This is a genomic window from Paracoccus chinensis (assembly GCF_900102885.1).
Classification (GTDB): domain Bacteria; phylum Pseudomonadota; class Alphaproteobacteria; order Rhodobacterales; family Rhodobacteraceae; genus Paracoccus; species Paracoccus chinensis.
Genome location: NZ_FNGE01000018.1, coordinates 1 through 40,603, shown reverse-complemented (window position 1 = coordinate 40,603; position 40,603 = coordinate 1). Strand labels below are relative to the sequence as shown.

The following is a 40,603-nucleotide window of genomic DNA, read 5'->3' as shown; positions in this document are numbered from 1 at the left end:
CCCGGTTCCGCCTCCCGGCTTCCCCGTCCCGCCCAGCGTCCCCGCCGTTCGGTGAAGCGGTATCTAGGGGGAGATGCAGACAGGGGCAAGCACAATTTTCGAAAAAGTTTCATGCGGGCGCCAAGAAACTTTCATCTGCTTGATTTTCAGGCACTTCTTGCCCGCCATCCCAAGTGCCTCTGCAGCAACGGCAGCCTGAAAGCCAGCAGAACGGCCATAGCCGCCAGAATCGCCAGGGGCTTTCCGGGCCAGATCTTGTAGGCCAGCAGCCAATGAAAGACGGCCAGGGGCGCCGCCAGATAGACCCAGCGATGAATCGCTCTCCATCGCACGGGGCCCAGCTTCCGGATCACGGCGTTCGAGCTGGTCGCGGCCAGCACCAGCAGAATCACCAGCACGCCCATCCCAATCGTCAGATACGGGCGCTTGGCGATATCCTTCAGCATCTGAGACCACAGCAGCCCCATGTCCAGGACAGCCCAGGACAGCAGGTGCAGCCCTGCATAGCTGGCGGCCAGCAGGCCCAGAGGGCGGCGGAACTTGACCAGGTTCACCCGCGCCATCCGCAGGATCGGCGTGATGCAAAGCGAGGCCAGCAGGAAATAGACCGCCGTGCGGCCCAGCCGGTGCTCGATATCGCGAACCGGATCGACGCCGAGGTTCCCCACCAGCGTATCCCAGACCAGCAGGACCAGCGGCAGAGTGCCCAGCGCCCAGACGACGCCAGTCGGCAGGCGGCGAATGCGGTGCATCAGTAATCCCGCGCCAGATCCATTCCGGCATACAACTGCGCGACCTGGTCGCCGTAGCCGTTGAACATCAGCGTCTCCTGCCGCCCGCCCAACAGACCCGCGCCGATGCGCCGCTCGGTCGCCTGGCTCCAGCGGGGGTGGTCCACGGTCGGGTTCACATTGGCGTAGAAGCCGTATTCGCGCGGCTGCATCGCCTGCCAGGTGGTGACGGGCTGGCGGTCGGTCAGGGTGATCTTCACGATGCTCTTGATCGACTTGAAGCCGTATTTCCACGGCACCACCAGCCGGATCGGGGCGCCGTTCTGGTTCGGCATCGGCTTGCCGTAAAGCCCGGTCGCCAGGATCGTCAGCGGGTGCATCGCCTCGTCCAGCCGCAGCCCCTCGCGATAGGGCCAGTCCATGCTGTTGCGGCGCTGCTCGGGCATCTCATCGGGGCGATAAAGTGTCTCGAAGGCGACAAACTTCGCCCCCGATTGCACGCCTACCTTGTTCAGAACCGACGCCAGCGGCACACCCAGCCAGGGGATCACCATGCTCCAGGCCTCGACGCAGCGCAGGCGGTAGATGCGCTCCTCGACGGCGTTGCCGGGGGCAAGGTCGGCGACGGAATAGCTGCCGGGCCGGTCCACCAGTCCGCCGATCTCGACCGCCCAGGGGTCGGTGGTCAGGGCGCCCGCGTTATCCGCCGGATCGGTCTTTCCGAAGCCGAATTCGTAGAAGTTGTTGTAGTTGGTGATCTGCTCGAAGCTGTTGGGCTCCTCGGCCGCCGCCAGAGCCGGGGCGGCCGCCGCGACACCCAGACCGGCGATGAAGGCGCGGCGATTCAGGAACAGCGCTTCGGGCGTGACGTCGGACCAGGACAGCTTCATGGCATTTCCCCTTGGGTGGCGTCGCGAAAACGCGGGTGACAGCTTCAACGATCCTGCCCGCGCCATCACGTTCCCGGCAAGGGAAAGGCCCCGGCCCGTGAAGGCCGGGGCCGATCCCCTTATTGCAGCACCACGTCGGCCGGGCGGTCGCTGGACCCGCGCGCACCCGCGCTGACGCGGTTGCCCACAACCAGCCCCTCGGGCCCGGCGGTGACCGTAACGGTCTGGCCGTCCATCACCTCGCCCGACAGCAGCATCTCGGCCAGCGGGTTCTGCAGGCTGCGCTGGATCACCCGCTTGAGCGGACGCGCGCCGAAGACCGGGTCATAGCCCTCGTCGGCCAGCCACATCCGCGCGGCGTCGTCCAGTTCCAGCGCGATCTTGCGATCCGCCAGCCGCTTCTCCAGCGCGCCGAGCTGGATGTCCACGATCCCGTCCATGTTGGCGCGGCTGAGCCGGTGGAAGATGATGATCTCGTCCAGCCGGTTCAGGAACTCGGGCCGGAAATGCGCCCGGACCGCAGCCATCACCTCGGCCCGCGCGGCCGAGGAATCGGAGCCCTCGGGCAGCTGGCTCAGCGCCTGCGCGCCGAGGTTCGAGGTCAGGATGATCAGCGTGTTCTTGAAGTCCACGGTTCGCCCCTGCCCGTCGGTCAGCTGGCCGTCGTCCAGCACCTGCAGCAGTACGTTGAAGACATCCGGATGCGCCTTTTCCACCTCGTCGAACAGGATCACCTGGTAGGGACGCCGCCGCACGGCCTCGGTCAGGACGCCGCCCTCGTCATAGCCGACATAGCCTGGAGGGGCGCCGATCAGCCGGCTGACCGAGTGCTTCTCCATGAATTCGGACATGTCGATGCGGACCATCGCGCTGTCGTCGTCGAACAGGTACTGCGCGATGGCCTTGGTCAGCTCGGTCTTGCCGACGCCGGTCGGGCCGAGGAACAGGAAGCTGCCCAGCGGCCGCTTGGGGTCGTTCAGCCCGGCGCGCGCCCGGCGGACGGCGTTCGACACGGCGGTCACGGCCTCGGACTGGCCGATGACGCGCTTGCCCAGCACCTCCTCCATCTTCAGCAGCTTGTCGCGCTCGCCCTCCATCAGCTTCGAGGTCGGGATGCCGGTCCAGCGTTCCACCACCTCGGCGATCTGCTCGGGGCGCACGGCCTCCTCGACCAGCGGGCCATCCTCGTGGCCCTCGGTCTCGGCCAGTTGCCGCTCGAGCCCCGGGATGATGCCATAGCTGAGCTCCCCCGCGCGGGCGAGGTTGCCTTCGCGCTTGGCCTGCTCAAGTTCGGCGCGGGCGCGGTCCAGCTGCTCCTTGATGTTGCGCGAGCCTTCCAGCTTGTCGCGCTCGGCCTGCCAGCGGGCGGTCAGCTCGGCCGACTGCTGCTGCAGGTCGGACAGCTGCTTCTCCAGCCGCTCCAGCCGGTCGCGCGAGGCCGCGTCGTCTTCCTTCTTCAGCGCCTCGGCCTCGATCTGCATCTGCAGGATCTGGCGGTCCAGCGCGTCAAGCTCCTCGGGCTTCGAATCAACCTCCATCCGCAGGCGCGAGGCGGCCTCATCGACAAGGTCGATGGCCTTGTCCGGCAGGAAGCGGTCGGTGATGTAGCGGTGGCTCAGGGTGGCAGCAGCGACCAACGCGGCGTCGGAAATGCGGACGCCGTGGTGAAGCTCGTACTTCTCCTTGATGCCGCGCAGGATCGAGATGGTGTCCTCGACCGTCGGCTCCTGCACCAGCACGGGCTGGAAGCGCCGGGCAAGTGCCGCGTCCTTCTCGATATACTTGCGGTATTCGTCCAGCGTCGTCGCGCCCACGCAGTGCAGCTCGCCCCGCGCCAGCGCCGGCTTGATCAGGTTCGCGGCATCCATCGCGCCATCGGTCTTGCCCGCGCCGACCAGCACGTGAAGCTCGTCGATGAAGAGGATGATCTCGCCCGCAGCGGTCTCGATCTCCTTCAGGATGGCCTTCAGCCGCTCCTCGAACTCGCCGCGATATTTCGCGCCGGCGATCAGGGCGCCCATGTCCAGCGCCATCAGCTTCTTGTTGCGAAGCGACTCGGGCACGTCGCCGTTGACGATCCGCAGCGCCAAGCCCTCGGCGATGGCGGTCTTGCCGACGCCGGGCTCGCCGATCAGCACCGGGTTGTTCTTGGTGCGGCGCGACAGCACCTGCATGGCGCGGCGGATTTCCTCGTCCCGGCCGATGATCGGGTCGATCTTGCCCTCGCGCGCCGCTTCCGTCAGGTCGCGCGCATATTTCGACAGCGCCTCGAAGGTGTCCTCGGCACTTGCCGAGTCAGCCGTCCGCCCCTTGCGGATGTCGTTGATCGCGGCGTTCAGCGACTGCGCCGAAACCTTGCCCGCATCCAGCGCGTCCTTGGCCCGCGTGTTCACCATCGCCAGCGCCATCAGCACGCGCTCGACCGGCACGAAGCTGTCCCCGGCCTGCTTGGCGATCTTCTGGGCCTCGTCCATCACCCGGACCAGGGCGCTGTCGACGTAAACCTGCCCGTCGCCGCCCGACACCTTGGGCTGCTTCGCCACCGTCTCGTCCACCGCGCGGCGCACAGCCTGGGCGTCGCCGCCCGCGCGGGTGATCAGGTTGGCGGCCAGCCCCTGGTCGTCATCCATCAGCGCCTTCAGCAGGTGCTCGGGCAGCACGCGCTGGTTGCCCTCGCGGATCGCGATGGTCTGCGCCGCCTGCAGGAAGCCGCGCGACCGCTCGGTGAACTTTTCCATGTCCATCGGCAAATTCTCCCTTTCAGCCCCCGCCTTGCGCCGCCCGTCATGGCACGGCCCCTCGCGGGTCTCGCAATCCAGATGTGCGCGCCCGAACAGGGTTTCAAGTCGCGGCCGTCCATGCGAAAAGCCGCTGATTTCGCTGGCGGAGGCACCCATGGACGACCGATTGATCGTGGCGCTGGACCTGCCCAACGCGCTGGCCGGTCTGGAACTGGCGAAGACGCTGGGCGACGCCGTGTCCTTCTACAAGATCGGGCTGGGGATGCTGACCGGGGGCGGGCTGGCGCTGGCCAATGAGCTCAAGCAGGAACACGGCAAGCGCATCTTCCTGGACATGAAGCTTTTCGACATCGGCGCGACGGTGGAAGCCGCCGTCCGGGGCCTCGCGCAGTTCGACCTCGATTTCCTGACTGTCCACGGCGACCCCCATGTGGTGCGCGCCGCGAAGGAGGGCGCGGCGGGATCGCAACTGAAGATCCTCGCCGTCACGATCCTGACCTCGCTCGACCGCGCCGACCTCGACGCCGGGATGATGCAGGCCGGCGACCTGCACGACCTGACCGTGGAACGCGCCGCCCGCGCCTTCGAGGCCGGGGCCGACGGCGTGATCGCAAGCCCGCGCGAGGCGCAGGCGATCCGCGCCCTGCCCGGCTCGCGCCTGATCGTGACGCCCGGCGTCCGCCCCACTGGCGCGGCGCTCGGCGACCAGAAGCGGGTCGAGACCCCCGCCGCGGCGCTGGCCGCGGGCGCCGATCACATCGTCGTCGGCCGCCCCGTCTGGCAGGCGGCGGACCCCCGCGCCGCCGCGCAGGCGATCCTGTCGGAAATCGCTCGCTGACGCGAGAATCGTGCTAGCCTGCACCCCTTGGGCAAGGAGTGGCGGGAACCATGCTTGACGGCGATCCGGGCGGCCGGGTGGAGCGGGCCGAGAACGACCTTGTCCTGTCCTTCCTGCGGGTGCGGCGCGCGATCGGGCTTCTGGGCTATTTCCTGCCTCCCGCGCTGCTGATCTACAGCCTAATCTGGGGCGAGAGCCTGCTGCCCAGCATCTCGGCCTATTACTATTCCCCCATGCGCGAGGTCTTTGTCGGCACGCTGTCGGCCATCGCTGTCTTCCTGTGGAGCTACGAGGGCTATCGCCCCCGTCCCGGCGAATGGCTGAGCGACCTGATGGCGGGGCGCGCGGCCTCGCTGGGGGCGCTGGCGGTGGCGCTGATCCCGACCGCGCCGGACGTTCCGGTCGCCTGCACCCTCAGCCAGTGCGTGCTGGGCTTTTCGCTGTCCGGCACGCTGCACTGGCTGGGGGCGGCGCTGTTCTTCGGGGCGCTCGCGCTCTTCTGTCTGGTGCTTTTCGTGCGCGGCGCCCATCCCGATGCGGAAAAAGCCGCCAGCAACGGCATCTATCGGGCCTGCGGCTGGATCATCCTTGGTGCGCTGGCGCTGATCGCGCTGATCCTGCTGTCGCCCAGCGCGGTCAAGACGCAGCTTGCGCCGCTCAGGCCCGTCTTCTGGCTGGAAACCATCGCGACCTTCGCCTTCGCGACCTCGTGGATGGTCAAGGGCGACGCGATGAAGCCGGTGGTCCGGGCGCTCGCCCATGCCGAGGCGGGCCCGCGCGCGCCCTGAAACCTCAGCGCGCCAGCCCCAGCATCTCGGCCACGATGGCGGGGAAATGCGGAACCGCCCGGGGATGCGCCACGAACTCGGCCACGGGCATCAGCCGCAGCTCGGCCCCTTCGTCGCCCAGGGTCGCGGCGGCAGCTTCGGCGGGCGTGATCTCGGCGTGGAAGTACCAGCCCGCGCGGCCGGGCTTGTGGGGCAGCTCGCGCGCCTGCGCCACCATCAGCCGGGCGGGGTCCAGGCGCAGGCCGGTTTCCTCGGACAGCTCGCGCAGGGCGCAGGCCTCGGGCGTCTCGTCGCCCTCGCGCGCGCCGCCGGGCAGGTCCCAGCAGCCCGGCCAGTTGATCGGGGGGATGTCGTCGCGGCGCAGGACCAGCAGGCTGCCCTCGCAGGTCAGGACCAGCTTGGCCCCCTTCCACCGCATCCGCTCGGGCGCCATCGCAGGCTCGCTCCCGCTCATTCGGCGGCCAGCGGCAGCCCGGTGCCGTCCAGGGGCAGCCGCGCGATCCGCGCGATCACGCCTTCCAGCCGCGCGGCCAGTTCGTCGAAGCCCGCATGGGGCCGCAGCGCGCCCTCGTCCATGTAAAGCGAGCGGTCGATCTCCACCTGCACCACATGCCGCCCCCGCAAGGGCCGGCCATAGGTCGCCGCCACATGGGCGCCGGCGAAGGGAGAGTTCCGGCGCACCCGGAACCCGGCATCGGCCAGGGCGCGATGCACGGCCTCGCTGACGGCGGGGTCGGCCGAGGCGCCGTTGCGGTCGCCCAGCACGATCTCGGGCGGCGGGGCCTGCAAGTGCAGCAGCGCCTCGCGCGGCATGGAATGAACATCGATCAGGACCGCCCGGCCATGGCGCGCGACGGCCTCGGCCATCAGCGACTCGAGCGCCGCGTGATAAGGCCGCCACAGCGCCGCGATGCGTCGCTGCGCCTCGGCGGCGCTCAGCTTACCGCGTCGAATCGCGCGGCCCTGCGCCACCACGCGGGGGATCACCCCCAGCCCCGACTGGATGCGGGGGTCCGTCCGGCGCGAGGGCGTGCCCTCGATCGCGGCCGGGTCCAGTTCGTCCGCGCCCCGGTTCAGGTCCACCACGCAGCGCGGCACCCGGGCCGTCAGCGTGACGGCGCCCGCTGCCACCGCGGGCGCGATCAGCCGGTCCACGAAGGCATCCTCGGACGAACGCAGCACATGCGGGTCCAGCATCGATTCGGCCAGGAACCAGTCGGGATAGTCGCGGCCGGAATGGGGCGAGGCGAAGATCACGCCCCCTGCCCAGTCTGCCGGCCGCATGACGTCAAAGGTCGGGCCGATCGCGGCGGGCATCGGGATCATCGGCTGCGGCCTCTCATCGTCCTTGCGTTTCGCTGTATAGCCGAGCCGTCCCCGGTGAAAAAGGGCACTTGCGGGGGCGCATCGCTGGCCTTATAGACACGCCGACCAACGCGATTCCGTTCCCGCAAGGAACAGAATCACCTGGCACGGGCGGTTAGCTCAGCGGTAGAGCACTACGTTGACATCGTAGTGGCCACTGGTTCGATCCCAGTACCGCCCACCATTCTTTCGCCGCCCCCGGCATGTCACCGGGGGCATTTCAGTTTCAAGGCGCGATGCGAGCGCCGCGAAGAGGGAGAAAACCGATGAAGGTTCGCAACTCGCTGCGTTCGCTGAAAGAGCGTCACCGGGACTGCCAGATTGTGCGCCGCAAGGGCCGCGTCTACGTGATCAACAAGACCAACCGCCGCTTCAAGGCGCGCCAGGGCTGATCGCCTTTCGGCCTGGTCCGATCGACAGGAACGCCCGCAGCCCCGCGCTGCGGGCGTTTTCCGTTCAGTCCTGCCCCAGCAGCGTATCGGCCAGCAGCCGCACCATCGTCGCCTGGTTCAGATAGCCCGAGGGCCGCAGGTTGCGCGCCGCCTGATAGCGCCGCAGCGCCGCCCGCGTCTCGGGGCCCAGGTCGCCGTCGGCGGGGCCGGCGTAAAGCCCCAGCGCCTGCAGGCGCAACTGGACGGCCTGCCGGATCGGGGCGGCCAGGTCCAGCCGCGTCTCGGCCGCCTGGTCGCGGGCAAGCTGGCCTTCCAGCGCATCCAGCGCGGCCCTTGCCTCGGGCGCGCGCGGGCTTCGGGGATACTTGTCCAGGAACTCGCGCCAGCCCGCGGCGCTGCCCGCGGCGCGGGCGCGGGCCCATGCGTCCTCCTCGACCCGATTCATCCGCGCGGCCTCGGCCAGCACCGCCTGCGCGTGGGCGGCAAACAGCCCCTGCGGATAGCGCGCGAGATAGTCGCGCGCACCCGCCTCGCCCCGGCTCCGGTTCTGCTCCCAAGCCTCGCGGTCGTCTGCCGCCTCCACCTCCTGCCGCGCCAGCGCCTCGGCCTCCAGCCGGCGCGCGCGCTCGCCCGCCTGCCGCGCCAGTAGGTCGACCTGCGCGCCTGTCAGGTAGCCCGTGGGCTCGGCGCCCGCGTTGCGCTGAAAGCGTTCGATGGCCCTCCGCGTCAGCGGCCCGAAGCTGCCGTCGATCCCGTCGGTATCGTAGGTCAGCAGCCTCAACTGCCGCTGGACCTGCGCCCGCTGCGCCCGGTCCAGGTTCAGCGCGGCCTCGGCCGCCGCGGGGCTGCCGGTCGGGGCGGCGGGCGCCTGCAACTCGGCCATCCGCCCGCGCGCGGCACCCGCGAACAGGCTGTGCGGCCATTTGCCCAGGAACTCGGCATAGCCCTCGGCCGAGTTCGTCCGCTTGGCCCGCGTCCAGGCCGCCATCTCTTCGGGCCCCGGCTGGACCACGTCCTCCAGCCGCTGGGGCGCATGCTCGAGACGCCTGCGCGCCTCGGCCGCGTTGGCGCCCTGGGGATACTTGTCCAGATAGGCCCGCCAGCCCGCCGCCGTGTCCGTCACGACGGCGCGCGCCCAGGCCTCGGCCTCTTCCGGCCGGGCGGGTGCGGGGGCGGGCACCACCACGGGACGCGCGCCCGGGGTCTCGCCCTGCGACACAAGCCGCAGCGACTCTCCCTGCGCCAGGGCCTGCGCGACCGACACGCCGGGCCGCGCCAGCACGGCGGCGGCCCGTCCGATCCCGTCGGTGTAGCCCGCGATCACCGTGACCCTGCCCGGACCCGCGACCCGCCCCAGGTTGGGCCACAGCCCCTCGCCCGTGTCGAAGACGCGCGCGTCGGTGCCCAGCAGCAGCACCGCCGGACCACGGCCGCCTTCCATCAGCTCGGTGACGACCGACAGCGGCACCCCCGCCGTCCCGACGCTGGACAGCGATTCGCGCCCTGCCTCGCGCCCCAGGAACCAGCTTTCGCCCTCCGAGCGCGCAAAGCGCCCCATCAGCACCACGATCCGCGCGCCGGGATCGGCATCGCTGGCCAGAAGAAAACGCAGGGCCGCGCGGATCCCGTCCGCCGTCAGGTCCCGTCCTTCGGTCACGCGATAGCCCTGCTGCCGCAAGGCCGTCATGGCGGCCTCGGGACGGACATCGGCCACGTCGGGCAGATGGTCATAGGCGCGGTTGGCGATCACCACCGCGCGATCCTCGGCCCAGGCCGCCCCCGCCAGCGCAAGGACGCAGGCGGCAAGGGCCAGGCGTAGCGGTATCATCATCATGGCGTCTCCCCGGTGCGTTCCAGGGCACAAGGACCGGGACGGGCGCCGGGTTTCCTCCGCCCCCGTCCCGCCCCTGCTCAGTTCCGCCGCTGGGCGCGCAGCCGGGCCAGCTGGTCCGCGTTCAGGTAGCCCGTGGCGGCCAGCCCGTTGTCACCCTGCCAGGCCGAGATCGCCCGCCGCGTCCCGGACCCGAAGCGCCCGTCGATGCCGTTCGGGTCATAGCCCAGCGCGCTCAGCCGCGACTGCACCTCGGTCCGGCCGATGGCGTCCAGGGCCAGACGCGCCTCCTCCTCGGCCGTGGCGCCGGGCCCGGGGGTCACGACCGGCACGGCGGGCGCGGCGGGCGTCGAGGTGCCCCCGCGCAGGGCGCTGTACTGCGCCCCCGTCAGGTAGCCCGTCGCGGCCTCGTTCCGCGCCGTCTGCCAGTCCCGGATGGCCCGGCGGGTGCCCGAACCGAAGGTGCCGTCCACCCCCCGCGTGTCATGGCCCGCCTGCACCAGCGCCTGCTGGACGGCCACCCGGTCCTCGCGCGTCAGGTTCAGCGCCAGTTCGTCCCGTGCGGCCGTTTCCGCGTCGCTGACGGGGCGGCCGGGGGGCGTCGTGCCCGCGTTCATCAGCGTATCCGCGTCGGCGCGGGTCAGGAAACCTGTCGCTGGCAGGTTGTTGGCCTGCTGCCAGGCGGTGATCGCCCGCCGGGTGCCCGAGCCGAAGGCGCCGTCGATCCCCCGCGTGTCGTGCCCCAGCAGGTTCAGGCGCGACTGAATGATGCGCTTCTGCGTGGCCGTCAGTTCCAGCGCGGCCTCGCTCGCCGCCGTCGCCCCGGTCGCCGGGGCCGATGGCGCAGGCGTGGCAGGCGCGGGCGCGGGCGTGCCGGTCCGCAGTTCCGCCGCCTGGGCCGAGGTCAGGTAGCCCGACGGGGCATAGCCCCGGCTCGTCTGCCAGTCCCGGATCGCCCGGCGCGTGCCCGAGCCGAAGACGCCATCCACGCCGCGCGTGTCATGCCCCAGCACCGTCAGCCGAGACTGGATCGCGCGCCGGTCCTCGGGGCTGAGGTTCAGCGTCGCCTCGGTGCCCGCGCCCTCGGCGGCCTGCACCTCGGCGCGGGCGGCTTGGGCGGGCGACTGCGCGGGCGGCACCTCGGTCGCGGGCGTCAGGGGGGTCGAGGTCACGGGGGTCGGCGCCGGCGGGGGCGTCACCGCAGGCGCAGCCGGCGTGGCCGGGGGCGCCGCGGAAGACGCGGCGGGGGGCGTCGCGGCAGGTGCCGCGGGCGGCCCTGTCACGACGGGCTGCGAACCCGCCAGCAGTTGCCCCAGCCGCGCCCGCGCCTCGGGCACATGGGCGCCGGCGGGGAAGCGCGTCAGATAGTTGCGATACGCCTCGGCCGTGCCCTGGGCCTGCGCCACGCTCCACAGCGCTTCGTCCTCGGCCGAAGGGACCGCGCCGCCCGGCACCACCACCGGCGGCTGTTGCGCCGCCGCGCCCAGAGGCGCGCCCAGCGCGATACCCGCCGCCACAAGGGCGGCAAACCGCCCCGTCATCCCGTTTCCGACCATGTCGTTCCCCTTCTTGGGGCCGTCCTCAGCCGTAGCTGCGCCGATCCTCGATCACCTTGCCGTCGTTCGGCAGCGATCCAGGAGCAACCAGCTCGACCCGGCCCTTGAGCTTCAGTGCATCCAGCACCGTCGCTTCGTATAGCGCCGGGTTCTGTTCAAGGGTTTCCAGTTGCACGACCATCACGTCCATTTCATCGCGCCGATCGGCGATGACACGGGCGCGTGACACGTCGGGGTGGCGGGCGACAAGCTGGGCGACCTGCTCGGGGCGGACGAACATGCCCTTGATCTTGGCGGTCTGGTCGGCGCGGCCCATCCACCCCTTGATCCGCATGTTGGTGCGCCCGCAGGGGCTTTCCCCCGGCATGATCGCGGACAGGTCGCCGGTCGCGAACCGGATCAGCGGATAGTCGGCGTTCAGCGTGGTCACCAGGACCTCGCCCACCTCGCCTTCCGGCACCGGGTCGCCGGTGCCCGGACGGACAATCTCGACGATCACGCCCTCGTCCACGATCATCCCCTCCATCGCCTCGGATTCATAGGCGATCAGCCCCACATCGGCGGTCGCATAGCATTGCAGCGTGGCGATGCCCCGGTCGGCATAGCCCTGCCGCAGCGAGGGGAAGAGCGCGCCCCCCGACACCAGCGCACGGGTGAAGCCAAGCACCACCCCCATCTCGTCCGCCTTGTCGAGGATCACCTTCAGGTAATCGGGCGTCCCGGAATAGGCCGTGGTGCCGATGTCGGCGGCGGCGCGCACCTGCAGTTCCGTCTGGCCCGTCCCCGCTGGCAGGACCGCCGCGCCGACCGCGCGGGCGGCGCTTTCGAACATCATCCCGGCCGGGGTCAGGTGATAGCCGAAGCAGTTCTGCAGGATGTCGCTGCTGGACAGCCCCGCCGCGAAGGCGAAGCGCCCCAGCCGCCACCAGTCGGCATCCACCCGGCCGGGCTCGTAGATCGGGCCAGGCGACTGGAAGACATGGTGGAACTCATGCGGGTGGCGCGTCGTGTAGCCGCCGAAGGGAGGCTTCTTCTTCTGCGCCTCGGAGAGTTCCGACTTGCGGATCACCGGCAGGCGGGCGAGGTCCGCGCGGGTCCGCACGGCGCCCGGTTCCACGTCACGCAGCGCGCGCGCAAGCGCCGGCGCCGTCTGCGCGTTCGAGATGGCGCGCGCCAGCGCCTCGGCCAGACCGGCCTCGCGCTCGTCCGCGCTGCGGATTTCCAGGTCGTCGTAATGGCTCACGCGCATGTCCTCGGCAGATTGTCCGTCGGAAAACGAGGGTCGAACAGGACCGCGCCCCTTCCCAGAAGGGCGCGCTGGTCCGGCGTCAGAAGCGCCGGCCCGGCGGGAACGGCGCGATACCAGCACTGGCGCGGGTGGTACCAATCCAGCGGCTCGGCCGACAGGCCCGCCCGGGCGCAACGCGCCAGCACGTCCTCGCGGGCGAATCCCACGCAATCGGGATAGATCCAGCCTTCGGCTTCGTCGCCGCGCGCAAGGATCGGCCAGGCGGGGGTGGTCTCGTCCAGCACGGTGAACAGGAACTGCCCGCCCGGGCTCAGGACCGGCGCTGCATTGGCCAGCGCCCGGTCCAGCATCCCGCCGCCCGTGTGCGAGAACACCGACTGCGCCACGATGAAGTCGAAGCTGCGGCCGAAGACATCCATCCGCATGTCGGGGTTGTCATCCAGCCAAGGATGGCGAAGGTCGAAGGCGTCGGCGCCGATCTCGCGGGCGCGGGCCTCGTCGATCAGCCAACTGTTCGGCTCGATCCCGTGATAGCGGCCGGGCCGCAGGTAGAACATCAAGAGCCGCCCTGCCCGCAGCGAGCCGCAGCCGAGGTCAAGCAGGTGATGGTCCTCGCGCAGCCCCAGCGCGGTCAGCAGCCGGAACTGGGTCGCGCCCATGAAGTCATACTGGTCCGGCGGCCCCACATAGGACCGGTGCCCGCCCGTGCCCGGGCTGTCCAGCCGGGCGGCGTCGATCCAGCCGTCGCCGTTGTCGTCCATGCGGGCCTCCTCAGGCCAGCCAGCGCTTGCGGCGGCGATAGGACCGCACGTCGCGGAAGGACTTGCGGCCCTCCTCGGCCATGCCGAGGTAGAATTCCTTCACGTCGGGGTTCTCGCGCAGGGCGGCCGCCTCGCCGTCCATCACCACGCGGCCGCTTTCCAGGATATAGCCGTAATGGGCATAGCGCAGGGCGACGTTGGTGTTCTGCTCGGCCAGCAGGAAGGTCACGCCCTCGCCCTCGTTCACCTTCTTCACGATCTGGAAGATCTGCTCGACCAGCTGCGGAGCGAGGCCCATCGAGGGCTCGTCCAGCAGGATCGTCTCGGGGCGGGACATGAGCGCGCGGCCCATGGCGCACATCTGCTGCTCGCCGCCCGAGGTGTAGCCCGCCTGCGACTTCCGCCGCTCCTTCAGGCGGGGGAAATATTCATAGACCATCTCGAGGTCGCGCCGGACCGCAGCCGCCCCGTCGGTGCGGGTATAAGCGCCGGTCAGCAGGTTCTCCTCCACCGTCAGGTGCTCGAAGCAGTGGCGGCCCTCCATCACCTGGATGACGCCCTTCTTCACCAGCGCCGCGGGGTCGAGGTCGGTGACGTTCTCGCCGCGATAGGTGATCGCGCCCTTGGTGACCTCGCCGCGTTCAGATTTCAGCAGGTTCGAGACCGCCTTCAGCGTCGTCGTCTTGCCCGCGCCGTTTCCGCCCAGCAGCGCCGTGATCGAGCCCTTGGGGACCGACAGGCTCACGCCCTTCAGGACTAGGATGACGTGGTTGTAGATGACCTCGATGTTGTTGACCTCAAGCAGCGCCTCGCCCGCGCGGGCGGGGGTCACGGGTGCGGCGGCAACGGCGTCCAGCATGGGCTCGGGCTCCTCGGGGTGGGATGCCCCGGCGGCGGACCGCCGGGGCGAAGCGATCAGTTGCAGCGCGGCTGGATGCTGTTCTCGGCCGCGAAGGCCTGGGCATCCGCCTGGATCAGCGGCTGCAGCACGTCCTCGTCGGGCTGGATGAAGTCGGTGATCAGCTTCCACTGCTTGGCCGAGGCGTCCCACTGCTGGATCATGCCCATGCCGCTGCCGCCGTGGTTCTGGCAGGACAGCTGGAAGGGCTGACCGAAGCCGGGCAGGCCCAGTTCCGTCATCCGCGCCTCGGTGATCTCGAGCGCCTCCAGCCCGTCGCGCATCTGCGCGGCCGTGATCTCGGGCGTGCCGGCCAATTCCTGCGCCTTCTTGATCCCCTCGGCGATGATCAGCGCCGCATACATGCCGCGCGAATACATGGCCTTGCCGACATGGGCGCCGCCCCCCGAGGCCTTGCCGGTGTCCAGCACATGGGTCTTCAGGTCACCGTAGAAGGGATAGTCCATCCCCACGCCGTTGAAGGTCGCGGACTTGTAGCCGTTGGCGGCCGCGCCCGCGGGCTCCACGTCCACCTCGCCCCCGGCCCACCAGATGCCAATCAGGTTCTCCATCGGATAGCGGATGTTCGCGGCCTCCTGGATCGCCGCCTGGTTCATCACGCCCCAGCCGTAGAGGATCACGTAGTCCGGCTTTTCGCGGCGGATCTGCAGCCACTGCGACTTCTGTTCCTGCCCGGGGGGATCGACGGGGATCTGGCTCAGGGTGAAGCCGTGCTTCTTGGACAGCTCCTCCAGCGTGCGGATCGGCTCCTTCCCGAAGGCCGAGTTGTGGTAGACCAGCGCGATGGTCTTGCCGTTCAGGTCGCCCCCGTTCACGTCCAGCAGATGCTTGACGATGACCGAGGCGCCGTCCCAGTAGTTCGCCGGCGGGTTGAAGACCCACTGGAAGACGCTGCCGTCCTTGGCCGAGGTCCGCCCGTAGCCCGGCGTCACCATCGGGATGCCGTCGGCCGCGACCTTGGGGATCAGCTGGTAGGTGATGCCGGTCGAGAAGGGGTTGTAGACCAGCGCATTGTTGCCCTTGGTCGATTCGTAGCACTCGACCCCCTTCTCGGTGTTGTAGGCGGTCTCGCATTCGGGCGTCAGGATCTTCTGCCCGCCGATGCCGCCGTCGCGCTCGTTCAGCAGGGTGAAATAGTCGTTGAAGCCGTCGGCATACTGGTTGCCGTTCGCGCCGTAAGGGCCGGTGCGATAGCTGAGGTTCGGCACGGTCAGGTCGGCAAGGGCCGGGGCTGCGGCCATCATGGCGGCCGCGACGGCGGCGGCGAAGCGAAGTTTCATCAGGTTCCTCCCAGAAGATTTATGGTTGTGCCGGGTTCGGCCCGGTTCGGCTTAATGCGGGAACGGCCAGAGCCGCAGCTTTTCCTTGGTCAGCCGCCAGAGCTGGGCAAGGCCATGCGGCTCGACGATCAGGAAGAAGACGATCAGCGCGCCCACGATCATCAGCTCGACATGGGCGGCCAAGTCCGTGGGCCAGCCGAAGGCGCCCACCAGCACGTTCTTGAGAAAGACCGGCAGGACAACCAGGAAGGCCGCGCCCGCGAAGCTGCCGAAGATGGACCCCAGGCCGCCGATGATGACCATGAAGAGCACGAGGAAGGACTTGTTGATCCCGAAGGTCTCGCTGGCCTCGGCCGCACCCAGGTAGATCGAGAAGAGCAGCGCGCCCGCGACGCCGATGAAGAAGGACGAGACGGCGAAGGCGCTCATCTTGGCGGTCAGCGGGTTCACCCCGATGATCTCGGCCGCGATGTCCATGTCGCGGATCGCCATCCACTTGCGCCCTGCCGTGCCGCGCGTGAGGTTCCGCGCCACCCAGGCCAGCGCCACCGCGAAGGCAAGGCAGACGAGGTATTTCGCCGGGGCCGAGGTCGCCGGGCCGCTGATGACATAGCCCAGGAAGGTGCGTTCCGGCGCGGTGATCTGCCCCGAGGCCGAGTAGTTGTAGAACCACGGCACCTTGTTGAAGAGCCAGACAAGGAAGAACTGCGCGGCGAGCGTCGCGACGGCAAGGTAGAAGCCCTTGATGCGCAAGGACGGCAGGCCGAAGAACACCCCCACCGCCGCGGTGATCCCGCCTGCCAGCAGGATATGGATCAGCAGCGAGATCTCGGGGAAGGTGGTCGTCAGCTTGTAGGTCGCATAGGCGCCCACCGCCATGAAGCCCCCGGTCCCGAGGCTCACCTGTCCGCCGAAGCCCACGAGGATGTTCAGCCCCAGCGCCGCGATGGCGTAGATCAGGAAGGGCACGAGCACCGCGTTGGCCCAGTAGTCGGTGATGACGAAAGGTATCACCCCGAAGGCCACCGCCAGCGTGACCCAGTAGCCCATCCGGTCGAGCTTCAGCGGAAAGGTCTGGCTGTCGTCCCGGTAGCTGGTCTTGAAGTCGCCGGCTTCACGATAGAGCATCGGTCGGTCCTTTCGTCACGGTCGCACCGGGGGTTTTCCACCCCCGGACCCCCGGAGGATATTTCTGGACAGAAGATCGGAACGGAGAGGCGTCACACACGCTCGATGATCCGTTCGCCGAACAGGCCCTGCGGGCGGAAGACCAGGAAGATCAGCGCCAGCACATAGGCGAACCAGCTTTCGGTCGCGCCGCCGACCATCGGGCCGATGTAGAACTCGAAGAGCTTCTCGCCCACGCCGATGATGAGGCCGCCGACGATGGCGCCGGGGATCGAGGTGAAGCCGCCCAGCATCAGGACCGGCAGGGCCTTGAGCGCGATGAGGCTCAGCGAGAACTGCACCCCCGACTTGGTGCCCCACATGATGCCCGCGACCAGGGCCACGAAGCCCGCGATCGACCAGACCATGACCCAGATGAAGCGCAGCGAGATGCCGACCGACAGCGCCGCCTGGTGGTCGTCGGCGACCGCCCGCATGGCGCGGCCCTGCTTGGTGTACTGGCTGAAGGCCACCAGCGCCGCGACCAGAAGCGCCGCGATGACCGTGGCCCAGATGTCCAGCCGGTCGATGAAGAAGCCGTAGCCGGTCAGCGCCGCCGTCCAGGCCTCGGCCGTGTCCGAGATCCCCTGCGGCAGGCCCACGTCCAGCGTCTTGACGTCGGCGCCCCACATGATGTCGCCCAAGCCTTCCAGGAAATAGGCAAGCCCGATCGTCGCCATGAACATGATGATCGGCTCCTGCCCCACGAGGTGCTTGAGCACGAGCGCCTCGATCAGGATGGCGAGGCCCACCATCACCAGCGCCGTCAGCAGGATCGCCAGCAGCGAGGGCACGGTCCAGCCGAAGGAGGAGATGTGGCTGCCGGTGATCGCGTTGATCAGATGGGCGAAGGGCACCTGCCCCTGCTGGATGCCGACCAGCGTCAGCGCGGCGAAGAGCGCCAGCACCCCCTGCGCGTAGTTGAAGACGCCCGAGGCCTTGAAGATCAGGACAAAGCCCAGCGCGACCAGCGAGTACATGACCCCGGCCATGAGGCCGTTCACGAGGACCTCGGAGGCGTAGAGAAGCTGTTCCATCAGCAGGCCCTCCGGGCGCGGTTGCGTCTGCACGCGATGTGCATCGACTGTGCATCGGATGTGTATCGACGGTGCGGCGCCCCGCCGTGGGTCGGATCAGTCATGGGCGACCCCCAGGTAGGCGTCGATGACTTCCTGGTTGTTGCGGACCTCGTCGGGCGTCCCGTCCCCGATCTTGCGGCCGTAGTCCATGACGACCACCCGGTCGGAAAGGTCCATGACCACGCCCATGTCGTGCTCGATCAGCGCGATGGTGGTGCCGAACTCGTCGTTCACGTCGAGGATGAAGCGGGACATGTCCTCCTTCTCCTCGACGTTCATGCCCGCCATCGGCTCGTCGAGCATCAGGAGCTTGGGTTCCGCCGCCAGCGCGCGGGCCAGTTCGACCCGCTTCTTCAGGCCATAGGGCAGCCGCCCGACCGGAGTCTTGCGGATGTTCTGAATCTCAAGAAAGTCAATGATCTTCTCGACCTGCTCGCGGTGGCGGGTTTCCTCGGCCTCGGCGCGGCCCCACCAGAGCGCCTGCTCCAGCAGCGACGATTTCATCATCGTCAGCCGCCCGGTCATGATGTTGTCCAGCACGCTCATCCCGTCGAAGAGCGCGATGTTCTGGAAGGTCCGCGCCAAACCTTGGCGCGCCACCTGATAGGGCCGCATGGGCGGGCGCTTGGCGCCGCGGAACCAGACCTCGCCTTCCTGCGGGACGTAGAAGCCCGACATGACGTTCATCATCGAGGACTTGCCGGCGCCGTTCGGGCCGATGATGGCGCGGATCTCGCCCTCGCGGATGTCGAAGGAGATGTCCTTGATCGCGGTCACGCCGCCGAAGCGCAGGGTGATGTGGCGCAGGTCCATCAGCACGCCGCCGATCTTGCGGCCATCGGCGGTGACATAGCCATCGGCGCTGGGCGCAGGCGCAGCAGGCGGCGGCGCGAGTTCGGACAGGATCGTCTGGGAGGTCGGGCTCATTCGGCGGCCATCCTCTGCGCGGGCGTGGGGGTGGTGCGGACGTCCTCGATCCGCAGCGTGGCCTTGAGCCGGCCCTTGCGGCCGTCCTCATAGGTGACCTCGGTCTCGGTATAGACCGAGTTGCGCCCGTCATAGAGCGCGGAGATCAGGTCGGCGTATTTCTCGGCGATCACGCCGCGCTTGACCTTGCGGGTGCGGGTCATCTCGCCATCGTCGGCGTCCAGTTCCTTGTGCAGGATCAGGAAGCGATGGATCTGGCAGCCCGACAGCATTGGGTCCTGCGCCACGCTCGCGTTCACCTCCTCGACGTGCTTCCGAATCGTCTCGTAGACCTGCGGGTGGCCGGCGAGTTCCTGGTAGCTCGCATAAGCGATGTTGTTCCGCTCGGCCCAGTTGCCCACCGCCGTCAGGTCGATGTTGATGAAGGCGGTGCAATAGTCGCGCCCGTTCCCCAGCACCACGGCTTCCAAGATGTTCGGGTAGAACTTGAGCTTGTTTTCCACATATTTCGGCGCGAACAGCGAGCCGTCGGCCATGCGCCCCACGTCCTTGGCGCGGTCGATGATCCGCAGGTGGCCCGAGCCCTGCTCGAAGAAGCCCGCGTCGCCCGTGGCCACCCAGCCCTCGCGGTCCTTGGTCGAGGCGGTGGATTCCGGGTTCTGGTAGTATTCGACAAAGGTGCCGGGCGAGCGGTAGAAGACCTCGCCGTTCTCGGCGATCCGGACCTCGACGCCGGGCGAGGGCACGCCCACCGTGTCGGCGCGCACCTGGCCGTCGGGCTGCTGGGTGATGAAGACCGTGGCCTCGGTCTGGCCGTAGAGCTGCTTCAGGTTGATGCCCAGCGAGCGGTAGAAGTCGAAGATCTCGGGCCCGATGGCCTCGCCCGCGGTATAGCCCACGCGGATGCGCGAATAGCCCAGCGTGTTCTTCAGGGGGCCGAAGACCAGCAGGTTCCCCAAGCCATAGCGCAGCCGGTCGATCGCACCCACGGGGCGGCCGTCCGTCAGGGCCGTGCCCACGCGGCGGGCCAGCCGCATGTAATGGTCGAAGAGCCATTTCTTGATCCGGCCCGCGTCCTCCATCCGGATCATGACGTTGGTCAGCTGGCCCTCGAAGACGCGAGGGGGCGCGAAGAAATAGGTCGGGCCGATCTCGCGCAGGTCGGTCATCATCGTGTGCGGCCCTTCCGGGCAGTTCACGCATTTTTTTTTTCAGTAGGCTTGGCCCACCGAGAAGATGAAGTCCCCGACCCAGGCCATCGGCAGATAGGCCAGCACCTCTTCGGTCGGCTTCAGCTTGTCGAATTCCGAGGAGTTGCGCGCCGTCTCGATCACGTTGCGGTTCGACAGCACCACGCCCTTGGGCTTGCCGGTGGTCCCCGAGGTGTACAGCATCACGCAGGTGCTGTCGTAATCCAGTTCCGCGATGCGGGCGTCCAGTTCCGCGCTGAAGCGCTGGTGGGCGACGCGGCCCTCGGCCTGCACGTCCTTGAGCCAGTTCATGCGGGAATGGTCGTATTTCCGCATGCCCCGCTTGTCGGTGTAGATGATCTGCTCGACCGTGTGGGCCTCGCCCTCGGCCTCGATCACCTTGTCCACCTGCTCCTGGTCGCCGCAGACGACGAAGCGGGCGCCGGAATGGCCCAGCACATAGGCCATCTCGGAGGCGACCGCGTCCTGATACAGCGGCACGGGGATCGCGCCGCACATCTGCGCGGCCACCATCGACCAGTAATGCGCGGGGCGGTTGCGGCCGATGATCGCCACGTGATCGCCGCGGTTCAGGCCCAGCGCGAGGAAGCCCAGCGCAAGGGCGCGGATCTCCTCCTGCGCCTGCGACCAGGTCCAGCATTGCCAGATGCCGAATTCCTTTTCCCGATAGGCGGGCCGGGTCCCCAGCGATGCGGCGTTCCGCGCCAGCAGCGCAGGGATCGACCGCAGGCCCGCGTCGGGCGCAGCGACTGCTTTCATCCTCACTCCCTTTTACGGCACCGGGCCGTTGCAGGCAGAACTCCCCTTCCGCCTGCGCCTTTCTGTGTGGCGGGCGAATCTTGCCCGAGTTTTGCCCGATCCTTACGAATTGTTACCGGCTTCCGCGAAGCGAAAGGCGATGATAGCCATGGACAAATGACTCCTCTGGACAGCCACGAAGAACTGACACGATCCGGGCTGAACCTGATTCAGCAGGCGATTTCCATCTTCGACGCCGACCTGCGGCTGGCGCTGTCGAACCGCCCCTATCAGCAGATGTTCGACCTGCCTGACCGTCTGGTCCAGCCGGGCGCGAGCTTTCAGGACACCATCGCCTTTCTGGTCGCCCGCGGCGAATATGGCCCGCAGGACGACCCCGAGGTCGCCGTGCGCCTTCGCGTCGAGCAGGCCCGCACCTTTCAGCCGCATTACCTGGAACGCACCCGACCCGATGGCCGCACCATCTCGGTCGAGGGGGCGCCTCTGGCGCAGGGCGGCTGGATCGCCGTCTATACCGACATCACCGACATCAAGCGGACCGAGGCGCTGCTGCGCGCCCGGTCCGAGGAACTGTCGGACCAGCTTCTCGCCCATGCCGAGCGGCTGTCGGCCGCGAACCGCCAGCTGGCCGCGACCAATGCCGCGCTGGAGGAAGCCAAGCGCGTCCTGACCGAGGCCGAGGCCCGCACCCGGCAGGTCACGGCCATGGTGCCCGCCCATATCGCCCATGTGGACGCCGAGGGCCGCTATACCTTTTCCAACAACCAGCTCGGCATGGTGTTTCCCGGCGTGGCCCGCGCCATCATCGGCCTGACCGCGGCCGAGGTGCTGGGCGAGACCTTCGAGAGCATCCGCCCGGCCCTCATCCGCGCGCTGGCCGGCGAGCCGCAGGTGATCGAGGTCACCCATGCCGAATCGGGCCGCCGCATCCGCGTGGCCCTGACCCCCGATCCCCAAGGCGAGGGCGCCTATGTCCTGTCCACCGACGTCACCGCCGAGGTGAACTCGCGCGAGGCGCTGACCCATGCCGCCCGGCGCGAACTGGCCGCGCAGATGACCTCTGGCCTCGCGCATGACTTCGGCAACCTGCTGACGATCATCCTGGGGCTGCAGGGGCGGCTGGCGCGGATGGCCCTGCCGCCCGAGGCGGCGGGCGACGTGCAGGGGACGCTGGCCGCCGCCCGGCGCGGCGCGGTGCTGCTGGACCGCATTGCCACGATCACGGGACCTCGCCGGCTTCAACCCGAGCCGGTGGACCTGCCCGCGCTGCTGGAACAGCTCGTGACCATGGCCCGGCCCTCGCTGGGGCGGGGAATCGCGCTGGAACTCGACTGCGACCTGCCGGAAGGCGCGGTCCTGCTGGATCCCGGCTCGCTGCAGGACTCGCTGCTGAATCTGATGCTGAACGCGCGGGACGCGATCTCGGGCACCGGGGTCGGGTCGGGCAGCACCCATGGCGCGATCCGCCTGACGGCGCGCGTCCGCGGCCGCTGGCTGGAGCTGACCGTGACCGACTCGGGTCCCGGCTTCTCGGCCGAGGCGCTGGCCCGCGCGACCGAACCCTTCTTCACCACCAAGGCCGGCCAGGGATCAGGGCTGGGCCTGCCGATGGTCTATGACCAGACGAAGCTCGCCGGGGGGACGCTGCGGCTGGACAACGCGCCGGGTGGCGGCGCGCGGGTGCGGCTGCGCCTGCCCTTCCAGCGCGTCGCACGGCGGCTGGTGCTGCTGGTGGACGACGACGACCTGATCCGTGAAACGCTGCGCGAGATGCTGACCGGCATGGGCCATCAGGTGATCGAGGCGGGCTCGCTCTCCGAGGCGCGCTCGCTGGCTGACCTGCCGGGGCTGTCGGTGATCCTGTCGGACCTGCAACTGGGCGACGGCTCGGGCGCTGATCTGGGCGCGCTTGGCCCGCCTCTGATCCTGATGACCGCGCGGCCCCCCGACGATCCCGAACGGCAGGGCCTGCGCCATCCCGTGCTGACCAAGCCCTTCGACGCCGCCGCCCTCAACGCCCTTTTCGCAGGCCTGCCCGATGACAAGTGACCCGCCGCTGATCGCGATCCTCGACGACGAGCCCGACATCCGCCGCCTGCTGGCCGACGCGCTGGAGGAGGCGGGCTTCCGAACCGCGGGCTTCGGCCGCGCGACCGAGTTCGAGGCCGCCCTGCGCCGGATGACCCCCGACGCCTGCCTGATCGACCTGGGCCTGCCCGACCGCGACGGGCTGGCGCTGGTCCACAGGCTGGCCACGCAGTCGGGCGCCGCGATCATCATCATCTCGGGCCGCGCACAGGTGCAGGACCGGGTGACGGGACTGGAACTCGGCGCCGACGATTATGTGATCAAGCCCTTCGACCCTGCCGAGGTCGTGGCCCGTATCCGCGCCCGGCTGCGCAAGCCCGCGCGCGAGGCCGCCCGCAACGGCCAGACTGCCCGCTTTTCCGGCTGGAGCGCGGATTTCGACCGTTACCTGCTGACCGGCCCCGACGGCGAGGAAACGCCGCTGAGCCATGCCGAGGCCGAGATGCTGCGGATGTTCCTCGACAGCCCGCGCCGGCTGATCAGCCGGACACAGATGCTCGAATCGCTGGGCGGCACGGCGGGGGACAGCTTCGACCGGGCGATGGACGTGCGGATCTCGCGCCTGCGGACCAAGCTGGGCGAGGACCCCAAGAACCCGCGCCTGATCAAGACGATCTACGGAGCGGGGTATATCTTTCTGTCGGAGGTCGGATGGAGCTGAGCCGGTGGCCTTGCGTCACCGCCGCGAGCGGGGGTTTTCCACCCCCGCACCCCCGGAGGATATTTGAGCAAAGAAGAAAGAGCCGCTTGCTGGCTCGGTGGAGTCCAGCAAGCGAAGCCAGCCGCACCAGTCAGGGCGCGATCAGCCGCACGATAAAGAACCCGTCCAGCCCGCCAAGGTCGGGCCAATGGTCGGGCCGGGTGCGGATCGCGCCCCCCTCGGTGATCCAGTCCGGGTCCCATTGCGCGGGATCGGGCGCATCGACCCGCAGCCCCGGATGGCGGGTGAGCGCCGCGTCCAGTTGCGCCTCGCCCTCTGCCGGGTGCAGCGAGCAGACCGCATAGACCAGCCGCCCGCCCGGCTTCAGCAGCGAAAGCGCATGGTCGATCAGCCGCGCCTGAAGCCGCACGAGGTCGGGGATCATCGCGCCGTCGCGGATCAGCGGCAGTTCGGGATGGCGGCGGATCGTGCCGGTGGCGGAACAGGGCGCGTCGAGCAGCACGGCGTCCAGCGGCGTCTCGGGATGCCAGTCCAGCGCATCAGCCGCCACGAGGTCAGCGGACAGCCCTACGCGGGTGAGGTTCTCGGCCACCATCGCCAGGCGTTGCGGCGACAGGTCGATGGCGGTGACGCGCGCGCCCGCCGCCGAAAGCTGCATCGTCTTGCCGCCCGGCGCGGCGCAAAGGTCGGCGATGAGTTCTCCCGCCTGCGGCGCCAGCAGCCGCGCCGGCAGGGCGGCGGCGGCATCCTGCACCCACCATTGCCCATCGGCATAGCCTGGCAGCGCCGTGACCTGCGTGCCTGCAGGCAGGCGGTGGCTGCCGGTGGGCAGCACCTCGCCGGGCGCGGGCCCGTGCGGCGTCAGGTCCAGAGGCGCACCGCGTTCATGCGCGGTCTCGATGGCAAGCGCCGTGGCCTCATCCCAGCGGGCAACGACGGGGCTGCGCAGCCAGTCCGGCAGGCGCGGCGGCGGCGCCGCGTCCCAGGCCGCCTGTGCCTCGGCGGCCCGGCGCAGCACGGCGTTGACCATCCCGGCGGCGGCCTTGGCCTTGGGGCCGCCCGCGCGCGCCAGCGCCACGGCGGCGTTGACGGCGCCATGCGGGGCTTCGCTCTCGCCCAGCATCTCGGTCACGGCGAGTTGCAGCAGGTCCAGCGTCTCGGGGCGGGGGCGGCGGGCAAGCAGCGGCGCCAGCACCGCCTCGGCGCGGCTGCGGTGACGCAGCGTGGCGGCGGCGAGCCTGCAGGCGCGGGCGCGTTCGGGCGGGGACAGGTCGCGCAGGTTGCCCTCGGCCTCGGACAGCGTCGCGCCCTCGCGCACTGCCGTCAGAAGCCGCAGCGCTCCGGACCTTGCCGCATGGGGACCAGCCGTGCGCTCGGGACGTGCGGTCTCTCCGACGGATTGTCCCCGCTTGCCGGGCCGCCTGCCCTCCTTGCCCGGCCGCTTTCGTGCAACCTTTGCCTCGGAAGACGCCTTGGTTCTCTCTTCTGCATCCAAGTATTCCGGAGGCGGCGGGGGCAGAGTCCCCTGTGGCGTTTCGGCCGGAACCGGCTTCTGTTTGCGGACAGGCCGCGCCTCCGGTCCGGGTTTCGGCTGGTCGTCTTGCTTGTCCATCGTCCCCGCGGTCCCTAGGTGAAGGACAGCATTACCCAACCAGCGCGGGGTTTTCCATGACCGAGCCTGCCGATCCCACCCTCCTGCCCGAGGACCGCCCCGAATGGGCGCATCTGCCCCCGCCCGCCCGCCGCGCACTGGCCGAGGCCGAGGAGCGGCGCCGCAAGGCCGCGCCCTTGGATCTGCCGCCCGAACTGGGCGGCCGGGACGGGCCGGAACCCGTCCGCTACGGCGATTACGAACGCAAGGGCCTCGCCGTCGACTTCTGACCTCAGGCCGCCTGCACCGCTCCCACGGCGACCCGCGCCTTGCGGCGCTGGTAACGGGCGTAACCGAGATCGTCGCTCTTGATTTCGGGGGTGCGGCCGCTGATGAGGTCGGCCAGCACGCGGCCCGAGCCTGCCGCCATGGTCCAGCCGAGCGTGCCGTGACCGGTGTTCAGCCACAGGTTGCCGATGGGGCTTGCGCCGACGATGGGTGTCCCGTCGGGCGTCATGGGGCGCAGGCCTGTCCAGAAGCTCGCCCGGTCCAGATCGCCCGCGCCGCCGAAGAGCTCGCCCACCGACTTCGCCAGCGTCGCCCGTCGGCGCGGCGACAGCGACAGGTCGAAGCCCGCGAGTTCCGCCAGCCCGCCCACGCGGATGCGGTCGCCCAGCCGGGTGATCGCGACCTTGTAGGTCTCGTCCATGACGGTGGACACCGGGGCACGCGACTCGTCCACGATCGGCAGGGTCAGCGAATAGCCCTTCACCGGGTGCACCGGCAGCTTCATCCCGAAGGGCGCGACCAGCGCGGGCGAATAGCTGCCCAGCGCCACGACAAAGCCGTCCGCCACCAGCCGGCCGGCCGAGGTCTGCACGGCGGTAATGCGCGATGACGATCCTTCCAGCCGGTCGATGGAGGTTTCGTAGAGGAACTTCACGCCTTCAGCCTCGGCCAGCGCGGCAAGGCGCTGGGTAAAGACATGGCAGTCGCCTGTCTCGTCCATGGGCAGCCGGAGCCCGCCCGCGAGGAGGTGGCGCGAGAAGTCGAGCCCCGGCTCGGCCGCGACGCAGCCCTCGGCGTCCAGCATCTCGAAGGGAACGCCGTCCGCACGCAGGACCTCGATGTCCTTCTGCACGGCCGTGAGCTGGTAGGCGTCGCGGAAGACCTGCAGCGTGCCGCGCGTCCGCTCGTCATAATGGATGCCCGTCTCGGCCCGCAGGGCACCAAGGCAGTCGCGCGAATAGTTGGCGATCCGCATCATGCGCGACTTGTTCACGGCATAGGCATCCGCCGTGCAGTTGCGCAGCATCTTCCCGATCCAGCCGATGCGCTGGGGATCGGCCGAGGCGTGCAGCACCAGCGGCGCATGGCGCTGGAACATCCAGCGCAGCGCCTTCTGCGGAATGCCGGGCGCGGCCCAAGGCGTCGAATAGCCCGGCGAGATCTCGCCCGCATTGGCAAACGAGGTTTCCATCGCGGCGGCGGGTTGGCGGTCCACCACCGTGACCTGGTGGCCCGCGCGGGCAAGATACCACGCGCTCGTCACCCCGATGACACCTGCACCCAGAACGACGATCTTCATGGCTCGATCTTCCCCAAAGGACATTTGGGGAAGGATCATGCGGATCGGCGGAAATGTGCTGCTGATCTTGCGCCGCCTGCGACCTGTTGCCGCAAGGATATTCGCCCAGATGACGGGATTGCCCGATAAACTTGCGCTGCGCTGCAGCACCACGCGGGAATCCTGCGGCATGGCCAAGCTATTGCGGGATGATGTCCCGCAAAGGTCAGAGCCCCAGCACGTCGGCCATGTCGTACTCGCCCGGGCCCTTGTCCTGCCCCCACAGGGCGGCCCGCAGGGCGCCGCGCGCGAAGATGGCGCGGTCGGTGGCAAGATGGCGCAGGACCACCCGCTCGCCCGCCGCGGCGAAGATCACGTCATGCTCGCCCACGACGTCGCCGCCGCGGATCGCCGAGAAGCCGATGCTGCCGGGTTTGCGCGGGCCGGTCATGCCCTCGCGTGCGGGCACGCGCAGGTCGTCCAGCGTGGCGCTGCGTCCCTCGGCCGCGGCCTCGCCCAGCATCAGCGCGGTGCCTGATGGCGCATCGACCTTGTGGCGGTGATGGGCCTCGACGACCTCGATGTCCCAGTCCTCGCCCAGCGCCGCCGCCACCCGCCGGGTCAGGCCGACCAGCAGGTTGACGCCAAGGCTCATGTTGCCCGCGCGGATGATGGGGGCATGGCGGGCGGCGGCCTTGATGCGGCGCAGGTCATCCTCGGACAGCCCCGTGGTGCCGATCACATGCACCGCCCGCGCCTGCGCGCACAGTTCCGCATAAGCCACGGTCGCCGCCGGAGAGGTGAAGTCCAGCAGTCCCTGCGCCTGCGCGATGGCCGCCACCGCATCATCGGTGACGGTCACGCCCAGGGCCGACCCGCCCATCGCGGTGCCAAGATCCTGCCCGACCCACGCGTGGCCCTCGCGTTCCAGCGCACCAGCCAGACGGCAGTCGCCCGACTCCAGCACCGCCTGCACCAGCATCCGCCCCATGCGCCCCGAGACGCCCGCGACCACGATCCCCGGCCTGTTCTGCTCCGCGCTCATCGCTCACCTCCGCTGTTCCCGGCGGTCTAGCCCGTTGCGGGAAACACCGCGACCCCCTAGATGGGGCGCATGGCTTCCAATCGCTTCAACACCGGTCCCGGCCCGTCGCAGCGCCAGCTGCGGGTGGGCGAACTGATCCGCCGCACGCTTTCGGACGTGCTGCTGCGCGGGGACGTGCACGACCCGGACCTGAACCGCCACTCGATCACCGTGGGCGAGGTGCGGACATCGCCCGACCTCAAGGTGGCAACGGCCTATGTCCTGCCCCTGGGCGGCCACGACGCCGAGGAGGCGCTGGCCGCACTGCGCCGCAACACGCGCGAGCTGCGCCACCTGGTCGCCAAGGACATGTCGCTGAAATACGCGCCGAACCTGCGCTTCGTGCTGGACGAAACCTTTGACCGCATGGACGACACCCGCCGCATCTTCGCCGACGAGCGGGTGCGCCGCGACGTCGAGGGCGACGAGGACTTCGAGGCCGAGGCCGACCCGGACGATGATCGGTAGCTTCAAGCGCCGGCTCGGGCTGGCGGTCGGTGCGCTGGTGGCAATGACGCTGCCCGCCATGGCCGACATCTGCGAAACGCGCGAGTTCGAGGGCACGCGCTATTCCCTCTGCACCGTCACCGCCGACCGGCAGGACGGGCTACGGCTGTGGCTGAACGGCCCGGACGGCAAGCCGCTGGGCGACTTCAGCGGCGTGCGCGGGACGCTGGGAGCGGGCGAGGTGCTGGGCTTCGCGATGAACGCCGGGATGTACCATCCCGATTACGCGCCGGTGGGGCTGTTCCGGTCCGACACCGAGGAAGCGGGCGAGGTCGTCACGGCAGGGGGCGGGGGCAACTTCGGCCTTCTGCCGAACGGCGTCTTCTGCGTCGGCGCCAAGGCGCCCTTCCAGGTGATCGAGAGCCGCCGCTTCGCGAAGCTTGAGCCGAAATGCCGGCTAGCCACGCAATCCGGCCCCCTGCTCGTCATCGAGGGCGAGCTGCACCCGCGCTTCCTGCCTCAGAGCGACAGCCGCTATGTTCGCAACGGCGTGGGCGTGTCGCGCGACATGCAGACGGCGTGGTTCGCGATCTCGGACGCGCCCGTGACCTTCCACCAGTTCGCCCGCTTCTTCCGGGACGAGCTTGGCGCGCGCAACGCGCTGTATTTCGACGGCTCGATCAGCCGGCTCTATGCGCCCGGTATTCGCCGCGCCGACTGGGGCCGGCGGATGGGCCCCATCATCGGCTATGTGAGCGGATCGTAGATGGCACGGAAAAAGGGACGGGACATCTCGGGCTGGCTCCTGATCGACAAGCCCGCGGGGGTCGGCTCGACCGACGTGGTGGGGCGCGTACGCTGGGCGCTGGACGCGAAGAAGGCGGGCCATGCCGGGACGCTTGACCCCGACGCGACGGGGCTGCTGGCGGTCGCGCTGGGCGAGGCCACGAAGACCGTGCCTTACCTCACCGACGCGCTGAAGGCCTATGACTTCACGATCACATGGGGCTCCGAGACCTCGACGGACGACGCGTCGGGCGAAGTGCTGCGCCGGACCGACGCGCGGCCCACGGCCGAGGCCATAGAGGCCGCCCTGCCCGCCTTCCGCGGCGAGATCCTGCAGGTCCCCCCTGCCGTCTCGGCGGTCAAGGTGGACGGTGCCCGCGCCTATGACCTCGCCCGCGAGGGCGAGGAGTTCACGCTGGCTGCCCGGCCGCTGTGGGTCGAGGAACTGACGCTGACCCAAGCGCGCGAGGATCAGGCCGACCTGCACCTCGTCTGCGGCAAGGGCGGCTATGTCCGCGCCATCGCCCGTGACCTCGGCCGGGCGCTGGGCTGTCTCGGCCATGTGCAATCCCTTCGCCGGGTCTGGTCGGGCCCCTTCGACGTGACGGACGCGATCCCCTTCGACCGGGTGGACCGGGCGGCGCAGGCGGAGCTCGACGCGGCGCTGCTGCCGATCCAGTCGGCGCTGGACCTGCCCGAGATGCGCGCGACCGACCAGGGCGCGCTGAGGCTGGGGAACGGCAATCCGGGGCAGGTGCTCGGCGTGGCCGATTACGGCGCCGAGGTCTGGGTCAGCCACGAGGGCCGCGCCGTCGCCATCGGCCGCTACATGGGCGGCGAGGTGCATCCCTCGCGCGTTTTCGTCCAGCCCTAGGCAGGCACGGCCGCCCTCAGGCGATCGAGGCGCCTCGCGTCTCTCGTCCGATGCCGAAGGACAGCGCCGCCGCCAGTACCAGCAGCGCAGCGAACAGCCCGATCATCGCGTTGAAGTCGCGCGTGGCCAGCGCTGCCATCAGCGAGGGCGCGGCAAGTCCGCCGAGCCGCGCCAGCGCGCCGGCCATCCCCATGCCGGTCGCGCGCAGCGTGGTGGGATAGATTTCGGGCGTCAGGGCGTAAAGCGCGCCCCAGGTGCCCAGCAGCGCGAAGCTCATCAGCATCAGCGCGCCTGCGACGACCGCGCCGGTCGAGGCCGTGACGAACAGCAGGCAGCCCAGCGCCGAAAGGACCAGGAAGATCCTCAGCGTCCGCTGCCGCCCCCAGGCCTCGACCCCCCAGGCGGCCAGCGCATAGCCGGGCAACTGCGCCAGGGCGAGGATGACAAGGAAGCCGTAGCCGCGCACGAAGCCGAAGCCTTCCGTCGCAAGCTTCCCAGGCAGCCAGACGAAGACGCCGTAGTAGCTGAGCGAGACGAGGAACCACACCGTCAGCACCGCCAGCGTGGTCCGCGCCAGCCCCGCGGCGAAGATGCCGCCCTGTGGCGCGGGCGCCGCGGGCGGCAGGACCAGCCGCGCCTTGGGCGGCAGCGTGGGCGCCCCGTTCGCCATGCGGATACGGTTGAGGATGGCGCGGGCCTCGGGCTCGCGGCCCCGGCGCAGCAGGTACATGGGCGATTCCGGCACCCAGAGGCGCAGGAAGATCCCGAGGCAGGCGGGCAGGGCCGCGACCAGGTAGATCAGTTTCCACGGCGCGGCGAGCGCAAGGCTTGCCGCGGCCCAGGCGGTCAGTGCGACGACCAGCGTGCCCAAGGCCCAGAAGCCTTCCAGCCAGACCAGCCAGCGGCCCCGGTTCTTCGGCGGCAGGAACTCGGCCATCATCGCGTAATCCACGGGCAGCGTGCCGCCCACGGCCATGCCCGTCAGGAAGCGCAGGCCCAGAAGCCAGGCGAAATCGGGCGCGAAGACCGAGGCGATGCCGAAGACCGCGTCGCAGGCCACGGTCACGATCAGGACGTTGCGCCGCCCGATCCGGTCCGCGAGCCGTCCAAAGAGCGTGGCGCCGAAGAACATTCCCAGGAAGAACAGCGTCCCGCTTTGCAGGGCGGTGGGCATGTCCACGCCGAAGCTGGCGGCGATCGAGGGCGCGGCGAAACCCACCGCAACGACCTGCATGGCATCGGCCGCCCAGACCAGCCCGAAGATCCCCATCAGCCGGCGCTGGAAGCGCCCGGCGCCCGCCTGGGCCAGTGCCTCATCGACCGTGACGTTCATTCCCCACTTCCCCCCGGCTTCACCGTCTCTCCTTGCAAAAAGGGGCCGCGCCCATGCGCGACCCCCCTTTTCTTTCAGCAGCTCTGAACGGATCAGGCGTTGACGCTGTCCTTCAGCGACTTGGCGATGGTGACCTTGACCACCTTGTCGGCAGGCTTGGTCATCATTTCCTGGGTCTGCGGGTTGCGGACCTGGCGCTCGGGGCGGGCGCGGCAGGCGACCTTGCCGATCCCCGGCAGCGTCAGCGCGCCGCCTTCGGCGACGGTGCGGGCAACCAGCGCGCCCAGCGCGTCCAGCGCCGCGGATGCGGTCTTCTTGTCGCTGCCCATTTCCTCGGCCAGAGCAGCCACCAGCTGCGTCTTGGTCATGGGCTTGGCGGGGGCGGCTTGGGCCATTGGAACCTGTCTCCTCGTTGGGCGCGCGCGTTCTGGCGGGCATATCCGGCGCCAGTCAAGCTGGCATGGCCCTGCTACAGCCCGTTTGCCTCAATATTTCAAGCCCTTTTCGGCCCTTCCTTGCGCCGGATGGCGGCAGATGGCCCGAAAAGGGCCTTTCCGGACCCGAGGTCACAGAAAGGCGGTCTCGTGGAAGGACCGCAGCTTGCGGGAATGCAGCCGCTCGACGGGGGTGGCACGCAGCTTCTCCATCGCGCGGATGCCGATCAGCAGATGGCTGGACACCTGCGTGCGATAGAAGTCGGTCGCCATGCCGGGCAGCTTCAACTCGCCATGCAGGGGCTTGTCGCTGACGCACAGAAGCGTGCCATAGGGCACCCGGAAGCGGAAGCCGTTGGCGGCGATGGTGGCGCTTTCCATGTCCAGCGCGATGGCGCGGCTGAGGCTGAGGCGGTGGACCGGCGTGTCGCGCAGTTCCCAGTTGCGGTTGTCGATGGTGGCGACGGTGCCCGTGCGCATGATCCGCTTCAGCTCGAAGCCGTCGAGCTCGGTGATCTCGGCCACGGCCTCCTGCAGCGCCACCTGCACCTCGGCCAGCGTCGGCAGCGGCACCCAGACCGGCAGGTCGTCGTCCAGCACGTGGTCCAGCCGCAGATAGGCGTGGGCGAGTACGTAGTCCCCCAGCCGCTGGCTGTTCCTGAGCCCCGCGCAATGGCCGACCATCAGCCAGGCATGGGGCCGCAGCACGGCGATGTGGTCGGTCGCGGTCTTGGCGTTCGACGGCCCCACGCCGATGTTGACCAGCGTGATCCCCTGCCCGTCCGGCCGCTTGAGGTGATAGGCCGGCATCTGCGGGGTCTTGGCGACCGGCACCGAGGCGTCGTCGGGCCGCTCGATCATGTGGTTCCCGGGACCGACGAAGGAGGTGTAGCCCGAGGCGGGGTCGGCCAAGGCCTTCCGGGCGAAGGCCTCGAACTCGTCCACGTAGAACTGGTAGTTGGTGAACAGGACGAAGCTCTGGAAATGGTCCGGCGCGGTCGCCGTGTAATGCGCCAGCCGCGCCAGCGAGTAATCCACCCGCTGCGCCGTGAAGGGCGCAAGGTGGCGCGTCCCGTCCAGCAGCGTGTCGGCCACCCCGTTCACGATGTCGTCGTTCATCGTCACGAGGTCCGGCACGTCGAAGATGTCGCGCAGGGAATAGTCCAGCACGCCTTCCTGCGGCACGTTCAGGTCGCTTTGCGTGGCAACCGCGAAATGCACCGGGATCGGGGTCTCGCTTTCCCCCACCGAGACCGGCACCTCGTGGTTGCGGATCAGCAGGCCGATCTGCTGCGTGAGGTAGTCGCGGAACAGGTCGGGCCGCGTGATCGTCGCCCCGTAGCTGCCCGGCAGGGTGACATGGCCGAAAGCCAGCCGGGAATCGGCCTGCTGGTGGCTCGAGGTGGTCAGCCGGACCTCGGGGTAGAAGGCGCGGAAGCGCGCGGCCGGGGGCGGTCCGCCCCGCAGCGTGCCGACAAAGCGGTCCAGCAGCCAGCCCGTGGCGCGGTCGTAAAGCTCGATCAGGCGTTCCACGGCCGCATGGGGGTCGTCGAAATATTCGCGCCCGACCGGCTCGGGGGTCTCGACGGGCAAGAGGCGGGACATCTGGTCCATGGGCAGGCTCCTTTGACCCCGAGAGTGTCAGGGGCCCGTGACACTGGCAAGACGGGGAGGGGACGCCTATCTCGGGGGCATGGACATCTCTATTCTCGATCTCGCGCCGGTGCCCGAGGGCTCGGATGCAAAGGCTGCAATCGCCAGCAGCGTGAAGCTGGCACAGGCGGCGGAGGCGCAGGGCTACAAGCGCTTCTGGCTGGCCGAGCATCACAACATGCCCGGCATCGCCAGCGCCGCGACGGCGGTGCTGATCGGCCATATCGCCGATCACACCAGGACCATCCGCATTGGCGCGGGCGGCATCATGCTGCCGAACCACGCACCGCTGGCGGTGGCCGAGGCCTTCGGGACGCTTGCCACCATCCACGGCCCGCGCATCGACCTTGGCCTCGGCCGCGCGCCCGGCGGCGATGGGGCGGTGATGCACGCGCTGCGGCGCGGCCAGTCGCGCAACGAGGATTTCCCCAACGACGTGGTCGAGCTGCTGCATTACTTCGGCCCCGAGCGGCCCGGTGCGGCGGTCGCCGCCCATCCCGGGCAGGGAACGAACGTGCCGGTCTGGATCCTCGGCTCGTCGCTTTACGGCGCGAGCCTCGCGGCGGCGCTGGGCCTTCCCTACGCCTTCGCCTCGCATTTCGCCCCCGACGCGCTGGACGACGCGGTGGCGCTTTACCGCGACCGCTTCCAGCCGGGACCCTGGGGCGACAGCCCGCGCTTCATGCTGGCGGCGAACCTGATCGCGGCGGACACGGACGAGGAGGCGCGCAGGCTGCGGACCAGCTCGCAGATCCAGTTCTTCCGGCTCAGGACCGGCAATCCCGGCCTGCTGCCCGCGCCGGTGGACGACCTCGATATGGTCGTGCCCGCGCAATACCAGTCGATGGTGGACCGGGTGCTGAGCGTCAGCGCCGTGGGAGCCCCCCAGACGGTGAAGTCGCAGATCGACGCGATGGTCGCCCGCTACAAGCCCGACGAGCTGATCCTGACCGGCAACATCTGGGATCCCGAGGCGCGCGCGCGTTCCTTTGCCATCGGGGCCGAGGTGCTGGGGCTTTCCCGGCCATGAGCCCGCGCTTGGTGGTGCTGGGACACGGCTATTCCGCAGGCTTCCTGACTCGGCGGCTTGTGCCGCAAGGCTGGTCCGTCACCGGCACGAGCCGCGACGATCCCGCCCGAGTCGCAACCACGGGTGCCACCCCCCTGCACTGGCCCGGCGAGGAAGATGCGGTCCGCGCCGAGATCGCCCACGCCGACGCAATCCTGATCAGCGCAGGGCCGGATGGGGGCGAATGCCCCGCTCTGCGCGACTTCGGCCCGTCCATCGCGGCAAGCCCCGCGCGTTGGCTCGGGTATCTGTCCACCACCGGCGTCTATGGCGACCGGCAGGGGGAGTGGGTGGACGAGGATTCGGACCTCGCGCCCTCGACCCGCCGGGGGCGCGACCGCGTGGCGGCGGAAGCGGGCTGGCAGACGCTGGCCGCAGACCACGGCCTGCCGCTGCACATTTTCCGCCTTGCCGGGATCTACGGCCCCGGACGAGGCCCTTTCGAGAAGGTCCGCAACGGTACCGCCCGGCGCATCATCAAGCCGGGCCAGGTGTTCTCGCGCATCCATGCCGAGGATATCGCGCAGGTTCTGGCGGCCTCGATTGCCCGCCCCGATCCCGGCGCGATCTATAACCTCTGCGACGACGACCCGGCCCCGCCCGAGGACGTGCTGGAACATGCAGCCCGCCTGCTGGGCCTGCCTCCTCCACCCGCCGAGGATTTCGCCACTGCCGAGATGACGCCCATGGCGCGCAGCTTCTATGCCGAAAGCAAGCGCGTCTCGAACGACCGGATCAAGCACAACCTCGGCATCCGCCTGATCCACCCCGACTATCGCAGCGGGCTGGCCGCGATCCTGGCCGAGGAATCCGTCAGGGCGTGATCCGGCAGCAGCCGTTCTCCATCCGCGTGGCCTGGCCTGCGCCCTCGAACAGCAGCGTCGCCGACAGCCCGAAGAAGCGGTCCGACATCCCGTCTGTGCATTGCGCAGGCGTCAGCACCACCGTCAGCCGCCCGTTGTCATCGCCCGCGACGATGCTGCGGGCGGGCTCGCGCCGGGCAGGGTTGTCCACCACCACCCGCCGCTGCAGGGGGCGCGACTGCTCGGGCGTCTCGTAGACGATGTTGTTGCCGACCTGCCGCAGCGTCCAGAAGGGCTCGGTCCCCAGGCAGTTCAGCGTCGCCGGGATCTCGCCCTTCCTCCACACGTCGGGGCGTTCCTTGAGATAGCGCATGTTGACCCAGCCCGAGCGCTCGAAGGTGTTGACCCGCGCCCAGCCCGACCGCGTCTCGATCACCTCGACCCCCGTGGCGTCATGCGGCAGCTCGGACAGGATCGAGGAGGAGGCGTCCGGCATTGCCCGTATGTTCAGCACGTCGTCCGCCTTGACGCCCGTCACGTCGTAAAGCGTGGGCAGCATGGTCTGCGCGGCGGCGGGGCCGGCCAGCGAGAGCGTCAGGGCAAGAACGGCGACAAGGCGCATGGAAAACCTCGGGTGTCAGGCAATGGCCGGGAAAGGATGCCCCATCACCTGCCCTGCCGCCATGATGAATGAGCCGGGCCGCCAACACGGGCATGAGAGCGGGCCGGAGTTGCACCGCCTGTCCGGCCAAAAGGCATGGCGCATCGCAAGGGTCTGGTCAGGTCGCCTGAATCTCCGGCAAGGGGTCCTGCAGATAGGGAAGCTTGCTGGCTTTCGACTTCCAGAACTTTTCCTCGACCAGCAGGCCGCCGGCACGTACGCGGCTTGCCCTTTGGGGAAACACCATGGTCGGGATGCCCGCCCTTTCCAGTGCGAAGCGCAGCAGCCTTTCCGAGTGCAGCGCCTTCCGCTTCCGGGCGACATAGTCGTGAACGACGTGCAGCCGCTCGGCATAAGCCTGCGCCGCCCGGATACCCCGGCACAGGGCAAAGCGGTCGTTGTAGCCGCCCTTCCAGTGATGCCAGTCGGGCAGGGCGACCAGGTCGCCCTTTTCCTGCACAAGCGTCTCCAGCACCGGTTCGAGGCTGTCGTGGTAGATCAGGTCCGGACGGCAGAACAGCACGATGTCCGGATCATGCAACTGCGCCATCTTGAAGGAAGCCGACAGGGAATAGAGCTGGCGGATGAGGTTGCTCAGGCTCGAGAAGCCGTTGTCCCAGGCATCCCCATGGGGCTTCATGTCCTCGAGGATGCCCGCGAGCTGCGACGGCACCGTGAAGCGCAACGCAACCGCGTCGAGATCCAGCAGCCGGTAGTCGTCCGGGTCCAGGTCCGCGTTCTCGCCGGATCTTGCGCTCTGGACCCGCGCCTGATGGTAGAGATGCGCCAGCGTCACCGTCTCGCCATGCCTGCGGCAGGGCTCGATGACATTCCGGGCGATGCTTTCATGGGTCGTGGCAAGCGCGCGGGACAGGCCGAAAAAGCAGACGGCAATCTTCATCGTTAACCCGGAGTTGTGAGATAATCGCCCTCACAATCACAGGTTATGCGTATCTGTCCAGCCTCGCCACCCCCAGAACCTCCAGCACCTTGGCCTCGATCTGCGGCGCGTCCATGGCGGCGGCGCGGTACATCGCCTCGGGGCTCGCGTGGTCGATGAAGGTGTCGGGCAGGACCATGCTGCGGAAGCGGAAGCCGCGGTCGAAGATGCCTGCTTCCGCCAGCAGTTGTGCCACATGGCTGCCGAAGCCGCCGATGGCGCCCTCCTCGATGGTGATCAGCGCCTCGTGCTCGCGCACCAGCCGCAGGATCAGCTCGCGGTCCAGCGGCTTGGCGAAGCGGGCGTCCGCCACAGTGGGGGCAAGGCCGCGCGCGGCCAGCGATTCGCGGGCGCGCAGGACCTCGGACAGCCGGGTGCCGAAGGACAGGATCGCCACGCGTGCGCCCTCGGCCACGATGCGGCCGCGGCCGATTTCCAGTGGCTCGGGGCGCTCGGGCAGATCGACGCCGGTGCCCTCGCCGCGGGGGAAGCGGAAGGCCGAGGGGCGGTCGTCCAGCGCGGCGGCGGTCGCCACCATGCGGACCAGTTCCGCCTCGTCGGCGGCGGCCATGACGACGAAGCCGGGCAGGTTGGCGAGGAAACCCACGTCATAGGCGCCCGCGTGGGTCGCGCCATCGGCGCCGACAAGCCCGGCGCGGTCGATGGCGAAGCGCACGGGCAGGCGCTGGATCGCCACGTCATGCACGACCTGGTCATAGCCGCGCTGCAGGAAGGTCGAATAGATCGCGCAGAAGGGCCGCATCCCCCCGGCGGCAAGGCCGGCCGAGAAGGTCACGGCGTGCTGCTCGGCGATGCCCACGTCGAAGCAGCGCCGGGGGAAGCGGTCGGCAAACAGGTTCAGGCCGGTGCCATCCGGCATGGCGGCGGTGATCGCCACGATGCGGTCGTCGCGCTCGGCCTGGGCGATCAGGGATTTCGCGAAGACGCTGGTGTAGCTGGGGGCGTTGGACTTGGCCTTGGCCTGCTCGCCCGTGATCACGTCGAACTTGGCGCGGGCATGGCCCCGGTCGGCGGCGTTCTCGGCCGGGGCGTAGCCCTTGCCCTTCTTCGTCACCGCATGGATCAGCACCGGCCCGTCGGCCCGCGCCTTGACCGTCCGCAGCAGCGGCAGAAGCTGGTCGAGGTCGTGGCCGTCCACGGGGCCAACATAGGAAAAGCCCAGCTCCTCGAAGAGCGTGCCGCCGATGGTGATGCCCTTCAGCATCTCCTTGGCGCGACGGGCGCCCTGCTGCATGGGCGAGGGCAGCAGGCTGACCGCCCCCTTGGCTGCGGCCTTCAGTTCCTGGAACGGCCCCTGGGTGTAAAGCCGCGTCAGGTAGGTGGACAGCGCCCCGGTCGGCGGGGCGATCGACATCTCGTTGTCGTTCAGGATCACGAACAGCCGCGTGCCCATGTGGCCCGCGTTGTTCATCGCCTCGAAGGCCATGCCGCCGCTCATGGCGCCGTCGCCGATCACCGCGATGGCGTCGCCCGGATCGCCGCCGAGGTCGCGGGCGGCGGCGAATCCCAGCGCCGCGCTGATGGAGGTCGAGGAATGGCCCGCCCCGAAGGGGTCATGTGGGCTTTCCGACCGCTTGGTGAAGCCCGACAGCCCCCCTTCCATCCGCAGGGTGCGGATGCGGTCGCGCCGGCCGGTCAGGATCTTGTGGGGATAGCACTGGTGGCCCACGTCCCAGATGATCTTGTCACGCGGGCTGTCCCAGACGGCGTGCAGCGCCACCGTCAGCTCGATCACACCCAGCCCCGCGCCCAGGTGGCCGCCGGTCACGCTGACGGCGCTGATGGTCTCGGCGCGCAATTCGTCGGCCATCTGGTGAAGCTGGCGGTCGCTCAGCGCCTTGAGGTCGGCGGGCGAGGCGACGCGGTCGAGGATCGGCGTTGCGGGACGCGAGGTCGTGTCGGTCATGGGCTGGCCCCTTCCGGGCGGGCGGACCCCCCGGAGGCGGTCGGTCTCAGGTTCTGCGGTGGATAACGAAACGCGCCAAGGCCCGCAAGTTTCCGGCCCTCTCGCCATAGGGGTCCAAGGCGACTTCGGCCCGCGCGACCATCTCGGCGGCCCGCGCCCGCGCCTCGTCAAGCCCCAGCAGGGACACGAAGGTGGCCTTGCCCGCCGCCTCGTCCTTGCCGGTGCGCTTGCCGGTCTGCTCGGCGCTGGCGGTCACGTCGAGGATGTCATCGGCGATCTGGAAGGCGAGCCCGAGGTTTTCGGCATAAGCCTGCAAGGGCGCGGGATCGGCGCCGCCGATGATCGCCCCGGCCGTCGCGGCAAAGCGGATCAGCGCGCCGGTCTTGGCGTGCTGCAGGGCCTCGATGGCGGAAAGATCCAGCGGAGTGCCCGCCGTCTCAGCCGCGATGTCCTGCGCCTGACCCCAGACCATGCCGCGCGCGCCCGAGGCCTCGGCCAGCCGCGCCACCAGCGCGATCCGCGCCTCGGCCGGACCGATCACCGGGTCAGTGAGCAGGGCGAAGGCCTGCGTCTGCAGGGCGTCGCCGGCAAGGATCGCCGTCGCCTCGGTCCAGCGGACGTGGCAGGTGGGCTGGCCCCGGCGCAGGTCGTCGTCGTCCATCGCCGGCAGGTCGTCATGGACAAGGCTGTAGGCGTGCAGCAGTTCCACCGCCACGGCGACCGGAATCGCGCTGAGGTCCTCGACCCCGAACAGCCGCGCCGATTCCAGCACCAGGAAGGCCCGCACGCGCTTGCCCCCCGTGGCGGCATAGCGCATCGCCTCCGTCAGGTCGCCCTGCGGCAGGTCCGCCAGCGCAGCCTCGACGGCGGCAGCGACCGCGCGCTGCACCTCCTCCAGCCTGTGCTCCACGCTTACAGCCCTTCGACCGGGGTGGTCCCGCTGGGCTCTCCATTCGCGGCGAGCATGATCTTCTCGACCCGCTCCTCGGCCTGGCGCAGCCGGCGCTCGCAATGAGCGCGCAGCTTCGCGCCGCGTTCGTAAAGGGCGATGGACTGCTCCAGCGTCGCCTCGCCATGTTCCAGCTTGCCTACGACCGATTCGAGTTCCTTCATCGCGTCCTCGAAGGACATCCCGTCGATTTCGGCGTCGGTCATGAGGCGGTTCCTTGCAGCGCGGTGACATGGGCGCGGGCCGACCGGCCCAGCGCGGCCAGATCATAGCCGCCTTCCAGCACCGAGACCACCGGGGCCGCGCCTGCCGCGTCGCAGATCATGGCCGTGATCGCGGCAAAGTCATCGTCCTCCCATTCCAGCGAGGCGAGCGGGTCCGCCGCATGGGCGTCGAAGCCTGCCGAGATGATGACCAGTTGCGGCGCATGGGCGCGCAGCCGCTCCGTGACCTGCCGCCACGCGGCTCGTGCCTGCGCTCCGCCCGAGCCGGGCGGCAGGGGAATGTTCATCACCTGCCCATGCGCGCCGGTCTCACTTGCCCGGCCGGTGCCGGGATAAAGCGGCAGCTGGTGGGTCGAGGCAAAGAAGGCGCGCCCCTCGTCCCACAGCAGGTCCTGCGTGCCGTTGCCGTGATGCACGTCGAAGTCCAGCACCGCCACGCGGTCCAGCCCGTGGTGGTCCAGCGCCCGTTTCGCCGCGATGGCGGCGGTGCCGAGCAGGCAGAAGCCCATCGGCGTCTCGCGTTCGGCGTGATGCCCCGGCGGGCGCATGGCGACGAAGGCATGGGTGTCCTCACCTGCCAGCACCGCATCCACCGCCGCGCAGGCCGCGCCCACGGCCCGCAGCGCGGCCTCCATGCTGCCCGGGGAAAGCCAGGTGTCCGCGTCCAGCGCCACCTGCCCCTGCGCCGGGACCGCTGCCTTCAGCCGAGCGAGGTAACGCGCGGGGTGGCAGCGCAGGACGTCGGCTTCGGCGGCCAGCGGCGCTTCGCGGCGGTCGAGGTCAAGCCCGGCCAGCGCCTCCAGCACCGCCGCGTGGCGGGCAACCTGCTCGGGGTGACCGGGCGGCGTGACGTGCCGTTCCGACGCGGGATGGGTGTAAAGGATCGCCATGCCTGCAGGCTAAGGGCAATCCGCCCGCCGGCGCAATTGCGCCATGCGGGGGTCCATCTGCGCGCAGCGCGCGGGCTGTCGGCTCAATCCTCCGTGCCCCGGCCCCCGCCATCGCCCTCACCGCCCCGCCCGCCATCG

37 protein-coding genes, 1 tRNA gene and 1 pseudogene are annotated in these 40,603 nt (G+C 69.5%); 12 read left to right on the top strand and 27 right to left on the bottom strand.

The window, feature by feature from the left end:
• Nucleotides 1-146: 146 nt before the first annotated feature.
• The 3 genes from BLQ03_RS14765 to clpB form a co-directional block, all read right to left on the bottom strand.
• On the bottom strand, nucleotides 147-752 hold the full coding sequence (locus BLQ03_RS14765) for a protein-methionine-sulfoxide reductase heme-binding subunit MsrQ (RefSeq protein ID WP_090757095.1): 606 nt from the start codon (nucleotides 750-752) through the stop codon (nucleotides 147-149).
• A complete protein-coding gene (msrP, locus tag BLQ03_RS14760; RefSeq protein WP_090757094.1) occupies nucleotides 752-1,621 on the bottom strand; it encodes a protein-methionine-sulfoxide reductase catalytic subunit MsrP in 870 nt (289 codons plus the stop codon). The genes BLQ03_RS14765 and msrP overlap by 1 nt, the downstream gene beginning before the upstream one ends.
• Nucleotides 1,622-1,740: 119 nt before the next feature.
• Nucleotides 1,741-4,365 (bottom strand): ATP-dependent chaperone ClpB, encoded by a 2,625-nt coding sequence (gene clpB / locus BLQ03_RS14755; protein ID WP_090757093.1) that lies wholly within the window; start codon nucleotides 4,363-4,365, stop codon nucleotides 1,741-1,743.
• Between the two features lie 151 nt (nucleotides 4,366-4,516).
• On the opposite strand from clpB, the gene pyrF reads away from it, so the two are divergent.
• Both pyrF and BLQ03_RS14745 read left to right on the top strand, forming a co-directional pair.
• Complete coding sequence (gene pyrF / locus BLQ03_RS14750) at nucleotides 4,517-5,200, top strand: orotidine-5'-phosphate decarboxylase (protein WP_175558894.1); 684 nt, start codon at nucleotides 4,517-4,519, stop codon at nucleotides 5,198-5,200.
• A 50-nt stretch (nucleotides 5,201-5,250) separates the two neighbouring features.
• Nucleotides 5,251-5,988 (top strand): hypothetical protein, encoded by a 738-nt coding sequence (locus BLQ03_RS14745; RefSeq protein ID WP_090757092.1) that lies wholly within the window; start codon nucleotides 5,251-5,253, stop codon nucleotides 5,986-5,988.
• Between the two features lie 4 nt (nucleotides 5,989-5,992).
• Here the strand turns inward: BLQ03_RS14745 and BLQ03_RS14740 are convergent, their stop codons facing one another.
• Entirely contained in the window at nucleotides 5,993-6,442 is a 450-nt protein-coding gene (locus BLQ03_RS14740; RefSeq protein WP_245688939.1) for an NUDIX domain-containing protein, read from the bottom strand.
• A complete protein-coding gene (locus BLQ03_RS14735) occupies nucleotides 6,439-7,314 on the bottom strand; it encodes an N-formylglutamate amidohydrolase (protein WP_342672027.1) in 876 nt (291 codons plus the stop codon). The genes BLQ03_RS14740 and BLQ03_RS14735 overlap by 4 nt, the downstream gene beginning before the upstream one ends.
• Before the next feature lie 148 nt (nucleotides 7,315-7,462).
• On the opposite strand from BLQ03_RS14735, the gene BLQ03_RS14730 reads away from it, so the two are divergent.
• A tRNA-Val gene (locus tag BLQ03_RS14730) sits at nucleotides 7,463-7,537 on the top strand.
• A gap of 82 nt (nucleotides 7,538-7,619) precedes the next feature.
• Nucleotides 7,620-7,745: a type B 50S ribosomal protein L36 gene (ykgO, locus tag BLQ03_RS14725; protein WP_090757091.1), complete on the top strand. Its 126-nt coding sequence runs from the start codon at nucleotides 7,620-7,622 to the stop codon at nucleotides 7,743-7,745.
• 64 nt (nucleotides 7,746-7,809) lie between these two features.
• Here the strand turns inward: ykgO and BLQ03_RS14720 are convergent, their stop codons facing one another.
• From BLQ03_RS14720 to BLQ03_RS14675, 10 genes and pseudogenes are all read right to left on the bottom strand, one after another.
• Entirely contained in the window at nucleotides 7,810-9,579 is a 1,770-nt protein-coding gene (locus BLQ03_RS14720; protein ID WP_090757090.1) for a peptidoglycan-binding protein, read from the bottom strand.
• 77 nt (nucleotides 9,580-9,656) lie between these two features.
• On the bottom strand, nucleotides 9,657-11,132 hold the full coding sequence (locus BLQ03_RS14715; RefSeq protein ID WP_090757089.1) for a peptidoglycan-binding domain-containing protein: 1,476 nt from the start codon (nucleotides 11,130-11,132) through the stop codon (nucleotides 9,657-9,659).
• A gap of 25 nt (nucleotides 11,133-11,157) precedes the next feature.
• On the bottom strand, nucleotides 11,158-12,375 hold the full coding sequence (locus tag BLQ03_RS14710) for a phenylacetate--CoA ligase family protein (protein WP_090757096.1): 1,218 nt from the start codon (nucleotides 12,373-12,375) through the stop codon (nucleotides 11,158-11,160).
• On the bottom strand, nucleotides 12,372-13,142 hold the full coding sequence (locus BLQ03_RS14705) for a methyltransferase (protein WP_090757088.1): 771 nt from the start codon (nucleotides 13,140-13,142) through the stop codon (nucleotides 12,372-12,374). Before BLQ03_RS14705 ends, BLQ03_RS14710 begins: the two co-directional genes overlap by 4 nt.
• 10 nt (nucleotides 13,143-13,152) lie before the next feature.
• Nucleotides 13,153-14,001, bottom strand: a complete 849-nt coding sequence (locus BLQ03_RS14700) for an ABC transporter ATP-binding protein (RefSeq protein ID WP_090757087.1) — start codon at nucleotides 13,999-14,001, stop codon at nucleotides 13,153-13,155.
• Between the two features lie 56 nt (nucleotides 14,002-14,057).
• Complete coding sequence (locus BLQ03_RS14695; RefSeq protein WP_090757086.1) at nucleotides 14,058-15,341, bottom strand: ABC transporter substrate-binding protein; 1,284 nt, start codon at nucleotides 15,339-15,341, stop codon at nucleotides 14,058-14,060.
• 51 nt (nucleotides 15,342-15,392) lie between these two features.
• Complete coding sequence (locus tag BLQ03_RS14690; RefSeq protein ID WP_090757085.1) at nucleotides 15,393-16,469, bottom strand: branched-chain amino acid ABC transporter permease; 1,077 nt, start codon at nucleotides 16,467-16,469, stop codon at nucleotides 15,393-15,395.
• Between the two features lie 92 nt (nucleotides 16,470-16,561).
• Nucleotides 16,562-17,545, bottom strand: a complete 984-nt coding sequence (locus BLQ03_RS14685; protein WP_090757084.1) for a branched-chain amino acid ABC transporter permease — start codon at nucleotides 17,543-17,545, stop codon at nucleotides 16,562-16,564.
• Between the two features lie 96 nt (nucleotides 17,546-17,641).
• Entirely contained in the window at nucleotides 17,642-18,400 is a 759-nt protein-coding gene (locus BLQ03_RS14680) for an ABC transporter ATP-binding protein (protein ID WP_240517407.1), read from the bottom strand.
• 110 nt (nucleotides 18,401-18,510) lie between these two features.
• A pseudogene (locus tag BLQ03_RS14675) lies at nucleotides 18,511-20,484 on the bottom strand (AMP-binding protein).
• Between the two features lie 156 nt (nucleotides 20,485-20,640).
• Here BLQ03_RS14675 and BLQ03_RS14670 point away from each other — a divergent pair.
• Both BLQ03_RS14670 and BLQ03_RS14665 read left to right on the top strand, forming a co-directional pair.
• Nucleotides 20,641-22,533 carry a hybrid sensor histidine kinase/response regulator gene (locus BLQ03_RS14670; protein WP_090757082.1) on the top strand — a complete coding sequence of 631 codons (1,893 nt, stop codon included), beginning with the start codon at nucleotides 20,641-20,643 and terminating at the stop codon, nucleotides 22,531-22,533.
• On the top strand, nucleotides 22,523-23,233 hold the full coding sequence (locus BLQ03_RS14665) for a response regulator transcription factor (RefSeq protein ID WP_090757081.1): 711 nt from the start codon (nucleotides 22,523-22,525) through the stop codon (nucleotides 23,231-23,233). The genes BLQ03_RS14670 and BLQ03_RS14665 overlap by 11 nt, the downstream gene beginning before the upstream one ends.
• Nucleotides 23,234-23,363: 130 nt before the next feature.
• On the opposite strand, the gene BLQ03_RS14660 is transcribed toward BLQ03_RS14665, so the two are convergent.
• A complete protein-coding gene (locus tag BLQ03_RS14660) occupies nucleotides 23,364-24,728 on the bottom strand; it encodes an RsmB/NOP family class I SAM-dependent RNA methyltransferase (protein ID WP_425415741.1) in 1,365 nt (454 codons plus the stop codon).
• A 173-nt stretch (nucleotides 24,729-24,901) separates the two neighbouring features.
• On the opposite strand from BLQ03_RS14660, the gene BLQ03_RS14655 reads away from it, so the two are divergent.
• Nucleotides 24,902-25,114, top strand: coding sequence for a DUF1674 domain-containing protein (locus BLQ03_RS14655; protein ID WP_090757079.1), 213 nt, complete (start codon nucleotides 24,902-24,904; stop codon nucleotides 25,112-25,114).
• Between the two features lie 2 nt (nucleotides 25,115-25,116).
• Here BLQ03_RS14655 and BLQ03_RS14650 read toward each other — a convergent pair whose 3' ends face one another.
• Together BLQ03_RS14650 and dapB are read right to left on the bottom strand one after the other, a co-directional pair.
• Complete coding sequence (locus BLQ03_RS14650; RefSeq protein ID WP_342672026.1) at nucleotides 25,117-26,583, bottom strand: D-amino acid dehydrogenase; 1,467 nt, start codon at nucleotides 26,581-26,583, stop codon at nucleotides 25,117-25,119.
• A 34-nt stretch (nucleotides 26,584-26,617) separates the two neighbouring features.
• Nucleotides 26,618-27,436 (bottom strand): 4-hydroxy-tetrahydrodipicolinate reductase, encoded by an 819-nt coding sequence (gene dapB, locus BLQ03_RS14645; RefSeq protein ID WP_090757077.1) that lies wholly within the window; start codon nucleotides 27,434-27,436, stop codon nucleotides 26,618-26,620.
• 69 nt (nucleotides 27,437-27,505) lie between these two features.
• On the opposite strand from dapB, the gene rbfA reads away from it, so the two are divergent.
• The 3 genes from rbfA to truB are packed head-to-tail and all read left to right on the top strand — an operon-like array spanning nucleotide 27,506 to nucleotide 29,582.
• Nucleotides 27,506-27,943, top strand: a complete 438-nt coding sequence (gene rbfA, locus BLQ03_RS14640; protein WP_090757076.1) for a 30S ribosome-binding factor RbfA — start codon at nucleotides 27,506-27,508, stop codon at nucleotides 27,941-27,943.
• Nucleotides 27,944-27,986: 43 nt separating this feature from the next.
• Nucleotides 27,987-28,688, top strand: coding sequence for a phosphodiester glycosidase family protein (locus BLQ03_RS14635; RefSeq protein WP_245688941.1), 702 nt, complete (start codon nucleotides 27,987-27,989; stop codon nucleotides 28,686-28,688).
• Nucleotides 28,689-29,582 carry a tRNA pseudouridine(55) synthase TruB gene (truB, locus tag BLQ03_RS14630; protein ID WP_090757074.1) on the top strand — a complete coding sequence of 298 codons (894 nt, stop codon included), beginning with the start codon at nucleotides 28,689-28,691 and terminating at the stop codon, nucleotides 29,580-29,582.
• A gap of 16 nt (nucleotides 29,583-29,598) precedes the next feature.
• Here truB and BLQ03_RS14625 read toward each other — a convergent pair whose 3' ends face one another.
• The 3 genes from BLQ03_RS14625 to BLQ03_RS14615 all read right to left on the bottom strand — a co-directional run bounded on the left by BLQ03_RS14625 (nucleotide 29,599) and on the right by BLQ03_RS14615 (nucleotide 32,963).
• Nucleotides 29,599-30,915, bottom strand: coding sequence for an MFS transporter (locus BLQ03_RS14625; RefSeq protein WP_090757073.1), 1,317 nt, complete (start codon nucleotides 30,913-30,915; stop codon nucleotides 29,599-29,601).
• 92 nt (nucleotides 30,916-31,007) lie between these two features.
• A complete protein-coding gene (locus tag BLQ03_RS14620) occupies nucleotides 31,008-31,310 on the bottom strand; it encodes an HU family DNA-binding protein (protein ID WP_090757072.1) in 303 nt (100 codons plus the stop codon).
• Between the two features lie 171 nt (nucleotides 31,311-31,481).
• Nucleotides 31,482-32,963, bottom strand: a complete 1,482-nt coding sequence (locus tag BLQ03_RS14615) for an AMP nucleosidase (RefSeq protein ID WP_090757071.1) — start codon at nucleotides 32,961-32,963, stop codon at nucleotides 31,482-31,484.
• Between the two features lie 79 nt (nucleotides 32,964-33,042).
• On the opposite strand from BLQ03_RS14615, the gene BLQ03_RS14610 reads away from it, so the two are divergent.
• On the top strand, nucleotides 33,043-34,032 hold the full coding sequence (locus tag BLQ03_RS14610) for an LLM class flavin-dependent oxidoreductase (RefSeq protein ID WP_090757070.1): 990 nt from the start codon (nucleotides 33,043-33,045) through the stop codon (nucleotides 34,030-34,032).
• Entirely contained in the window at nucleotides 34,029-34,895 is an 867-nt protein-coding gene (locus BLQ03_RS14605; RefSeq protein WP_090757069.1) for an SDR family oxidoreductase, read from the top strand. Before BLQ03_RS14610 ends, BLQ03_RS14605 begins: the two co-directional genes overlap by 4 nt.
• On the opposite strand, the gene BLQ03_RS14600 is transcribed toward BLQ03_RS14605, so the two are convergent.
• The 6 genes from BLQ03_RS14600 to BLQ03_RS14575 form a co-directional block, all read right to left on the bottom strand.
• Nucleotides 34,885-35,496: a COG3650 family protein gene (locus tag BLQ03_RS14600; RefSeq protein ID WP_090757068.1), complete on the bottom strand. Its 612-nt coding sequence runs from the start codon at nucleotides 35,494-35,496 to the stop codon at nucleotides 34,885-34,887. The genes BLQ03_RS14605 and BLQ03_RS14600 overlap by 11 nt on opposite strands.
• Nucleotides 35,497-35,653: 157 nt before the next feature.
• Nucleotides 35,654-36,436, bottom strand: coding sequence for a hypothetical protein (locus BLQ03_RS14595; RefSeq protein WP_090757067.1), 783 nt, complete (start codon nucleotides 36,434-36,436; stop codon nucleotides 35,654-35,656).
• Nucleotides 36,437-36,479: 43 nt separating this feature from the next.
• Nucleotides 36,480-38,402, bottom strand: a complete 1,923-nt coding sequence (dxs, locus tag BLQ03_RS14590) for a 1-deoxy-D-xylulose-5-phosphate synthase (protein ID WP_090757066.1) — start codon at nucleotides 38,400-38,402, stop codon at nucleotides 36,480-36,482.
• A gap of 46 nt (nucleotides 38,403-38,448) precedes the next feature.
• Entirely contained in the window at nucleotides 38,449-39,312 is an 864-nt protein-coding gene (locus tag BLQ03_RS14585; RefSeq protein ID WP_090757065.1) for a polyprenyl synthetase family protein, read from the bottom strand.
• 2 nt (nucleotides 39,313-39,314) lie between these two features.
• A complete protein-coding gene (locus tag BLQ03_RS14580) occupies nucleotides 39,315-39,557 on the bottom strand; it encodes an exodeoxyribonuclease VII small subunit (RefSeq protein ID WP_090757064.1) in 243 nt (80 codons plus the stop codon).
• Complete coding sequence (locus BLQ03_RS14575; RefSeq protein ID WP_090757063.1) at nucleotides 39,554-40,465, bottom strand: histone deacetylase family protein; 912 nt, start codon at nucleotides 40,463-40,465, stop codon at nucleotides 39,554-39,556. The genes BLQ03_RS14580 and BLQ03_RS14575 overlap by 4 nt, the downstream gene beginning before the upstream one ends.
• Nucleotides 40,466-40,603: the final 138 nt, after the last annotated feature.

Excerpts from the sequence above, each read along its gene's own strand:
- BLQ03_RS14655 (WP_090757079.1), top strand. The coding sequence starts at position 24,902 with ATGACCGAGCCTGCCGATCCCACCCTCCTGCCCGAGGACCGCCCCGAA.
- BLQ03_RS14650 (WP_342672026.1), bottom strand. The coding sequence starts at position 26,583 with ATGCCGCAGGATTCCCGCGTGGTGCTGCAGCGCAGCGCAAGTTTATCG.
- BLQ03_RS14700 (WP_090757087.1), bottom strand. The coding sequence starts at position 14,001 with ATGCTGGACGCCGTTGCCGCCGCACCCGTGACCCCCGCCCGCGCGGGC.
- ykgO (WP_090757091.1), top strand. The coding sequence starts at position 7,620 with ATGAAGGTTCGCAACTCGCTGCGTTCGCTGAAAGAGCGTCACCGGGAC.
- BLQ03_RS14740 (WP_245688939.1), bottom strand. The coding sequence starts at position 6,442 with ATGAGCGGGAGCGAGCCTGCGATGGCGCCCGAGCGGATGCGGTGGAAG.
- BLQ03_RS14765 (WP_090757095.1), bottom strand. The coding sequence starts at position 752 with ATGCACCGCATTCGCCGCCTGCCGACTGGCGTCGTCTGGGCGCTGGGC.
- BLQ03_RS14670 (WP_090757082.1), top strand. The coding sequence starts at position 20,641 with ATGACTCCTCTGGACAGCCACGAAGAACTGACACGATCCGGGCTGAAC.
- msrP (WP_090757094.1), bottom strand. The coding sequence starts at position 1,621 with ATGAAGCTGTCCTGGTCCGACGTCACGCCCGAAGCGCTGTTCCTGAAT.
- dapB (WP_090757077.1), bottom strand. The coding sequence starts at position 27,436 with ATGAGCGCGGAGCAGAACAGGCCGGGGATCGTGGTCGCGGGCGTCTCG.
- BLQ03_RS14600 (WP_090757068.1), bottom strand. The coding sequence starts at position 35,496 with ATGCGCCTTGTCGCCGTTCTTGCCCTGACGCTCTCGCTGGCCGGCCCC.
- BLQ03_RS14605 (WP_090757069.1), top strand. The coding sequence starts at position 34,029 with ATGAGCCCGCGCTTGGTGGTGCTGGGACACGGCTATTCCGCAGGCTTC.
- rbfA (WP_090757076.1), top strand. The coding sequence starts at position 27,506 with ATGGCTTCCAATCGCTTCAACACCGGTCCCGGCCCGTCGCAGCGCCAG.
- BLQ03_RS14685 (WP_090757084.1), bottom strand. The coding sequence starts at position 17,545 with ATGGAACAGCTTCTCTACGCCTCCGAGGTCCTCGTGAACGGCCTCATG.
- pyrF (WP_175558894.1), top strand. The coding sequence starts at position 4,517 with ATGGACGACCGATTGATCGTGGCGCTGGACCTGCCCAACGCGCTGGCC.
- BLQ03_RS14610 (WP_090757070.1), top strand. The coding sequence starts at position 33,043 with ATGGACATCTCTATTCTCGATCTCGCGCCGGTGCCCGAGGGCTCGGAT.
- BLQ03_RS14580 (WP_090757064.1), bottom strand. The coding sequence starts at position 39,557 with ATGACCGACGCCGAAATCGACGGGATGTCCTTCGAGGACGCGATGAAG.
- BLQ03_RS14595 (WP_090757067.1), bottom strand. The coding sequence starts at position 36,436 with ATGAAGATTGCCGTCTGCTTTTTCGGCCTGTCCCGCGCGCTTGCCACG.
- BLQ03_RS14625 (WP_090757073.1), bottom strand. The coding sequence starts at position 30,915 with ATGAACGTCACGGTCGATGAGGCACTGGCCCAGGCGGGCGCCGGGCGC.
- BLQ03_RS14735 (WP_342672027.1), bottom strand. The coding sequence starts at position 7,314 with ATGATCCCGATGCCCGCCGCGATCGGCCCGACCTTTGACGTCATGCGG.
- clpB (WP_090757093.1), bottom strand. The coding sequence starts at position 4,365 with ATGGACATGGAAAAGTTCACCGAGCGGTCGCGCGGCTTCCTGCAGGCG.
- BLQ03_RS14690 (WP_090757085.1), bottom strand. The coding sequence starts at position 16,469 with ATGCTCTATCGTGAAGCCGGCGACTTCAAGACCAGCTACCGGGACGAC.
- BLQ03_RS14575 (WP_090757063.1), bottom strand. The coding sequence starts at position 40,465 with ATGGCGATCCTTTACACCCATCCCGCGTCGGAACGGCACGTCACGCCG.
- BLQ03_RS14705 (WP_090757088.1), bottom strand. The coding sequence starts at position 13,142 with ATGGACGACAACGGCGACGGCTGGATCGACGCCGCCCGGCTGGACAGC.
- BLQ03_RS14695 (WP_090757086.1), bottom strand. The coding sequence starts at position 15,341 with ATGAAACTTCGCTTCGCCGCCGCCGTCGCGGCCGCCATGATGGCCGCA.
- BLQ03_RS14665 (WP_090757081.1), top strand. The coding sequence starts at position 22,523 with ATGACAAGTGACCCGCCGCTGATCGCGATCCTCGACGACGAGCCCGAC.
- BLQ03_RS14680 (WP_240517407.1), bottom strand. The coding sequence starts at position 18,400 with ATGGACCTGCGCCACATCACCCTGCGCTTCGGCGGCGTGACCGCGATC.
- BLQ03_RS14745 (WP_090757092.1), top strand. The coding sequence starts at position 5,251 with ATGCTTGACGGCGATCCGGGCGGCCGGGTGGAGCGGGCCGAGAACGAC.
- BLQ03_RS14615 (WP_090757071.1), bottom strand. The coding sequence starts at position 32,963 with ATGGACCAGATGTCCCGCCTCTTGCCCGTCGAGACCCCCGAGCCGGTC.
- BLQ03_RS14620 (WP_090757072.1), bottom strand. The coding sequence starts at position 31,310 with ATGGCCCAAGCCGCCCCCGCCAAGCCCATGACCAAGACGCAGCTGGTG.
- BLQ03_RS14635 (WP_245688941.1), top strand. The coding sequence starts at position 27,987 with ATGACGCTGCCCGCCATGGCCGACATCTGCGAAACGCGCGAGTTCGAG.
- dxs (WP_090757066.1), bottom strand. The coding sequence starts at position 38,402 with ATGACCGACACGACCTCGCGTCCCGCAACGCCGATCCTCGACCGCGTC.
- truB (WP_090757074.1), top strand. The coding sequence starts at position 28,689 with ATGGCACGGAAAAAGGGACGGGACATCTCGGGCTGGCTCCTGATCGAC.
- BLQ03_RS14715 (WP_090757089.1), bottom strand. The coding sequence starts at position 11,132 with ATGGTCGGAAACGGGATGACGGGGCGGTTTGCCGCCCTTGTGGCGGCG.
- BLQ03_RS14720 (WP_090757090.1), bottom strand. The coding sequence starts at position 9,579 with ATGATGATGATACCGCTACGCCTGGCCCTTGCCGCCTGCGTCCTTGCG.